This is a genomic window from Polaromonas sp. YR568 (assembly GCF_900116715.1).
Classification (GTDB): Bacteria; Pseudomonadota; Gammaproteobacteria; order Burkholderiales; family Burkholderiaceae_C; genus Polaromonas.
In genome coordinates, this window is record NZ_FPBM01000001.1 from 626,427 (window position 1) to 682,006 (window position 55,580).

The 55,580-nt window shown below is 63.0% G+C and carries 56 protein-coding genes and 1 tRNA gene (2 of these 57 cut by a window edge); 22 read left to right on the forward strand and 35 right to left on the reverse strand.

Annotated features, from left to right (window positions below; translation table 11 throughout):
* Positions 1–598 carry the 5' portion of a hypothetical protein gene (locus BM408_RS02955; protein ID WP_139237291.1) on the reverse strand. 68 nt of this gene lie to the left of the window's left edge, so the window shows 598 of its 666 coding nt (coding positions 1–598); the start codon lies at positions 596–598; its stop codon lies off the left edge, out of view.
* A gap of 165 nt (positions 599–763) precedes the next feature.
* On the opposite strand from BM408_RS02955, the gene mutL reads away from it, so the two are divergent.
* The 6 genes from mutL (at position 764) to BM408_RS02985 (ending at position 8,556) form a co-directional block, all read left to right on the forward strand.
* A complete protein-coding gene (gene mutL / locus BM408_RS02960; protein WP_092126690.1) occupies positions 764–2,734 on the forward strand; it encodes a DNA mismatch repair endonuclease MutL in 1,971 nt (656 codons plus the stop codon).
* Positions 2,735–2,897: 163 nt separating this feature from the next.
* Positions 2,898–3,746, forward strand: coding sequence for an alpha/beta hydrolase (locus BM408_RS02965; RefSeq protein ID WP_092127339.1), 849 nt, complete (start codon positions 2,898–2,900; stop codon positions 3,744–3,746).
* Between the two features lie 70 nt (positions 3,747–3,816).
* Positions 3,817–5,085, forward strand: coding sequence for a multidrug effflux MFS transporter (locus tag BM408_RS02970; RefSeq protein WP_371326983.1), 1,269 nt, complete (start codon positions 3,817–3,819; stop codon positions 5,083–5,085).
* Positions 5,086–5,103: 18 nt separating this feature from the next.
* Complete coding sequence (gene miaA / locus BM408_RS02975) at positions 5,104–6,063, forward strand: tRNA (adenosine(37)-N6)-dimethylallyltransferase MiaA (RefSeq protein ID WP_092126694.1); 960 nt, start codon at positions 5,104–5,106, stop codon at positions 6,061–6,063.
* A 155-nt stretch (positions 6,064–6,218) separates the two neighbouring features.
* Positions 6,219–7,676 (forward strand): mechanosensitive ion channel, encoded by a 1,458-nt coding sequence (locus tag BM408_RS02980; RefSeq protein WP_092126696.1) that lies wholly within the window; start codon positions 6,219–6,221, stop codon positions 7,674–7,676.
* Between the two features lie 235 nt (positions 7,677–7,911).
* Complete coding sequence (locus tag BM408_RS02985) at positions 7,912–8,556, forward strand: ABC transporter ATP-binding protein (protein WP_092126698.1); 645 nt, start codon at positions 7,912–7,914, stop codon at positions 8,554–8,556.
* A 10-nt stretch (positions 8,557–8,566) separates the two neighbouring features.
* On the opposite strand, the gene BM408_RS02990 is transcribed toward BM408_RS02985, so the two are convergent.
* On the reverse strand, positions 8,567–9,535 hold the full coding sequence (locus tag BM408_RS02990) for a threo-3-hydroxy-L-aspartate ammonia-lyase (protein WP_092126700.1): 969 nt from the start codon (positions 9,533–9,535) through the stop codon (positions 8,567–8,569).
* A gap of 130 nt (positions 9,536–9,665) precedes the next feature.
* Between BM408_RS02990 and BM408_RS02995 the strand changes: the two genes are divergently transcribed.
* From BM408_RS02995 to BM408_RS03010, 4 genes are all read left to right on the forward strand, one after another.
* The gene (locus tag BM408_RS02995; protein ID WP_092126702.1) at positions 9,666–11,552 is read left to right on the forward strand and encodes a tetratricopeptide repeat protein; all 1,887 of its coding nucleotides are present in this window, start codon (positions 9,666–9,668) and stop codon (positions 11,550–11,552) included.
* Between the two features lie 20 nt (positions 11,553–11,572).
* Positions 11,573–14,176, forward strand: coding sequence for an ABC transporter permease (locus BM408_RS03000; protein WP_092126704.1), 2,604 nt, complete (start codon positions 11,573–11,575; stop codon positions 14,174–14,176).
* A gap of 122 nt (positions 14,177–14,298) precedes the next feature.
* Complete coding sequence (locus BM408_RS03005; protein ID WP_092126706.1) at positions 14,299–14,799, forward strand: hypothetical protein; 501 nt, start codon at positions 14,299–14,301, stop codon at positions 14,797–14,799.
* 212 nt (positions 14,800–15,011) lie between these two features.
* Complete coding sequence (locus BM408_RS03010) at positions 15,012–15,239, forward strand: hypothetical protein (RefSeq protein ID WP_092126708.1); 228 nt, start codon at positions 15,012–15,014, stop codon at positions 15,237–15,239.
* A 20-nt stretch (positions 15,240–15,259) separates the two neighbouring features.
* Here the strand turns inward: BM408_RS03010 and BM408_RS03015 are convergent, their stop codons facing one another.
* Positions 15,260–16,171, reverse strand: a complete 912-nt coding sequence (locus tag BM408_RS03015) for a LysR family transcriptional regulator (RefSeq protein ID WP_092126711.1) — start codon at positions 16,169–16,171, stop codon at positions 15,260–15,262.
* Positions 16,172–16,254: 83 nt separating this feature from the next.
* On the opposite strand from BM408_RS03015, the gene BM408_RS03020 reads away from it, so the two are divergent.
* The 3 genes from BM408_RS03020 to BM408_RS03030 all read left to right on the forward strand — a co-directional run bounded on the left by BM408_RS03020 (position 16,255) and on the right by BM408_RS03030 (position 17,725).
* On the forward strand, positions 16,255–16,689 hold the full coding sequence (locus tag BM408_RS03020) for a DoxX family protein (RefSeq protein WP_092126713.1): 435 nt from the start codon (positions 16,255–16,257) through the stop codon (positions 16,687–16,689).
* A gap of 11 nt (positions 16,690–16,700) precedes the next feature.
* Positions 16,701–17,372: a glutathione S-transferase family protein gene (locus BM408_RS03025; RefSeq protein ID WP_092126715.1), complete on the forward strand. Its 672-nt coding sequence runs from the start codon at positions 16,701–16,703 to the stop codon at positions 17,370–17,372.
* Positions 17,373–17,467: 95 nt separating this feature from the next.
* Positions 17,468–17,725: a hypothetical protein gene (locus BM408_RS03030; protein ID WP_092126717.1), complete on the forward strand. Its 258-nt coding sequence runs from the start codon at positions 17,468–17,470 to the stop codon at positions 17,723–17,725.
* 4 nt (positions 17,726–17,729) lie between these two features.
* Here the strand turns inward: BM408_RS03030 and BM408_RS03035 are convergent, their stop codons facing one another.
* Complete coding sequence (locus BM408_RS03035; protein WP_092126719.1) at positions 17,730–18,623, reverse strand: LysR family transcriptional regulator; 894 nt, start codon at positions 18,621–18,623, stop codon at positions 17,730–17,732.
* 103 nt (positions 18,624–18,726) lie between these two features.
* On the opposite strand from BM408_RS03035, the gene BM408_RS03040 reads away from it, so the two are divergent.
* From BM408_RS03040 to BM408_RS03050, 3 genes are all read left to right on the forward strand, one after another.
* Positions 18,727–18,954, forward strand: coding sequence for a DUF1127 domain-containing protein (locus BM408_RS03040; RefSeq protein ID WP_092126721.1), 228 nt, complete (start codon positions 18,727–18,729; stop codon positions 18,952–18,954).
* Between the two features lie 72 nt (positions 18,955–19,026).
* Complete coding sequence (locus BM408_RS03045; protein WP_092126723.1) at positions 19,027–20,109, forward strand: PLP-dependent cysteine synthase family protein; 1,083 nt, start codon at positions 19,027–19,029, stop codon at positions 20,107–20,109.
* Between the two features lie 9 nt (positions 20,110–20,118).
* A complete protein-coding gene (locus BM408_RS03050) occupies positions 20,119–21,210 on the forward strand; it encodes a lipocalin-like domain-containing protein (RefSeq protein ID WP_092126725.1) in 1,092 nt (363 codons plus the stop codon).
* Positions 21,211–21,249: 39 nt separating this feature from the next.
* On the opposite strand, the gene BM408_RS03055 is transcribed toward BM408_RS03050, so the two are convergent.
* Entirely contained in the window at positions 21,250–21,501 is a 252-nt protein-coding gene (locus BM408_RS03055) for a hypothetical protein (protein WP_092126727.1), read from the reverse strand.
* A 188-nt stretch (positions 21,502–21,689) separates the two neighbouring features.
* Here BM408_RS03055 and BM408_RS03060 point away from each other — a divergent pair, with 188 nt between their 5' ends.
* Both BM408_RS03060 and BM408_RS03065 read left to right on the forward strand, forming a co-directional pair.
* A complete protein-coding gene (locus BM408_RS03060; protein ID WP_092126729.1) occupies positions 21,690–22,601 on the forward strand; it encodes a LysR family transcriptional regulator in 912 nt (303 codons plus the stop codon).
* A gap of 117 nt (positions 22,602–22,718) precedes the next feature.
* On the forward strand, positions 22,719–23,324 hold the full coding sequence (locus tag BM408_RS03065) for a hypothetical protein (RefSeq protein WP_092126731.1): 606 nt from the start codon (positions 22,719–22,721) through the stop codon (positions 23,322–23,324).
* 8 nt (positions 23,325–23,332) lie between these two features.
* On the opposite strand, the gene BM408_RS03070 is transcribed toward BM408_RS03065, so the two are convergent.
* Together BM408_RS03070 and BM408_RS03075 are read right to left on the reverse strand one after the other, a co-directional pair.
* Positions 23,333–24,427, reverse strand: coding sequence for an ABC transporter substrate-binding protein (locus BM408_RS03070; RefSeq protein WP_092126734.1), 1,095 nt, complete (start codon positions 24,425–24,427; stop codon positions 23,333–23,335).
* 15 nt (positions 24,428–24,442) lie between these two features.
* Positions 24,443–25,417, reverse strand: a complete 975-nt coding sequence (locus tag BM408_RS03075) for a Bug family tripartite tricarboxylate transporter substrate binding protein (RefSeq protein ID WP_092126736.1) — start codon at positions 25,415–25,417, stop codon at positions 24,443–24,445.
* Positions 25,418–25,613: 196 nt separating this feature from the next.
* Between BM408_RS03075 and BM408_RS03080 the strand changes: the two genes are divergently transcribed.
* A complete protein-coding gene (locus tag BM408_RS03080) occupies positions 25,614–26,045 on the forward strand; it encodes a PaaI family thioesterase (protein WP_092126737.1) in 432 nt (143 codons plus the stop codon).
* Between the two features lie 215 nt (positions 26,046–26,260).
* Here the strand turns inward: BM408_RS03080 and BM408_RS03085 are convergent, their stop codons facing one another.
* The 6 genes from BM408_RS03085 to BM408_RS03110 all read right to left on the reverse strand — a co-directional run bounded on the left by BM408_RS03085 (position 26,261) and on the right by BM408_RS03110 (position 32,822).
* A complete protein-coding gene (locus BM408_RS03085) occupies positions 26,261–26,737 on the reverse strand; it encodes a hypothetical protein (RefSeq protein ID WP_092126739.1) in 477 nt (158 codons plus the stop codon).
* Positions 26,738–26,865: 128 nt separating this feature from the next.
* Entirely contained in the window at positions 26,866–27,240 is a 375-nt protein-coding gene (locus BM408_RS03090) for a VOC family protein (RefSeq protein WP_092126741.1), read from the reverse strand.
* Between the two features lie 223 nt (positions 27,241–27,463).
* Positions 27,464–29,032, reverse strand: a complete 1,569-nt coding sequence (locus BM408_RS03095) for a DHA2 family efflux MFS transporter permease subunit (RefSeq protein ID WP_092126743.1) — start codon at positions 29,030–29,032, stop codon at positions 27,464–27,466.
* Between the two features lie 103 nt (positions 29,033–29,135).
* On the reverse strand, positions 29,136–30,521 hold the full coding sequence (locus BM408_RS03100; RefSeq protein ID WP_092126745.1) for an HlyD/EmrA/EmrK family protein: 1,386 nt from the start codon (positions 30,519–30,521) through the stop codon (positions 29,136–29,138).
* A 98-nt stretch (positions 30,522–30,619) separates the two neighbouring features.
* Complete coding sequence (locus tag BM408_RS03105; RefSeq protein ID WP_254774704.1) at positions 30,620–32,161, reverse strand: efflux transporter outer membrane subunit; 1,542 nt, start codon at positions 32,159–32,161, stop codon at positions 30,620–30,622.
* 106 nt (positions 32,162–32,267) lie between these two features.
* Positions 32,268–32,822, reverse strand: coding sequence for a MarR family winged helix-turn-helix transcriptional regulator (locus BM408_RS03110; protein WP_254774686.1), 555 nt, complete (start codon positions 32,820–32,822; stop codon positions 32,268–32,270).
* 119 nt (positions 32,823–32,941) lie between these two features.
* On the opposite strand from BM408_RS03110, the gene BM408_RS03115 reads away from it, so the two are divergent.
* From BM408_RS03115 to BM408_RS03125, 3 genes are all read left to right on the forward strand, one after another.
* Complete coding sequence (locus BM408_RS03115; protein WP_254774687.1) at positions 32,942–34,780, forward strand: ABC transporter transmembrane domain-containing protein; 1,839 nt, start codon at positions 32,942–32,944, stop codon at positions 34,778–34,780.
* A gap of 161 nt (positions 34,781–34,941) precedes the next feature.
* On the forward strand, positions 34,942–36,264 hold the full coding sequence (locus tag BM408_RS03120; RefSeq protein WP_092126749.1) for a Glu/Leu/Phe/Val family dehydrogenase: 1,323 nt from the start codon (positions 34,942–34,944) through the stop codon (positions 36,262–36,264).
* 41 nt (positions 36,265–36,305) lie between these two features.
* Positions 36,306–36,755, forward strand: a complete 450-nt coding sequence (locus BM408_RS03125) for a hypothetical protein (protein WP_092126751.1) — start codon at positions 36,306–36,308, stop codon at positions 36,753–36,755.
* Positions 36,756–36,767: 12 nt separating this feature from the next.
* Here the strand turns inward: BM408_RS03125 and BM408_RS03130 are convergent, their stop codons facing one another.
* The 22 genes from BM408_RS03130 to pnp form a co-directional block, all read right to left on the reverse strand.
* Positions 36,768–37,292: a DUF1178 family protein gene (locus BM408_RS03130; RefSeq protein ID WP_092126753.1), complete on the reverse strand. Its 525-nt coding sequence runs from the start codon at positions 37,290–37,292 to the stop codon at positions 36,768–36,770.
* 21 nt (positions 37,293–37,313) lie between these two features.
* Entirely contained in the window at positions 37,314–37,931 is a 618-nt protein-coding gene (locus BM408_RS03135; RefSeq protein WP_092126755.1) for an NUDIX domain-containing protein, read from the reverse strand.
* On the reverse strand, positions 37,928–38,230 hold the full coding sequence (locus tag BM408_RS03140; RefSeq protein WP_092126757.1) for a DUF2818 family protein: 303 nt from the start codon (positions 38,228–38,230) through the stop codon (positions 37,928–37,930). Before BM408_RS03140 ends, BM408_RS03135 begins: the two co-directional genes overlap by 4 nt.
* A gap of 8 nt (positions 38,231–38,238) precedes the next feature.
* Entirely contained in the window at positions 38,239–39,741 is a 1,503-nt protein-coding gene (nuoN, locus tag BM408_RS03145) for an NADH-quinone oxidoreductase subunit NuoN (RefSeq protein WP_092126759.1), read from the reverse strand.
* 31 nt (positions 39,742–39,772) lie between these two features.
* Complete coding sequence (locus BM408_RS03150) at positions 39,773–41,248, reverse strand: NADH-quinone oxidoreductase subunit M (protein WP_092126761.1); 1,476 nt, start codon at positions 41,246–41,248, stop codon at positions 39,773–39,775.
* A gap of 30 nt (positions 41,249–41,278) precedes the next feature.
* Positions 41,279–43,303, reverse strand: a complete 2,025-nt coding sequence (nuoL, locus tag BM408_RS03155) for an NADH-quinone oxidoreductase subunit L (protein WP_092126763.1) — start codon at positions 43,301–43,303, stop codon at positions 41,279–41,281.
* Between the two features lie 7 nt (positions 43,304–43,310).
* Entirely contained in the window at positions 43,311–43,619 is a 309-nt protein-coding gene (gene nuoK / locus BM408_RS03160; RefSeq protein WP_007864437.1) for an NADH-quinone oxidoreductase subunit NuoK, read from the reverse strand.
* Complete coding sequence (locus BM408_RS03165; RefSeq protein ID WP_092126765.1) at positions 43,616–44,269, reverse strand: NADH-quinone oxidoreductase subunit J; 654 nt, start codon at positions 44,267–44,269, stop codon at positions 43,616–43,618. The genes nuoK and BM408_RS03165 overlap by 4 nt, the downstream gene beginning before the upstream one ends.
* Before the next feature lie 38 nt (positions 44,270–44,307).
* Positions 44,308–44,808 carry an NADH-quinone oxidoreductase subunit NuoI gene (nuoI, locus tag BM408_RS03170; RefSeq protein ID WP_092126767.1) on the reverse strand — a complete coding sequence of 167 codons (501 nt, stop codon included), beginning with the start codon at positions 44,806–44,808 and terminating at the stop codon, positions 44,308–44,310.
* A gap of 3 nt (positions 44,809–44,811) precedes the next feature.
* A complete protein-coding gene (gene nuoH, locus BM408_RS03175; RefSeq protein WP_092126769.1) occupies positions 44,812–45,885 on the reverse strand; it encodes an NADH-quinone oxidoreductase subunit NuoH in 1,074 nt (357 codons plus the stop codon).
* On the reverse strand, positions 45,882–48,038 hold the full coding sequence (gene nuoG, locus BM408_RS03180; protein WP_092126771.1) for an NADH-quinone oxidoreductase subunit NuoG: 2,157 nt from the start codon (positions 48,036–48,038) through the stop codon (positions 45,882–45,884). Before nuoG ends, nuoH begins: the two co-directional genes overlap by 4 nt.
* A 19-nt stretch (positions 48,039–48,057) precedes the next feature.
* Positions 48,058–49,461, reverse strand: coding sequence for an NADH-quinone oxidoreductase subunit NuoF (nuoF, locus tag BM408_RS03185; RefSeq protein ID WP_092126773.1), 1,404 nt, complete (start codon positions 49,459–49,461; stop codon positions 48,058–48,060).
* On the reverse strand, positions 49,458–49,952 hold the full coding sequence (nuoE, locus tag BM408_RS03190; protein ID WP_092127343.1) for an NADH-quinone oxidoreductase subunit NuoE: 495 nt from the start codon (positions 49,950–49,952) through the stop codon (positions 49,458–49,460). Before nuoE ends, nuoF begins: the two co-directional genes overlap by 4 nt.
* Before the next feature lie 17 nt (positions 49,953–49,969).
* Entirely contained in the window at positions 49,970–51,223 is a 1,254-nt protein-coding gene (locus BM408_RS03195; RefSeq protein ID WP_092126775.1) for an NADH-quinone oxidoreductase subunit D, read from the reverse strand.
* Between the two features lie 25 nt (positions 51,224–51,248).
* Entirely contained in the window at positions 51,249–51,857 is a 609-nt protein-coding gene (locus tag BM408_RS03200) for an NADH-quinone oxidoreductase subunit C (RefSeq protein ID WP_092126777.1), read from the reverse strand.
* Positions 51,858–51,860: 3 nt separating this feature from the next.
* Positions 51,861–52,340 (reverse strand): NuoB/complex I 20 kDa subunit family protein, encoded by a 480-nt coding sequence (locus tag BM408_RS03205; RefSeq protein WP_092126779.1) that lies wholly within the window; start codon positions 52,338–52,340, stop codon positions 51,861–51,863.
* A 54-nt stretch (positions 52,341–52,394) separates the two neighbouring features.
* A complete protein-coding gene (locus tag BM408_RS03210; protein WP_007864471.1) occupies positions 52,395–52,754 on the reverse strand; it encodes an NADH-quinone oxidoreductase subunit A in 360 nt (119 codons plus the stop codon).
* A 99-nt stretch (positions 52,755–52,853) separates the two neighbouring features.
* Positions 52,854–52,938: transfer RNA gene (locus BM408_RS03215), tRNA-Leu, on the reverse strand.
* A gap of 114 nt (positions 52,939–53,052) precedes the next feature.
* Positions 53,053–53,472, reverse strand: a complete 420-nt coding sequence (gene secG, locus BM408_RS03220; RefSeq protein WP_092126781.1) for a preprotein translocase subunit SecG — start codon at positions 53,470–53,472, stop codon at positions 53,053–53,055.
* Positions 53,473–53,505: 33 nt separating this feature from the next.
* On the reverse strand, positions 53,506–54,276 hold the full coding sequence (gene tpiA, locus BM408_RS03225; protein ID WP_092126783.1) for a triose-phosphate isomerase: 771 nt from the start codon (positions 54,274–54,276) through the stop codon (positions 53,506–53,508).
* A 7-nt stretch (positions 54,277–54,283) separates the two neighbouring features.
* Positions 54,284–55,270, reverse strand: coding sequence for an NAD(P)H-quinone oxidoreductase (locus BM408_RS03230; RefSeq protein WP_092126785.1), 987 nt, complete (start codon positions 55,268–55,270; stop codon positions 54,284–54,286).
* A 75-nt stretch (positions 55,271–55,345) separates the two neighbouring features.
* Positions 55,346–55,580, reverse strand: partial view of a polyribonucleotide nucleotidyltransferase gene (gene pnp / locus BM408_RS03235; RefSeq protein ID WP_092126787.1) — the final stretch only. The gene runs 1,883 nt beyond the window's last position; the window shows 235 of its 2,118 coding nt (coding positions 1,884–2,118); its start codon lies beyond the right edge, outside the window — the gene reads right to left on this strand; it ends in the stop codon at positions 55,346–55,348.

Sequence of the window (55,580 nt, forward strand, 5' to 3'; positions counted from 1 at the left end):
TGCTGCCGCTTGTCTTGTAGCCGTACTGCATGGCGCCTGGAATGCCCTCCCAGACGCAGGAGAGTTTCTCCATCTCCAGGTGCGAAGGCTCATAGCGTGTGCCGCGGGGAAACTCGTAATACGTCGCGTAGGTCCGCTTCTGGCCCTGCGTCCACATGCCGATCGGGTACTTGCCCTCGTTGGTGATGTTGCCGATGCGCTGATCGAATACGCGGCCCATGGCGGTGCGGTCCGGCGTCATCGCATAACGCTCAAAGGCCCGCGGGACTTTGCGCTCATAGACCTCGTAGTTCTTGCCTCCCTGCCCTTGCCATGCGACGGGGCCCTTGAGCGTCACGTCGCCGCCGGCCAGCGAACCGTCCGGCAACTCGTCGCTGAAGGTGTAAGTACGTTCCACCGGCGCCATGACCAGCTCATTGCCGGCGGGCATGGGGCTGCCCGTCAAAAGCTCCACTGGCAAAAAGCGCTCTTTGACGCTTTCGTCGTGCACACAGACGGGGGCTTGGGCGGCGGCTGGTGCGCCTTGCGCCCGGGCGCCACCGAGCAGGCAGAAAAAGCCCAGAACGGGCAGAAGCAAACGTGTTTTCTGGAGTGGCATGGCTTCCTTGAAGTGGCGGGCAAAGCGATTGAGACTGGACACCGGCGCTGCGCCCATGCGCGAGCAACACAATATTACAAGTTCGCCGCGCAAGCCCGTACCGCCCGGCGGGCTCTGCGCCGCTTTTCATCTTGAAAAAGGGCAAACCCCTAGAATCATCCCGACATGACCTCCCTGCAACAGACCACCCGCCGCCCCATCCGCGAGCTTCCCGACGAACTCATCAGCCAGATCGCGGCCGGCGAAGTGGTGGAACGCCCGGCCTCCGTGGTGCGCGAACTGGTCGACAACGCGCTGGATGCCGGCGCCACCCAGGTGACAGTGCGGCTACTGGCAGGCGGTGTGCGGCTGATTCTGGTGGAGGACGACGGCTCCGGCATTCCGCGTGAAGAGCTGCCGGTGGCGCTGCGGCGTCATGCCACCAGCAAGATCGCCTCGCTGCAGGACCTTGAAGCCGTGGGCACCATGGGTTTCCGGGGCGAAGCACTGGCGGCCATCAATTCGATTGCGGACATGAGCCTGCTGTCGAGAACCGCCGGCGACGAACACGCCTGGCAGCTTGACGGCCGCACCGGCGAGCTCAAACCCGCGCCGCGCAACCGCGGCACCAGCGTGGAAGTGCGCGAGCTGTTTTACGCCACACCTGCGCGCCGCAAATTTTTAAAGACCGACGCCACCGAGCTGGCCCACTGCATTGAAGCGGTGCGCCGCCATGCGCTGGTGCGGCCCGATGTGGGCTTTGCCATCTGGCATGAAGGCAAACTGGTGGAGCAGTGGCGCGCCGCCACAGGCGAGAACGCCCACCAGCAACGCCTGGCCGATGTGCTGGGCAATGAGTTTGTCGAGCAGTCGGTCACCGTGAGTTATGAAAGCAGCGCCCGCCGCGCCGACGGCCTCCCCGCCGTGCGTGTGTGGGGTGTGGCTGGCATCCCCGATGCGGCCCGCTCGCGCGCCGACCAGCAGTTCGCCTACGTGAACGGCCGCTATGTGCGCGACAAGGTGCTGACCCACGCGGCGCGCAGTGCCTATGAAGACGTGCTGCACGGCCACCGCCAGCCGGTGTATGCACTCTATGTCGAGATCGACCCCGCCCGCGTGGATGTGAACGTTCACCCGACCAAGATCGAGGTGCGCTTTCGTGACAGCCGCGAGGTGCACCAGGCGGTGCGCCACGCGACGGAGAACGCGCTGGCCGTTCCCCGATCAGCCGTAGCAGCTGCCGCCGCGCCCGCGGCCGATGCGACGAACGAGTCTTCAGAACCCAACCTGGCTTTTTCGCGCCAGGGATGGGCGCAACCGGCTATTAATTTCGCTGCCAACGGCGGCAACCGGGTTTCCGACTTCGAAGCCATGTGGCCTGCAAGGCCGCAAGCACAGCCAGGCGGTGCAAACGGCTTTGCGGCAGACGACGGGTCTTTGCCTGCTTTCACCGCGCAGGCCGCCGACACGCCCAATGCCTATAACCCCTATAACGCCTATGGCGCCCCCGACAGCGCCGCCCCCAGCAGCAGCGACGGCAGCTTCACGCCCCTGCCCCCCGGCGACTGGCCGCTGGGCCGCGCGATTGCCCAGCTGCAGGGTATTTATGTGCTGGCCGAAAACACCCAGGGCCTGGTCATCGTCGACATGCATGCCGCGCACGAGCGCATCGTTTATGAACGCCTGAAAACCCAGATGGACGCCGGCGACGGCGCCAGCATTGCCAGCCAGCCGCTGCTGATTCCGGCGACCTTTCCCGCCAGCCCGCAGGAAGTGGCCACGGCCGAAGCCAGCGCCCAGACCTTGGCGACGCTGGGCCTGGAGATCACGCCCTTCTCGCCCAAAACCCTGGCCGTGCGCGCCGTGCCCACCAGCCTGGCGCAAGGCGATGCGGTGGAACTGGCCCGCAGCGTGCTGGCTGAGCTGTCCCAGCACGACGCCAGCACCGTGATCCAGCGGGCGCAAAACGAGTTGCTCTCGACCATGGCCTGCCATGGCGCGGTGCGGGCCAACCGCAAGCTCACGCTCGACGAAATGAACGCCCTCTTGCGCCAAATGGAAGCCACAGAGCGCTCCGACCAATGCAACCATGGCCGACCGACCTGGCGCCAAGTCAGCATTAAAGAGCTGGACGCGCTTTTCATGCGCGGGCGCTAGGCCATTCAGGGTCACGAAGCTTTTCAAAACTTCACCGCGCGGATACCCTCGCAGAGGTGTACGGGCGCAAGAATTGCATGCCTGAAGCTGTTACAGATCGGGCAAGCGACGGAATCAAGCCGCCTCTGAGAACTTTTTGAGCAGGATGCACTCAGTCATGACCATGAAACGCTGGCACCTCTTCACTTCTTTTGGCATGGCGCTGGCGTTGCTGGCCGGTTGTGCCACCCTAGACGAAAAACAGCGTGCCTGGATCTTCCAGCCCAGCGACCGCACCTGGAGCGGCGGCGCCGCAGCTGCCGTGGGCATGGACGATGTCTGGGTTGATTTCACTCCCGCCGGCAAGGACCAGCCCGTGCGCCTGCACGGCCTCTGGCTGGCCAGCGACAAACCCAACCCCGAAAAAGCACCCGTGCTGCTCTACCTGCACGGTGCACGCTACAACGTCACCGGCTCCGCGCCGCGCATGCGCCGCATGCAGGAGCTGGGCTTTTCGGTGCTGGCCATCGACTACCGCGGCTTCGGCAAAAGCACCCATGAGCTGCCGTCCGAAAAATCCGCCTACGAAGACGCCCGCGCCGCCTGGGACTGGCTGGCCAAAAAATACCCGGACCGCCCGCGCTATATCTTCGGCCACTCGCTGGGCGGCCCCATCGCCATCAACCTGGCGACCGAGGTCAGCGACGAGCGCGGCACCATTGTTGAAAGCACCTTCACCTCGATTGCCGATGTGGTGAGCAGCTCGCCCCAGTGGGGCTGGATGCCGGTGTCGCTGCTCATCACCCAGCGTTTTGAAGCCGTGCGCAAGGTGGACAAGATAGGCTCGCCACTGCTCGTGGTGCATGGCGACGAAGACCGGCTGATACTGCCCGACCTGGGGCGCAAGCTCTATGCCGCGGCCGCCGAGCCCAAACGTTTCATGCTGGTCGAGGGCGGCTCGCACCACAACGCCAACCTCATCGGCCAGCCGCAATACCGCCAGGCGCTGGCTGAACTCTTCGGCATGCAATAGGCGGGGCGCGCGCGGGCCTGGCCACCCTGAAGCGCCTGTCTCCGCCGGGCAATCTGATACCCTCAGGCGGATGTCCGTCCCCTCTCCGTCCTCCCCGCACGCCGCCCCTCTCGAGGCGGCCACACCCGCCCCCATGTCGACCGGGCTGATCGTGCTGATTTTGTCGATGCTGCTGGGCATACAGCCCGTCACCACCGACCTCTACCTGCCGGCTCTGCCCGCACTCACCGAAGGCTTTGGCGCGGCCATGTCGCAGGCCCAGCTCACGCTCAGCGCACTTTTGCTGGCCTTCGGCGCTTCGCAACTGATCTGGGGCCCGCTGTCTGACCGTTTTGGCCGCCGGCCCATCCTGCTGTGGGGCCTGGCAGCCTACACCCTCGCCTCGATCGGCAGCACGCTGGCGCCGTCAATGGCGCTGCTCATCGTCTGGCGCATCGTGCAGGGCGCGGCCATGGGCGCGGTGGTGATGTGTGCGCGCGCCATCGTGCGCGACCTGTACCACCCACTCGAAGGCGCGCGTGTCATGTCCAAAGGCCTGAGCGGCCTGGGCGTGCTGGCCTGCATCTGCGCGCCGCTGGGCGGCGTGCTGTCGCAGCTCTATGGCTGGCGCATCGCCCTGGCGGCGCTGGCTGTGTTCGGCGCCGCCACGCTGGCCCTGGTCGGCCTGCGCTTTCAGGAGTCCCTGGCGCAGAAAAACCCCAACGCACTGCAGCCGCTGACGCTGTTTCGCACCTGGCTGCACATTCTGCGCAACCCCACCTTCCTGGCCTTCTCGGCCCTCACGGCGGCTTCCTACGGCGGGCTGTTCACCTTTCTGGCGACCTCGTCCTTTGTTTTCATCAAGGTGCTGGGCCTGAGCAAAACCGGCTACGGCCTGGTGATGTTTTCGATGTGCTTTTGCTACCTCACCGGCACTTTCATCTGCCGGCGCCTGCTGCCGCGCTTTGGCGTGCGGCGCTCGGTGGCCATCGCCGCCTGCCTGAGCCTGACGGCTGGCACCACCATGGGTGTGCTGGCGCTGTTCGGCATACAAAACGTCTGGGCCATCATGCTGCCCTTTTACCTCTTCATGCTGGGCCACGGCGTGCACCAGCCCTGCGGCCAGAGCGGCGCTGTCGGCCCCTTCCCGCAGGCGGCGGGCGCGGCTTCTGCGCTCAACGGTTTCCTGATGATGCTGGTGGCTTTTGCCATGGGTGGCTGGCTGGGCACCCATATGGACGGCACGGTGCGCCCGCTGACACACGGCATCTGGATGTGGAGCGTGCTGATCGCAACGGCGGCCTGGACGGTGGTGCAGAAATACGGCGAGCCTGCGCATGAGGCCGCCGCAAAAACCTGATACCGGGGCGGAAAGCACGTGAGCGCACCCTACATCTGCATCGCCGGGCCCACCGCATCGGGCAAGACCGCGGCCGCCATGGCCATTGCCCGGCAGTACGAGGTCGAGATCATCAGCGTCGATTCGGCCCTGGTGTACCGTGGCATGGACATCGGCACCGCCAAGCCCACGCCGGATGAACTCGCGGCTGTGCCGCACCACCTGATCGATATCCGCGACCCGTTGCAGGCCTACAGCGCCGCCGAGTTTGTGGCCGATGCGAACCGCCTGATTGAAGAGATCACCGTGCGCGGCAAGCTGCCGATGCTGGTGGGCGGCACCATGCTGTACTTCAAGGCGCTGTTTGACGGGCTGGACGACATGCCCAAGGCCGACCCTGCCGTGCGCGCCGCGCTGGCTGATGAAGCCGTGGCCAAAGGCTGGCCTGCGCTGCATGCGGAACTTGCGCGCGTGGACCCTGCCACGGCTGCGCGGCTCGCGCCCAACGACTCGCAGCGTATCTCTCGCGCGTTGGAGGTGTTTCGTGTGTCGGGCCAGCCGCTGTCATTCTTCCACCAGCAGGGCGCCCTCAAAAAAGAAGCGGCTAACGCCAGCCCTGCGGCAACTGCAAGCCTGATTTCCCTTGAACCCCAAGACCGCGCCTGGCTGCACGAACGCATCGCGCAGCGTTTTGACGCCATGCTGGCAGCCGGCTTTGTGGATGAAGTGAAAGCCTTGCGTGCGCGCGGCGACCTGAACCCCGACCTGCCGTCCATGCGCTGCGTCGGTTACCGCCAGGCATGGGAAGCCCTTGATCACGTTTATCCAATGAGCGAGCTGCGCGACAAAGGCATCTTCGCCACGCGCCAGCTGGCCAAACGCCAGATCACCTGGCTGCGCTCCATGCCGCAGCGCCATGTGGTGGCCTGCGATGGTGACAAACCTGTGACAGAGGTGCTGCACCAAATCGCACAGCTTATGAATGCGGCCAGGCGCTAGCCCTGCTTGATAAGCCCCGGCATAGCTGCAAGAATGGGGCGCGCTTTATTTCTCCCCGTGTCTTTTATTGACTCTTGTTGATCCCTGAAGCGAAGCGAAGTGAAGCGCACCTGCCTTGCCTGCCTGAAGTTTTCATAACAAAAGGAGAGTGCATCATGGAGCTGTCACCCTTTGCCAACGCCCTGCAAGCCAGCCTGGGCGCACACATTCCCCGAATCCTCGGCGCCGTCGCAATCTTTGCCTTGGGCTGGCTGCTGGCCGTTGCAGCCCGCGCGGGCATGCGGCGCCTGCTGGGGCTGCTCAAGGTCAATGTGCGCATCGAAGAAAGCTCGGGCGTGCAGATGGACGCCGAGTCGCCAATTGCCGCCGGCGTATTCTGGCTGGTGCTGCTGGCCACGCTGATCGCGGTGCTCAATGTGCTGGATCTTTCGTTGCTGACCAACCCCTTCGCTGCCATGATGAGCGACATCATCGGCTACCTGCCCAAGCTGCTGGCCGGCGTGGTGCTCTCGCTGATCGCCTGGCTGCTGGCCACCGTGCTGCGGGCACTGGCCACACGGGCGCTGGCCATGACCACGCTGGACGACAAGCTGGCCAGCGAAGCCGGCATGGCGCCCATGAGCCGCAATGTCGGCAACGTGCTGTTCTGGCTGGTCATATTGATGCTGCTGCCGGCGATTCTCAATGCCTTTGAGCTCAATGCCCTGCTGGGGCCGGTGACGCTCATGCTCAACCAGCTGCTGGGCATGGTGCCCAGCGCCTTCGCGGCTCTGCTGATCGCGGGGGTTGGTTATGTGGTGGGTCGGGTGCTGAGCGGCCTGGTCAGCAACCTGCTGGCGGCGGCCGGCACCGACCGCATCAACCAGCGCATAGGCCTGGACGGCTCCATCCGCCTGTCGTCCCTGGCCGGCACGCTGGTGTTTATCTTTGTGTTTGTGCCCTCGTTGATCGCCGCGCTCGACGCGCTCAAGATCGAAGCCATCTCGCGGCCCGCCTCGCAGATGCTCAGCCTGATGTTCGCGGCCGTGCCGCGCATCGTGGCTGCCTCGGTGATCCTGCTGCTGACCTGGTATGTGGCGCGCTTTGCCTCGCGCCTGCTCGCCAGTCTGCTGGAAAGCGCCGGCGCCGACAACCTGCCGCAAAAGATGGGTGTGCAGCATTTGCTATCGGGCGCCGGCCGGCCGTCGCGCCTGGCTTCCACCCTGCTGATGTTTTTCGCCATGCTGTTCGCCGCTACCGAGGCAGCCGGCCAGCTCGGCTTTGAGCAGGTAGGCGTGATGGTGGCCTCCTTCATCCGCTTCGGCGCCGACATCCTGCTGGGCGGCGCGATTCTGGCCGTGGGTTTCTGGATTTCCAACCTCGCCTTCGATGCCATCCACAAAGCCAGCGGCAAACACACGTCAGGGCTGGCCGGCATCGCCCGCGTGGCCATCCTCGGGCTGGTGATCGCCATGGGCCTGCGCGCCATGGGCATCGCCAACGAAATCGTGCACCTGGCTTTTGGCCTCACGCTGGGCGCGGTGGCCGTGGCAGTGGCGCTGTCTTTCGGGCTCGGCGGGCGCGAAGCGGCCGGCAAGCTGATGGCGCAGTGGCTCGAACGCTGGAGGGAGTAGAGCCCCCACGGTCGCTCACTTCGTGTAGCTCCCTGCCCCCCGAGGGGGCCGCTGCGCCTGCGGCCCGGCAAAGCCGGTTCCGCGGCCCCTGCTGGGTTGAAGAGTTCTTTGGGCGCGAACAGCGAGGGGATTTCACCAGTGGGGGCCGAGGGTCCGGCTTTGCCGGCCCCAGGCGCCGCCCCTGAGGGGGGACAGGCTACACGTAGTGAGCCTGGGCGGGGGGTACGATCTAGCCATGCTGCAAGTCCGCCACCTCGCCAAACGTTATCTCAACACCCCTGTCTTTTCCAATGTTTCGCTCGATGTAGCACCGGGCGAGTTTGTGGCCATCGTCGGTGAATCAGGTGTAGGCAAGTCCACGCTGCTCAATTGCATGGCCGGGCTAGACAGCTGGGACGAAGGCTCGGTGCAGCTCAATGGCCAGGATCTGGACACGCTGAGTGATGACGCTCGCGCCTTGTTGCGCCGCCGCCATGTGGGTTTTGTGTTTCAGGCTTTTCATGTGTTGCCGCACCTGGATGTGGCGCAGAACGTGGCGCTTCCGCTGCTGCTGCTGAATCAACCTGACGACGCGCGGGTAAAAGCCATGCTGGATGCGGTGGGCCTTAACGGCCTGGGCGCCCGCCTGCCGCAGCAGCTGAGCGGCGGGCAGTTGCAGCGCGTGGCGATTGCGCGGGCGCTGGTGCACCGGCCCAGCCTGCTGCTGGCCGATGAGCCCACCGGCAACCTGGACCCGGCCACAGCGGCACTGGTGATGGATGCGTTGATTGCGCAGACGCGTGAGCAAGGCGCATCCATGGTGCTGGTAACTCACTCCGAAGCAGCCGCCGCGCGCGCCGACCGCAGGCTGCATCTCAGCGCCAGCGGCATCTCAGCCTGAAGAGCCCCTTTTAGCGGCCGGCCAGCAACTCGGCGTAGCGCGCCATGTCGACGTTGCCGCCGCTCACGATCACGCCGATACGCTCGCCTTTGCCCGCGCCGCCTTCCAGCGCGGCGCAGGCAGCGGCAAATGCCAGGCCACCGGTCGGCTCGACCACCATCTTCATCCGCTCGGCAAAAAAGCGCATGGCTTCCACCAGTTGCGCATCACTCACGGTGAAGATGTCGTCCACATCGCGGCGGATGATGCCGAAGGTGTACTCGCCCAGGTGCTGGGTCTGTGCGCCGTCGGCAATGGTTTTGGGCGTGGCGATGTGCACGATGCTGCCGGTGCGCAGCGACTGCTGGCCATCGTTGCCCGCTTCGGGTTCGACACCATAGATCTTGCACTTGGGCGCCAGCGCCCGCGCGGACAGCGCCGAGCCGCTGGTCAACCCGCCGCCGCCCAGGCAGATGTAGAGGCGATCCAGCGGGCCGGTTTCTTCCAGCAGCTCTTTGGCTGCCGTGCCCTGGCCGGCGATCACGTCGGGGTGGTCATAGGGCGGGATCAGCGTCATGCCGCGCTCCGCGGCCAGGCCCTTGGTCAAGGCCTCGCGGTCTTCGGTGAAGCGGTCATACAGCACCACCTCGGCGCCGTAGCCGCGCGTGGCGGCCAGCTTGGCGGCGGGCGCGTCTTGCGGCATCACGATGACGGCGGGCATGCCCAGCATGCGCGCCGACAGGGCCACTGCCTGCGCATGGTTGCCCGATGAGAAGGCGATCGCACCGGCCTTGCGCTGCGCCGCATCAAACTTCGACAAGGCATTAAAGGCGCCGCGAAACTTGAAGGCGCCCATGCGCTGGAAGTTCTCGCATTTGAAGAAAAACTTTGCGCCCCAGCGGGCGTCGGCTGTGGCCGATTGCAGTACGGGGGTGTGGTGCGCGTGGCCTTTGATCCGCGCGGCGGCGGCAATCACGTCGTCATAGGTAGGCAGTTGCATGGAGCGGTCTGGCTTTCTTCAGTAAGGCGTTCAGCAGTACGGTTGGGGATACGGGTCATGATAGCCGAGGCTCCCTTGCGAAGACCCCTTCGGCACGGCTTGCAGAGGGGCAGTTATAGTCAGCATCGCCATGCCTGAAACCTCCTCTACCCCTCTGGAAATCACGCCCAGCCGCCTTCCTGACGACCTGGCCGCAGTGCAACACCTGATCAACCAGTCGCAGCCGCAGGCCGCCCATGCCGCGCTGGCCAGCGTGCTGCAGCAGCGCCCCAACGATGCACTGGTGCGCGTGTTTGCGGCCCTGGTTGCGCGCATGGGCAAGCAGTTCGCGCAAGGCCGCACGGAGGTCGAGTTGGCCCTCCAGCTCAACCCGCAGTTTTTCCCGGCCTGGATAGAGCTGGCCCGGCTGGAGCACGCCACCGGCCGGCTCGACGAAGCCGCCCTGGCCTTCAAGCAAGCCCATGAGCTGCTGCCGGACGCAGTCGACGGTTTGCTGGAGTGGTACGGCGTGCTCTATGACGCCAGGCGCTACGCCGAGTCCCTGCCGGTGATCGCGCTGCTGGCCGAGCGCCGGCCGGACGATGTGTCGGTGCGGCTTTACCTGGCTTCCACCCTGCAGCAGCTGGGCCGCCACGCCGAAGCGTCGGCGCTGTATGAGCCACTGCTGGCGCAGGCGGCGCAGTTTCCGCTCATGCTGAACAACTACGCGGCCGCCTTGATGAATACCGGCCGGCAAAGCGAAGCCCTGCCTATCTTCCAGCAGGAAGTGGCGGCCCGCCCCGACAACACCCTGGCGCGCGTGAATCTTGCCACCTTGCTGAAAGAACGCTTTGATATTGACGCCGCGCAAGAGCAGCTGCGCACCGCCGCCGCGCAAGCGCCCCGCTACCCCATCGTGCACAACAACCTCGGCTTGCTGCTCAAGGAATACCAGCAGTGGGATGAAGCCGAAGCCTGCTTCAGGCGCGCGCTGGCCCTGGACGAAAACTACTTCGGCGCGCGCTGGAACCTGGCTATGCACCGTCTGCTGCGCGGCGACTTTGCCGAAGGCTGGCCGCTGCACGAGGCGCGCTGGGTGGGCGCACCCGAGTTGCGCCATCAGCCCAACGAATTGCCCAAACCCCGCTGGCGGGGCGAGCCCCTTGAGGGCAAGACACTGCTGGTGTGGAGTGAACAGGGCGCTGGCGACATCCTGCAGTTTGTGCGCTACCTGCCGCGCCTGGCCGAGCAGGTGCATGCCCAGGGCGGGCGGTTGCTGCTCAGTGCCAACAAGACGCTGCAGCCGCTGCTGAACGCCAGCTTCAAGGCCGTGCTGGACGCACCCGTCATTGACGACACCGTGCCGCTGCCGCTGGCCGACTTTGACTGCCACTGCCCATTGCTCTCGCTGCCCCTGCACCTGGGTATAGGCGCCGGCGACCTTGCCGTGCCTGTGCCTTACCTCAAGCCCGCAACCGCGCGCGTGACCCACTGGAAAAAGCAGCTGGCCGAAGACCAGCAGCTGCGCGTGGGCCTGGCCTGGAGCGGCAGCCTCACGCACCAGCGCAACCCGCTGCGCGCCGTGGGCATTGATGCCTACACCCGCTTTGCGGACGTGCCGGGCGTGAGTTTTTACAACCTGCAGTTCGGCGCCGCAGCCGATGTGGCAAAGGCCCGCGAGGCCGGCCTGCCTTTGATCGATTTGACGCCGGAGATGGCCGACTTCAATGACTCCGCTGCCTTCATGTCGCAGCTGGACCTGGTCATCAGCGTCTGCACTTCGACCGCCCACCTGGCCGGCGCGCTGGGCAAGCCCTGCTGGGTGCCGCTGGATGTGAATCCGCACTGGGTCTGGATGCTGGAGAGCGAAGACAGCCCCTGGTACCCGCACACCCGGCTGTTCCGCCAGCCGGCTTACCGCCAGTGGGAGCCGGTGCTGGAACGCCTGCATGCGGCCTTGCGAGAGTGGGCCGCCAATGGCGGGCAGGCGGCCAAGCCGGCCAAAGCACCCAAACCCGCCAAGCCCCGCAAAGGCTGAGCGGGCAACCGCATCCGGCTATGCGCGCCCTGCTCTCAAGCTTTTCCTGGCGGGAGCTGCAACACCATCCCTGGCGCAATGCCGCTGCGGTGGTGGCCGTGATGCTCGGTGTGGCGCTGGCGTTTTCGGTGCAACTGATCAATGCCTCGGCACTCAGCGAGTTTTCGCAAGCCGTGCGCGCGGTGAGCGGCCAGCCTGACCTGGAGCTGCGTGCCGTGCAGGGCGGCTTTGACGAGAACCTCTACCAACGCGTGGCCGGCCACCCGCAAGTCGCCCTGGCCAGCCCGGTGCTGGAAGTCAGCACCTACGCCCTGGACGGCAAAGGCCAGCGCCTGCCTTTGCGCATCATCGGCGTGGATGCGCTGGCCGTCGCGCCCATCGCGCCGGCCCTGATGCCGGTGCCCTCGTCACAAGCGGAACGTTTCGCGTTATTTACGCCCGGCGTGGTGTTTTTGAATCCGGCCGCACGGCAGCTTTTCAGCGGCGACGGGTTGCGCCTGCAAAGCGGTCTTGAGCTACGCGCCGTCACGGTGGCGGGCAGCGTGGGCGCAGGCGGCGGGCCGCTGGCGGTGATGGACATTGCCGCCGCACAAGACTTGTTCGGCAAGGGCGGTCAGCTTTCCCGCATCGACGTGCGGCTCAAAGCCGGCGCAGATTCACAGGCCTTTATTGCCTCGCTGCAACTGCCGGCCGGCATCACCGCTACCGCGCCTGGCGATGCCGCCGAGCGGGTGAGCAATCTCTCGCGTGCCTACCGCGTCAATCTGACTGTGCTGGCGCTGGTGGCGCTTTTTACCGGGGCGTTTCTGGTGTTCTCTGTGCTGTCGCTCAGTGTGGCCAAACGCGCGCAGCAGTTTGCGCTGCTGGGCGTGCTGGGCCTGACGGGGCGTGAACGCCTGCAACTGGTGCTGGCTGAATCCCTGTTGCTCGGCCTGGTCGGCAGCGCGCTGGGCATTGCGCTGGGCACAGCACTCGCCGCGCTGGCGCTGCGCCTTCTGGGCGGCGACCTGGGCGGCGGCTACTTCACCGGCGTGGCGCCCGGCCTGCAATGGAGCGGCTGGGCCGCGCTGATTTATGGCGGGCTGGGTGTGCTGGCTGCCGGTGTGGGCGGCTGGTGGCCGGCGCGGGCCGCACAAAAGCTGCCGCCCGCGCAAACCCTCAAAGGCTTGGGCGTGGTGGCCCGGGCCGGCAAGGCGCACTGGCTCAGCATCGCCCTGGTGGCGGCCGGCGCGCTGCTGGCACTGGCGCCGCCGGTGCTGGGCATTCCGCTGGCAGCCTATGTCTCGGTCGGCTTGCTGCTGGTGGGCGGCATCACCGCATTGCCCTGGTTGATTGCCTTGCTTTACGACCGGCTCAGCCCCTGGGTGGCGCACCGGCTGCTGCCCTTGCTGGCGGTGGAGCGCGCGCGCCGCGTGCGCGAAAGCGCAGCGGTGGCCGTCAGCGGCGTGGTGGCTTCGCTCAGTCTGGCCGTGGCGCTGACGGTGATGGTGGCGAGCTTTCGCGAATCCGTCACGAACTGGCTGGACGTGGTGCTGCCGGCCGATCTCTATGTGCGCACGGCGCTGGGGACCTCGGCCAGCGACACGGCCTACTTCTCGCCGGAGTTTGTGGCGGCGCTGGGCGGCCTGCCCGGCGTGGCGCGGGTGGGCGCCTTGCGCACCACACCGCTGCTGCTCGACACGGCCATGCCCGCCGTCACGCTGATTGCACGCCCGCTGGACGAGCCGGCCAGCACGCTGCCGCTGGTGGGCCAGGCGCTGGCCGTGCCGCCCGGGCGCATCGCCATCTATGTGAGCGAACCCATGGTGGATCTTTATAGCGTGCGGCCTGGCCAGGATTTCCCCTTGTTGACGCAGGCGTTTTCACAATCATTTCGGGCTGCAGATGGCTCAGGACGAGCGCAAGCCGCTACGGATTTAATAGCAAATTCGCCCAATACCGCATCACCGCAACCACCCCAGTTTTACGTGGCCGGCGTCTGGCGAGACTACGCCCGCCAGTTCGGTGCCATCGCCATGGCCCGCAGCGACTTTGAACGCCTGAGCGGCGACCGCCGGGCCAATGAGCTGGCCCTGTGGCTGCGCGAAGGTGTGGGCGACAGCCAGGTGCAGCAAGCGGTGCGCGCACTGGCAGAGCGCCAGTCCGGCGCAGGCGCTTTGCTCGAGATCGCGTCCGTCAGCCAGTTGCGCGCCACCTCGCTCAGGATCTTCGACCGCAGCTTTGCCGTGACCTACTGGCTGCAGGCCGTGGCGATTGCCATCGGCCTCTTCGGCGTGGCCGCCAGCTTCAGTGCACAGGTGCTGGCGCGCCGCAAAGAGTTCGGCCTGCTGGCACACCTGGGGCTGACGCGGCGGCAGATTCTGGCGGTGGTGGCCGGCGAAGGCGCGGCTTGGACGCTCATAGGCGCGCTCGCCGGCCTGGGCCTCGGGCTGGCGGTGTCTGCGGTGCTGGTGTATGTGGTGAACCCGCAAAGCTTTCACTGGACCATGGACCTGATGCTACCCTGGGAGCGCCTGGGCCTGCTGTGCGCGGCCGTGGTGCTGGCCGGCACGGTGACGGCCTGGCTGGCGGGGCGTGCGGCTGCGGGCAAGGATGCGGTGCTGGCGGTGAAGGAAGACTGGTAAACGGCGACGGCTGAGCTCACGCACCTGTGCCGTCCTACAGGGGCCGATGCCTGATTCCCACGCCTTGCGGCAGGCCCGCGCAGCACACTGGATTCACGTCATCACCGCACGTGGAGCCCACGATGAGCACCAGCACCGTTCCCAACTTTCCCAATGTTCCCAATACCGTCATGCCTCGCCCACATGACATCGGCGGCCAGGCAAGTACAGCCTCCACCGCGGAGCGCGCGCCGCAAGCGCCGGTACGGCTCGCCCACGGCCTGCTCGCAATCCGCAACGCTGACGGCAGCGTGACCCTTCAACCGACGCAGCCCCTCACGCTTCAAGCGGAAGAGCTGGAAGCGCTGGTGAACGACCTGGCCGGCCTGCGGGCCTCCATGGACCCGCCCTACCCGCTGGACTGCCCGCCGCTGTGCGCGCTGGAGCCCTGCTACAGCCCGCGGCACTGGGTTGCCTGCGACCCGCTGACCGGGAAAATCCTGATCTTCCTGCGCCACCACCTGTTCGGCTGGCTGGGCATTGTGCAGACACCGGAGGCCTCGCTGGAGATGCTGAAGTCGGTGGCGGTGGAGATGAAAAACCTCGAGTGGTCTGAGGACGACCCCAAGCGCGCCTTGCACTGACGCGGCAATCCTGCAAACCATCTTCGCTGCATTGCAGCATGCGCTCAGGTGCAGGCGAACTTTAGGGCTACTTAGTTTTTTCCAATGACGGCGCGGCGGCTGCAAGGCGCTTTCGTTTGCTTACTCACCGTCACGCTTTTGACCCGCAATTGTCATCACGGCAGCGCGCGGCGCTTTTACCATGGAGGCATCACTTCAAAGAGGTCTTCACCATGGCATCCGTCAAAGCACCGCCACATGACTACCGCATTGAAAACGTCGACCCGGTTCAAGGCAGTCTGTTGCGCGCCAACTCCCAGCATCTTTACGCCGACTACTCGCTGGCGGTAGCCGTCGCCGTCAAAAGCGTGGCCGACCCGACGCGCCAGGAAGTGCGCGTCGTGCACATTCCCAGCGGGGAAATTGTGTTTCGCACGTCCGGCGCGGGCCAGGCGTTTTGAACTTGCGCCCACACTTGCATTCAGCTCAGCCGGATGCTGGCAGCAAAGTGGTCGTACACCGCCGCGATTCTTCGCAGGTGGCGCGACTCGGCATGCGCCAGCAGCCACAGGTCTGACTCGCAGTCCGCCAGCGTGCCGCCCAGCGGCACCAGCGCCGGCTCGCTCTCCAGCATGAAGACGGGCACGATGCCCACCCCCAGCCCCGCCTTGATCGCATCCGTCACCGCCACAATGCCGTCCGCGTGATGGCGCGGCGTGAGTTTGGGAAACTGCTTGCGCCGCCACAGCACAGACGGGTGCTCGGGCAGCGATTCGTCGGGCGCTATCCAGTCGAGGCCGCCCAGCCCCTCCATCATCGAGGCCGCTTTTTTTGAAGTCACCGTCTTGGCCAGGGCCTTTGATGCACACACCACAAAACGCACAGTGCCCAGCTTTCGCCCGACCAGGTGATCGGGCGGCTTGCGCGTGGCGCGCAAGGCCAGGTCGGCATCACGCCGGCTGAGGCTGGCGAGTTCATTGCCCGTTCGCATATCGAGTTGCAGCAAAGGGTGCTGCGCCAGCAAGGGTTTGAGCGAAGGCAGCACCAGCCCGCGCAGCACGGCATCGGTCGTCGTCAGCCGCACCCGGCCCGACACGCCCTCGTGCGGACGCTGGGCGCTGGCACGTGCGGCCTCCAGCTCGGCCTCTATGCGTTCGGCATGCGGCACCAGGGCCAGCATGGGCTCGGTCGGCAGGTAGCCCAGGCGGGAGCGCTCAAACAGGCGCTGGCCCAGGCTTTTCTCAATGCGCTGCACCGAGCGGAACACGGTGGAGGCATCTGCCTCCAGCCGGCGCGCGGCCTCAGCCAGCGTGGCGCCGCGCACCAATGCCAGCAGGGTTTGCAGGTCATACGCCGTCAGGTCGTATTGCGGTGATGCAATCGGTGTTTTCATTTTTGCCAATTTACATTGATTTTTTGCAATCGTACAGTGGCGGCCTCTTTCAACTTTTTCACCCTTTTATTGCGAGGCTTTTTATGAACACATCGACATCTCAATCCCTTGACGCCACCACCGCACAAGACTGGGGCGCCACCTTGCTGCGCATCAGCCTGGGCCTCATGTGGGTCACCCACGCACTGCTCAAGATCGTGGTCTACACACTGCCCGGGACGGCGCAGTTCTTCGGCTCAGTCGGCCTGCCCGGCTTTATGGTCTACCCCGTAGTGGCGATGGAGCTGGCCGGCGGAGCCGCCCTGTTGCTGGGCTTTTACGGCCGCCAGGTTTCGCTGCTGCTGGCGCCCATTCTTCTGGTGGCGGCCTGGGTGCACCTGCCCAATGGCTGGGTGTTTACCAACCCCAAAGGCGGCTGGGAATACCCGGTGTTCCTGCTGGCGGCAACGATTGCGCACTGGCTGCTGGGCGACGGCAAACTGGCCCTGCGCCGCAGCCGCATGTTCGCTCCGGCTTGAAGGGAACCATCATGCAACTGACCCTGATCAGCCACACCCTGTGCCCCTATGTACAGCGCGCCGCCATCGTGCTGGCCGAAAAAGAAGTCGCGTTCGAACGGCGTTATGTCGACCTGGCCCACAAGCCCGATTGGTTCAAGACCGTGTCACCCCTGGGCAAAACGCCGGTGTTGATGGTGGACAACGACGCGATTTTTGAATCCGCCGTGATCTGCGAATACCTGGACGACACGCTGCTGCCGCGCCTGCATCCGGCGGATGCCTTGAAGCGCGCGCAACACCGTGGGTGGATGGAATTTGGCTCTGGCGTGCTGAGCACCATCGCCGCGTTTTACAACGCACCCGATGCGGCGGCATTCGCGCGGCACCGCGGCGATATTCAGCGCCGGTTTGCCCAGCTCGAAGCCGTGTTGCCTGAGCAAGGCCCCTATTTCTCCGGTGCGTCGTTCAGCGTAGTCGACGCCGTATTCGGCCCGGTGTTTCGTTACTTCGACGTGCTGGAGAGCGCTGGTGGAACGGGGTTCTTTGACGAGCTGCCGAAGGTTCGCGCCTGGCGCGCCGCACTCGCTGTACGCCCGTCAGTGCAACAGGCTGTGGGCAGTGGCTATGCCGCGGAGCTGTGCAGCTTCTTCCTCGCCCGGGGCTCTGAGCTCTCGCGTCGCATCACAGGGCATGAAAGATAAACCTGATGCTATAAAGCGGATGACGGCTTTCGGCCAGAAGCGGACGCTGCCGCAGCCGTTCATTTTCCTTTTAGCTATCCAAATCCAGGACACGAATGAGAGCGATTGACGCACTGGCAGTCCTCGGGACTCTGCTGGGTTTTTACTATTTCGTATTAGGAATTTCTGCCGGTGCGCATTTGATGGACACGGAGCGCGCCAAATCGCCGGGAGAGCGTCTATTGCTGACCATTTACCTTTGGTCGTTTGATTTCAGCCAATTCTCCGACGAAGGCAAGAAACTCTGCAAGCAAGGAAACGGGGTTGTTGGGCTCGCTGCCGCCGCGTGGCTAGCCTGGGCGTTCTTGCGCTGACTTTTCAGGCCTGACGAAACGTAGCCAGCGTCTTGAGCAGATTGCGGGTCGCGCCGTCCAGGGCATCCAGCGGCCGGTGCACCATGGCCGTATGACGAGTCAACGCGGGTTTGAGCGGCACCAGTTGCACGTCGTGCCGCACGTTGGACTCTTCTATCGACTGCTCTCTCGGCAACACCGCAGCACCGTAACCGGCAGCCACCAGGCTCTTGATGGCTTCAGAGTAGTTGAGCTCAATGCGGGCGCGTGGCGTGAAACCCGCATCGGCAAACCAGGCCATGGTCATGCGGTACATGTGGGTGGGGGTTTCGTTGAAGATCAGCGGCCTTGAGGCCAGCCACGCGGGCGTGGCGTGTTTGGGCGCCTTCCAGCGTTTGGGCACAAAGGCCATCATCGGGTCGCTGCGCCAGTGCGTGATCACCATGCCGCGCTGCGCGGGCGGCGGTGTGGCGACAAGGCCGACATCCAGCGTGCCGTCCAGCAGCCGCTGCATGGTGTCGGCTGAGCCCAGGATGCTGACCTCGACATCGATGTCGGGGTGGATTTCTTCCATGGCCTTGAGCACCTGCGGCAAAAAGTACACCAGCACGCCGGTGGTGGTGCCCAGGCGCACGCGGCCTGTGCGGCCCTCGACATGGCGTTTGACGGCGTCCACCGCGTCGTCGGCGTCGCGCAGCAGGCGGCGGGCGCGTTCGACCAGCATGGCGCCTGCCGGTGTGGGCTCCACACGCCGGCCGCCGCGCACCACCAGCGGCGTGCCCAGGCGGCTTTCCAGCTCGCTCACATGCAGGCTGACGGTGGGCTGGGCCAGGTGCAGGCCCTGCGCCGCGGCAGAGAAGGTGCCCAGGTCGGTGATGGTGACCAGCGTCCTCAGTTGGTCCAGGTTCAGTTCGCGCATAAAACCTCAATATCAGTAATCCTGATACTTTTAATCAGAAATCTCAACTTCCACAATAGCATGATTTTCAGCACCATAGGGCACTTCCCACAAGGAGTACGAGATGCTGACGAGAACGATGAGGATCATTCCGCTTACCCTGCCCGGCTTTCCAGCCCGGGAGCTGGGACAGCGGCTTCTGGCCGCCCTGCACAAAAGCATGCGAAGGCAACGGGACCTGAACGAGCTGCGGCTGATGAGCGACCACCAGCTCAATGACCTTGGCATAGGCCGCGGCGAGATTCCTGGCGTGATGGACTCGCCCGGCCAGGATCGCTGGAAGCGGTATTAAGGCGGGCGCACCAGCCTGCCAGGCCGGCAGCACCCGTTTTGCATCAGCAGGTCTTGCTGCGAGAATCGGGCGATGACCTCCCTACAGACTTCCAGCAGCCCCTGGCTTAGCGCCGCCATCGCCCGCATCGAGGCTGATTACCAGCGCAGCGCCGACACCCACCTGATTCCCCTGCCCCTGCCGGAATTTGCGGCGCGCGGCATCGACTTCTATCTCAAGGACGAATCCACCCACCCCACCGGCAGCCTCAAGCACCGGCTGGCGCGCTCGCTCTTTCTGTACGCGCTGTGCAATGGGCTGATCCACCAGGCCTCCACCATCGTCGAGGCCTCCAGCGGCTCCACCGCGGTGAGTGAAGCCTACTTTGCGCGGCTGCTGGGCCTGCCCTTTATCGCGGTGATGCCGCGCAGCACCTCGCCCGAGAAAGTGGCGCAGATCGAGTTTTACGGCGGACGCTGCCACTGGGTAGATAGCGCCGCGCAGGTGTATGACAGCGCGCGCAAGCTGGCCCTGGAAACCGGCGGCCACTACATGGACCAGTTCACCTATGCCGAGCGCGCCACCGACTGGCGCGGCAACAACAACATCGCCGAAAGCATGTTCAGCCAGATGGCGCGCGAGCGTCACCCGGTGCCGCGCTGGATCGTGGTGGGCGCGGGCACGGGCGGCACCAGCGCCACCATAGGGCGTTACGTGCGCTACCAGCGCCACAACAGCCAGCTGTGTGTGGCCGACCCGGCCGGCTCGGTCTTCGGCGCGTACCACCGCACGGGTGACGCCAACCTGACCGGCGTGGGCTCGCGCATCGAGGGCATAGGCCGCCCGCGCGTGGAGGCCAGCTTTATCCGCACGGTGATAGACCGAATGGTCGAAGTCGCCGATGTCGCCTCTGTGGCCGCCATGCAGGAGCTCTCCCGCCTTCTGGGCCGCCGCGTTGGGCCTTCGACCGGCACCAACCTGGTGGGCATGCTGACGCTGGCGCATGAGATGCTGGAGCGTGGCGAGCAGGGCTCCATCCTCTCGCTGCTGTGCGATTCGGGTGAGCGTTACCTGCCCACGTACCACAACGCCGAATGGGTGGCTGAAAAAATGGGCGATTGCACTGCGGCCTGTGAACAGGTAGCACGCCTGATGCGGCCCGCGCCGGCGGCCTGAAGAAGCAGCATGCAAGGCCCCCCGCTGCCTGCGAGCTTGTTACGGCGCCAGTTGCTGCTGGGTGGCGCGGCCACTCTGGCCGGATGGGGAGCCCCGGCTCATGCACTGCCCGCCAAGGCGCTGGTGTTTCCACGCGACCGAGGTGCTCACCCCGGCTTTCGCACCGAGTGGTGGTACATCACGGGGCAGGCAACGGCCAAAGATGCCGGCGAGCGCGTGTTTGGCTTTCAGCTGACCTTCTTCCGCTCGCGGGTGGATGCCACGCAAGGCATGACGTCGAAGTTCGCGGCCAAACAACTGCTCTTTGCGCACGCCGCCATCACCGACGTGCAGGGTAAAAAGCTCTGGCATGACCAGCGCATAGCGCGTGATGGTTTTGGCCTGGCGGCTGCCGGAGAGCAGGACATGGCCTTGAAGCTGCGCGACTGGTCGCTCAAAGCCGAAGGAAGGACTTACACGGCAGAGCTGCCGGCCAGTGACTTCGCGATCAAACTGCAATTTGAGGAAACGCAAGCCGTGCTGCTGCAAGGCAACAAGGGCCTGTCGCGTAAAGGTCCTGACGAAAAACAGGCGAGCTATTACTACAGCCAGCCGCAGCTGGCCACGCGCGGCAGCCTGCAAGTCAAAGGCCAGACCTTCACTGTGAGCGGCAAAGCCTGGCTGGACCACGAATGGAGTGAAGAAATCCTGCACCCCGATGCCCTGGGCTGGGACTGGATTGGCATGAACCTGCTGGACGGCAGCGCCCTGACTGCCTTCAGGCTGCGTGACAAGGAGGGCAATGCGCTTTGGGACGGGGGATCTTTCCGCTCGCCGCAGGGCGGGCTCTATACCTTCAGCCGGGGCGAAGTGATCTTCAAGCCGGTGCGCCGATGGAAGAGCCCACTGACGCAGGCCTCTTATCCGGTGGAATGGATTGTGCGCACACCGGCTGATTTTTATACCGTGCGCGCCGTCATCGACAACCAGGAGCTGGACAGCCGCCAGTCGACGGGAGCGATTTACTGGGAAGGCCTGAGCGAGCTGATCGACAGCAACGGCAAGCACGTGGGAATGGGCTACCTCGAAATGACGGGCTACGCCCAGCGCTTGAGGATGTAGCGCCGGCCGCAGATGCGGCGCAGCGCCCTTGGCGGGGGATCAGTAGTCGGCGCGGATCAGGCGCTGGCTGCGCGCGCTCATATTGCGACGGATATGTGCTGGCAACCATGGGTAAGGCTGGTCGGCTGCCGACTTGGCTTCAACGCCGTAAGGCGCGCCCGGCAGCAGGAACTGGGCAGCGCCCAGCACCTTGCGCAGGAAAGACGAAGAAGAGGCAGAGCCTTGCAGCGAACGGCCACCCAGAGAGGCGTTGGCGGGAGCAGGCTCTGTGAAAAATGCGGTGCGGGTCATGAAATTTCCTTTCGAAGTGACGTGAGCGGCAACGGTTGCCAAAACAGAGGTCATGACGAGAATGTAGGGTTAACCAGTATAAAAGTAAAACGACTAATATTGCGTTTCAATGCAATAAAACTGCATATAGAGAAACGCCTCTATTCAGACAAAAACCGGACAAAAACAGCCACACCGGGAGACAAGCCATGGATATCAACCTCGCCCGCACCTTTCTCGAGATCGTGTCCTGCCACAGCTTTGTCCAGGCAGCGGAAAGGCTGCACGTCACCCAGACCGCCGTCAGCGCCCGCGTGAAAACGCTGGAGGAGTTGCTGGGACGCACGCTGTTCGTCAGGAACAAGGCCGGCGCGTCACTCACGCCTGCCGGCGAGCAGTTCGTGCGGCATGCGATGACATTGGTACAGGTCTGGGAAAGGGCCAGGCACCAGATGGCCGTGCCACCCGGTCGCCGCGCGCTGGTGACGGTGGGCTGCGAGATCAGCCTCTGGCAGCCGCTGATGCTGGACTGGCTGTTCTGGATGCGCAAAAACGCGCCCGACCTGGCGCTGCGGACTGAAGTCGGCGTGGCCGACGACCTGCTGGAGCGCGTGGCCCACGGCACGCTGGACATCGTCATTGCCTATGCGCCCCGGCAGCGCCCGGGCCTGCGGATCGAACTGCTGATCGAAGAGAAGCTGGTGCTGGTCACCACCTCCCCCGGCCTTGAAACGCCCAAACCCGCCGACTATGTGTACGTGGACTGGGGGCGCGAATTCTCGGCGCAGCACAGCCTGGCGTTTCCGGAGCTTTCCAGCGTGGGGGTGTCCTCCAGCCTGGGGCCGCTTGGGCTGGAGTATTTGCTGGCTGTGGGCGGCGCCGGTTACTTCCGGCAGAACGTGGTGCGCCCGCACATCAAGGAAGGCCGGCTCTTTCGTGTGCCGGGCAAACCGGAATTCCTGTACCCGGCCTACGCCGTTTATTCGGGCAATGCCGACATGAAGGTGCTGGAGCCTGCGCTCGCGGGCCTGCGGCAAGCCGCGGCAGGCAGCACCAGCGGCAGGCCGCGGGCGGCCAAACCGCCGAAAACACAGCGCAGGAGTACACCAAGCTCGCCGTAATGCAGGCTCAAGATGGCCCTGCCGGGATGACTACACTTGGGGATTGCACAGCCTCTCCGGCGTCTCCAGCCCTTTCAGTTCCCTTAGCCCTCTCCCCCACATCCCCTAAAAGCAGCGATGGATTTTTTTATTCTGGTGACCTTTGTCGCCGTCGGCACTTTTCTCCTCAAAAACAAAGACGAGCGCAGGCGGATCGCCCTGCTGGGCGGCCACCTCGGCCAGTACCAGATTGAAAAACTCATGGAGACCCTGACCGAGGGCTACCTGCGGGCGCTGGGTGAAAACGACGCGGAGCGCCGCGACCAGATCTGGAACCAGCTGGCCGGCTCAGAGCTCAAGCTGTGCGGGCAGTTCACCAGCTTTGTCGCCGCGTTTGCCAAATCGGATGAAGCCGACGTGCGCGTGAGCAGGCTGCCGATTTCTTTTCCTTATGCCGACAGGCTGCTCCCGGCCCTCACCTTCGACATGCGCAAAGCCCTGGCCATTCATGCACAGGGCATCCTCAACGCTGCCGAAAACAAGGCCGGCCATTCCCTCAAAACCAAGGCCTTCACCATGTCAGCCGAGCTGTTTTTGATGCAGCACAGCTGCCACTGGTTTTGCAAATCCAAAACAGTCGCGTCGGCACGGGTGCTGGTGCGGCACAAGACGTCTTATGAGCAACTGCTGGCGGCCGTGCCGCCTGAAACGCGTAAAGCCTATACCGCGCTGATGGGCGGCTGACCCGAAGGTCAGGCGGCCTTGGCCGTGTCAGGATTGGCAGCCTCTTGCCCGAGCAGCTTGTGCGCTTCGGCCAAGGGCCCGTGGTCAATCCAGTCCGCCACAGAAAAATCGTTCTGAATAAAACCGTGCCGCAGCAAAAAGTCCTTGCGAACCTCCAGCGCGCTGACAAGCTCCGGCCGCAAGCTGGGCTCCAGGTTGCCGTAGAGCGATTCATCAAAAGCTTCGGGCACCCATTCTTCGGCCACCGACACTTCACGCGCCACAATCGCGGCGGTCTCCTGCCGGTGCGCCTTGGCCCAGCGCGCCGCGCGCAGCACCTGCGCCAGGTAACGCGCCACGATGGCGGGGTGCTTGCGCAACAACTCACCGCTGACCGTCAACACATTAGGCGTGCCGTTGTTGATGGCCACTTTCTGGTCGGCGTGGTGATTGATGTCCAGCACGACATGGGCACCGAGGAAAGTTTGCAGTGCGGGCCCAGCCGCGCCGTAGTGGTAGATCGCATCGACTTCGCCGCGTATCAGCGCAAAAGTTTCGGCCCGCGCCGACTTGGCAAACTGGTGCGCGTCAAACAGCGGACCGGAGCCTGATGGCGACACATTGCCGATGTAGGGCTCGTCCACAGGCAGGTCAACCAGCGTGACGTCGGCCTCGGTGAGCCCTTCAAGCGCCAGCGCCTGCAGATAGCCCTGCAGCGCAGAGGCCCGCCAGAAATCAATCTTCTCGTTCACGCGGCGTGGCAATGCCAGGCGCTTGCCTTTGAGGTCGCGCAGCGTCTGAATGCCCGAGCCGGGCAGCGCGAGGATGGACTGGTACTGCGGCAGCCAGGTCAGCCCGACGACCACCACATCCTGTCCTTGCGAGCGCGACCAGATCGGTGGCGCATTACCGCCCTGGCGGAAAGAGTTGGCCTGGCGATGGTCGAAGTGCGACTCGCGCACGCTGCGCTCTGCCGAGGCGCGCAGGGACGACACGGTGATGCCGTCCTTGGCGAACTCCTGGTTGATCCAGCCGTGGTGGATGGCAATACCGGAAGCCGTCGGGACCGGGCAGCGTGTGTACCAGAGCTGGTCAAGCGGTTTGGAAAATGGTGTGATGCTCATAAAGGCTTTCCTTGTTCAGTCGACACGGATGTCGTTGGCGCGAATCACTTTTTCCCAGCTGCCGATCGAGTCCACGATCACCTTGCCAAAGGCCTCGGGCGTGCCGCCCACCGGGTCAAAGGCCTGCGCCAGCAGCTTGGCCCTGACTTCGGGGTCTTTGAGCACGGCGTTGATCTCACGGTTCAGGCGGTCCAGCACCGGCTTGGGCGTGCCAGCGGGCGCGACGAAACCCTGCCAGGAATCGAACTTGAAGTTGGGCAGGCCCTGCTCGGCGAACGTTGGAACATCAGGCAGTGAGGCTGAACGTGTGGCGGTCGACACGCCCAGCGCACGCAACTTGCCTTCCTTGATGAAGGGCAGCGCCGGGGCGATGGTGACGATGATGCCGTCGGCATGCTTGCCCAGCACGTCAGTCAGCGCGGGTTGCGCGCTGCGGTAGACCACGGGTTTGATCTTGATGTTGGCCTGGTTTTGCAGCAGCAGCACACCCAGCTGGCCGGTGGTGCCGATGGTGGGAGACGCCAGCGCGTATTTGTCAGGCTCGGCCCTGGCCAGCTTGAGAAAGTCCTGCACGCTGCGCGCCGGCACGTCGGCATTCACGGCAAACACTTGTGGCGAAGAGATCGCATGCACGATGGGCGCAAAGCTGGTGCGCGCGTCAAACGGCAGGTTGTTGAACAGCGTCTGGTTGATCGACAGGCCGTCAGCGGCGACAAAAATCGTGTAGCCGTCCGGCGCCGAGCGGGCCACATAGTTGGCGGCGATATTCCCCGCGCCGCCCGGCTTGTTGTCGATGCTGACGGGCTGGCCCAGGCGCTGGCTCAAGGCCTGGCCGACGATGCGGGCCAGGATGTCCGGGCTGCCGCCGGGTGCGGCCGACACCACGATTTGCAGGGGTTTGGAGGGGAAGGCATCAGCCGCCACCGAGGCGACCGGCACGGCGGCGCCTATCAATGCAGCAAACGCCAAGGCTGTACGAAAGAGCTTCATGGGACGGACTTCCTGAGGGCGGGGAAGCGAACTATAGGAAGCCCCGCCCCAAACCGGAAGGAAGAAGTCCGGATGTACTTATCCGTTTTCCAACTACTGCCTTTGAACTACCCCTGCCTCGCCTCCACCAGGCCTGTCGCCCGCCTTGTCGCCCACGCTACAGCGCGCCGCCCCGCCCCGTCCTATATTTCCATTCATGGCCGAACAACAACTTCTGAGCACCCTGCAAGCCGTCAACCACAGCGCATCGTTCAACCGGTGGGCGGGTTTCAAGGTCACGCACGCCGCAGCCGGCGAGTCCGAGCTGCGCATGGACTGGCGCAAAGACGACATGGGTCAGTACGCGGGCTACCTGCACGCCGGAATGATTGGTGCGATGCTGGACACGGCCTGTGGTTACGCCGCCGCCACCGTGGCAGGCCGCGTGCTGGCATCGCACTTTTCAGTGAACTGCCTGTCGCCGGCGGTGGGCCACAGCTTTGTGGCACGCGGGCGTGTGGTGAAGGCCGGGCGCAAGCAGGTGTTTGCGAATGCGGAGTTGTTTGCCGAGCAGGAGAACGGCGAGTTAACGCTGGTGGCTACGGGCAACGCGATTCTGGTGCCGGTGGAGGGTTCGCTCAACCCTTAGGCTGAAGACGCTCAGGCAGCAAGGCTGCCGTTCCGGATTTCTTTGAGTACGTCTGCCGCTGCGCGTGTCAGTTTTTGGGATTCCCTGCCTGCCTTGAGTACATAGTCACCTCCCCAGCGCGCCGGAGTCTCCTGACAGTTGCAGCACAAAAAAACGGCGTCTGACATGGCGGCTTAAGGGCGGCTTCGGAGCTGCTTAAGCTCGGGGCCGGGAATTTATTTCAACTCGGCGTAGGTCATCTCGCCAATCTTCTTGGCAAGCGTGTCTATGCCCAGCCAGGCGTTGCGGTAATAGTCTTCAACGGAATAAGTCTTGCCCTGATAGGTGACGATGGCCTTGATCTCGTCTTTACCGGCGAAGGCTCCGGCCAGGAAGCGCGCGGCATCTTCGCGCGCGACATACGACTTGACCGTCAGACTGGCTTCTTTTGCGGCCGTCACCTTGCGCCCGGCCTTGGCTGCGGCTTCGTTGTAGCCACTGGCAATGAGAGAGGGAATCGACGGTTTGACCACGCAGGGACCGCAATCCAGGCTCACCTTGAGCGTGGGCAACTCGGCTGCGGCGGCCGCCGTGGAAGCAGCGGCAGATTGCGGCGCCGGGCCCGATGGTGCCGTTGTGGTCGTGGTGGCGCAGCCCGAAACAATGGCCGCTCCGGCCACAAGAAGAAGACTGAGGTGATTCTTGATGCGCAAGGGAAACTCCTTTGGGTAATCTTTGTGTAATGGTCGATGACTCGTGAAACCTGGCGTAGTGTATGCCGCAGGGCCCCGGGATTCCTGGCGCCACGACCGTGCGGGCCTGGTTGGTTCAAGCGAGCGGATCAAGCGCCGGGTTTGTGGCAAACCACCTCAATGTTGTGCCCGTCCGGGCCGATGACAAAAGCGGCGTAGTAGTTCGCGTGGTAGTTCGGGCGCAGGCCGGGCGGGCCATTGTCTTTGCCGCCCGCCTGCAGGGCTGCGTGGTAGAAGGCGTCGACTTGCTCGCGATGCTCTGCCACAAACGCCAGGTGAAGATGCGCCGGTGTCTCGCTGGTCTGGAACAGGCACAGCGAAGTCTTGTCTTTTGCGCTGAGCTCGACACCGTAGGCCGGTGTGCCTTCCGAAACGACGGTTACGCCTAGCGGTTCAAGCGCCTTGAGGAAGAACGCTTTGCTGGCGGCATAGTCGCTGACGCCGAATTTGACGTGGTCAAACATGAGCTCTCCTGGTATGTGCGGGCTTGCGCGAGGCCTGATGCCACAGGGCGCCTGTCCACGCTATTAATTTCATAGCTGCTTGCGCCCGTCTCTACTGGGTTGAATGGCATTTTATCTATAAGAAATTTTCAGGCCGACCTGACCGCGCATAGGCGGCTACGGATAAAAGGCAAAAGAAAAGGCGCCCAAGGCGCCTTTTCCGAATCGACCTAACCGGGCGACCTCAGTGCGCGCCCGCCGCGGCATCCGCACTGCCCGCCCCGCCTTTGCTGTGCTTAGTCAAAAACACCAGCGGGATCAGCAGCAAAAAGATCAGCGCAGAGACGTAAAACACATCATTGGCCGCGAGCATATAGGCCTGCTGGTCGACCAGGCGATTGATGGTGCCCAAGGCCTGATCGGGCGTGAGGCCCGCGCCGGCCAGGCCTGTGAGCGCGCTGTTGGTGGCTACGCTGCCCTGGTTCACGTATTCGCTGATCTGCGCGTGGTGCATGGCGGCGCGGTCTTGCCAGACGGTGGTGGCGATCGAGGTGCCGAAGGAGCCGGCAGTGATGCGCACAAAGTTGGACAAACCCGAGGCGGCCGGGATTTTGTCGGGCGAGATGCCCGACAGCGTGATGGTGACCAGCGGGATGAAGAAGAAGGCCATGGCCACACCCTGGATGATGGTGGGGATCATGATGGTCTGGAAATCAGCCTGGGTGTTGAAGTTGGAGCGCATCCACAGCACCAGGCCGAACACCATAAAGGCGAAGGCGGCGAAGCGGCGCGGGTCGACCTTGGCGATGTTTTTGCCGACGATGGGCGACAGCAGCAAGGCGAAGGCACCGACAGGCGCCAGCACCATGCCGGCCTGCGTGGCGGTGTAGCCCATGTACTGCTGCAGCCACAGCGGCAGCAACACCACGTTGCCGAAGAAAAGGCCGTAGCCGACGGACAGCGCCAGCGCGCCGGCCCAGAAGTTGCGCCGCTTGAAGAGCGTCAGGTCAACCACCGGGTGCTCTTCGGTCAGCTCCCAGATCACGAAGGCGATCAGGCCAACCAGCGCAATGATGCCCAGCGCGATGACCTCGCCGGAATGGAACCAGTCCAGCTCCTGCCCCTTGTCGAGCATGATCTGCAGCGAGCCGACCCAGACCACCAGCAGCGCCAGGCCCACGGAATCGATAGGCAGCTTCTTGGTGACGCTTTCACGTTTTCGGAAGATGCTCCAGGTGATGAAGGCCGCGCCGAAGCCGACGGGGATGTTGATGTAAAAAATCCAAGGCCATGAAATGTTGTCGGTGATCCATCCGCCCAGGAGCGGCCCCATCACCGGCGCGACCAGTGTGGTCATGGACCATAGCGCCATGGCCACCCCCGCCAGCGCTTTGGGGTAGCTGGAAAGCAGCAGTGCCTGCGACAGCGGAATCATGGGCCCGGCGACCAAGCCCTGCAGCACGCGCAAAAAGATCAGCGTGGTCATGTTGGGCGCCAGGCCGCACAGCCATGACGTGAGCACGAACAGCATGACGCTGGCCGTGAAGAGGCGCACCTGGCCGAAGCGTTGCGAGAGCCAGCCGGTCAGCGGCACGGCAATCGCATTGGCCACGCCGAAGCTGGTGATGACCCAGGTGCCCTGGTTGGGGCTCACGCCCAGGTCGCCGGCGATGGCCGGCAGCGACACGTTGGCGATCGAGGTGTCGAGCACGTTCATGAAGGTCGCGGCCGAAAGGGCCAGCGTGCCCCACAGGCGCGCCGAGCCCGTCAGCGGCGGTGGTTGGATATAAGCAGAAGCAGGTGCGGAAGCCATGAAAGCCTTGCGGATAAAGGGCTGGTGGAAACCGCTGCGGGGAGTCGCTGCGGTTTCACGGGCTTGATGTAGGGGTGATGCGGGTGATGCGGGCGGTTATGGCTTACGGTGCAGCGCGGTTGCCGGCCAGCGACAGCGTGTGGCTGAACGCGAGGGCCTGCGACTCGGCGCCGGCCTGTGCGGGCGAAGCAGCGCCGCCCGGCGGGAGGGCCGGTTTGGCGGCGACGGCAGGCTTGGCCGTTTTCACGGCCTTGCCGGTGTTGGCGGCAATCACACGCTGCACATCCTTGTCGGCGGCATCGTCCTGCGCACCGTAGGTCTGGGTGTGCGCCAGGGCCGCGTCGCGCGGCGCATCGGCCAGCGTCTTGCCGCCTTTGTTGCTCACGTCGACTTCAGCATCCATGGAGAGGCCCACGCGCAACGGGTTGTCGGCGAGCTGCTTGGCGTCCAGCACGATGCGCACCGGCACGCGCTGCACCACCTTGATCCAGTTGCCGGTAGCGTTTTGTGCGGGCAGCAGCGAGAAGGCCGCACCGGTGCCAACGCCCAAACCTGCAACCGTGCCCTTGTACTCGACCTTCTTGCCGTACAAATCAGCCACCAAAGTCACGGGCTGGCCGATGCGGATATTGCGCAGCTGCACTTCCTTGAAGTTGGCGTCCACCCACACCTGATTCAGCGGGATGATGGACATCATGGGCGTGCCGGCAGCGACGCGCTGGCCGAGCTGCACCGTGCGTTTGGCGACGTAGCCATCGACAGGCGCCAGCAGACCGGCGCGCTGCGTGGCCAGGTAGGCCTCACGCACCTTGGCGGCGGCAACCTGCACGCTGGGGTGCTGCTCAATGCTGGTGCCTTCGGTCAGGGCCTGGTTGCTGGTGAGTTGTTCGCGCGCGGCGACCACACCGGCTTGCGCCGCGGCCAGCGCGCTTTTGGCAGTGGCCAGTTGGGTCTGGGCGTGGTTGAGTTCTTCTTTGGATACGGCGCCGTTGCCGGTGAGCGACTGGCGGCGGTTCAGGTCGTCGCTGGCGCGGGCGATGTCGCTCTGCGCTTTGACCACGTCGGCGTCGCGCAATGCGATCTGGGCGGCGAGCGTGCCGTTGTTGGCATAGAGCGTGCGCACCTGGCGCACGGCCTGGGCCAGCGCCGCTTCGGCCTGGTCGAGCGCGACTTTGGCGTCGGCCGGGTCGAGCTGCACCAGCGCCTGGCCGGCTTTCACGAAGTCGGTGTCGTCGGCCATGATGGCCATGACCGTGCCGCCGATCTGCGGCGTGATCTGGATCACATTGCCTTGCACATAGGCGTTGTCGGTGGACTCGTAGTGGCTGGCTACCAGGTATTCGTAGGCCGACCAGCCGAGGCCGGCGACGACCACGACAGCGGCCAGCGCCGTGAGGGCCTTCTTGCGTTTGGGGTTGCCTGCCGGCGGCTGCACTGGAGCGGCGGCATTGGCGGCGGAGGGTGCGCTGGAGGATTCAGGTGTCGTCATGATGTTTGCAATCCGTTTGTTAGATGTTCGTTATGCGTTCGTGATGTCTTGGCGGTCTGCCGGGCCATCGTGGCCATACCGGCCGGCCCGTAGACAAGTTAGTGAAGAAATGTGCCTCCAGCGCGCTCGGGACTAGCGTAGTCAGCTACTTTTTTAATAGCGCCGTCTGTAGGCGCGGCGGGCGGCACGGAAGCTGCTGCCTGCGCCTGCGTGGCGGTGTAGCCGCCGCCCAGTGCACGGATCAACGCGACTTGCGTGTCCAGCGCGCGGGCTGCGAGGTCCACGGCCTGCCGGCGCTGGGCCAGCACGCTGGTTTCTGCGGTGAGCACATTGAGGTAGTTGCCCAGCCCGGCCTTGTAGCGCTGCACGGCGATCTCGTAGGCGCTTTCAGCGGCCTCCTGCGCGGCGCGCTGCTCAGTCTGCTGGCGAACAATGGCTTGCGACGAAGCGACCTGGTCGGCCACGTCGCGCACCGCGTCGATCACGGCGGCGTTGTAGCTTTCAACGGCGGCGTCCAGGTCGGCGGTTTTGCCGCGCAGGTTGGCGCGCAGCCGGCCGGCATCAAAAATCGGCAGGCGCAGCGCGGGGCCTATGCCCCACTGCTGACTACCCGAATTCGTCAATTGGCCCAGACCGATGCTGGAGAAACCGGCGAAAGCGACGAGGTTGATGTTGGGATAGAACTGGGTCTTCGCATTGACCACGTCTTTGGACGAGGCCTCGACGCGCCAGCGGGCGGCGGCGATGTCGGCGCGGCGGCCCAGCAGATCGGCCGGAATGTTGGCGGCGACTGCTACGTTTTTAATGGCCGACTGCTCAGGTGGCGTCTGGACAACAACATTCGCTGCGCCATTGGGCTGGCCGATCAGCGCACCCAGGGCATTGCGCGTGAGCGCCATCTGCTCTTGCAGGGTTTCAAGCTGCAGGCGCGCTTCAGGCAGGCCGCCTTCGCTCTGGCGCAACTCCAGGCGGGTGTCCAGGCCGGCGTCGACGCGATCACGCACCAGCTTGAGCGTTTCTTCACGCTGGGCCAGCGTGCGGCGTGCCACGTTGGTTTGCTCATTCAGGCGAACGAGCTGGAAATAGGTGCGGGCGACATTGCTGGCCAGCAGCACGCGCGCAGCTTGGGCGTCAGCCTCGGCGGCATTGGCGCTGCCCAATGCGGCATCCAGCGCAGCGCGGTTCTTGCCGAAAAAGTCCAGCTCCCAGCTGGCATTGAGCTGGGCCGTGCCGCTTTCGCGAATAGAACCAGCCAGGGGCGGCGGCACCGCGCCGTTGGCGGTGTAACGCTGGCGTGTTGCGTCAAGCTGGCCGGTGAGTTGCGGCAAGGTAGCGGCGTCGGCCACTTCTGTTACGGCTTGCGCACGGGCCAGCCGGGCTTGTGCGAGCTTGAGTGTGGGGCTGGTTTGCAGGGCCTGGGCGACCAGGGTGTTGAGTTGCTCGTCACCGAATTCACGCCACCACTCGGCGGCCACCGGCGCCTGGGCTGTGGCGGTTTCAGTGCCTTGGGCCTTCAGGCCCAGCGAGGGCGCGTCGCGCAGGCTGGACTGTGGCGAAATGCCGGACATATCGGCGCAACCGGTGAGGCCGGTCGCCATGATGCCCACGGCCACCACGCTGGCGGCAGCCACCAGGGCCATGCGGAAAGAGGCGCGCCACACGGGCAGGCTCTGCGCCTGCTCTGTGTGGTTAGCTTGACCAGAAAATGCGCCAGAAGAGGCGCCGGCCGTGCAGAGGGTATTGCTGTTATTTGTCATCTTTTTCATTCGCTGCTTGAAGGGTGTGCGCGGTTTCGAGAATGCGGCGCAGGTAGCCTTTGAGGCTTTGCCACTCATCGACCGAGAAGCCGGCCAGGTGGGCGTTCTGCACGCGGCTGAGCACGGCGGGGATTTCTTTGGCTGCCTCACGGCCTTCGTCCGTCAGTTCGAGGTTGACCACGCGGCGGTCATCGCTGGAGCGCAGGCGGCGGCAAAAGCCCTTGGCTTCGAGCCGGTCGAGCAGGCGCGTCATGGAGCCGGCGTCGAGCTGGCATTCACGTGCAAGTTCAGCCACGGTGGAGGCCTTGCCCAGGTAAAGCTTAAGCATGGGCACCCACTGCGCGTTGGTCAGGCCCTTGGGCTCGAGCTCACGGGTGACTTGCTGCGAAACGCTGTTGAGGATCTGGCGCATCAGGTAACCGGTGCTTTGGCCCGCGTCGTAGTCGGAGGCGCAATAAAACTCCGCCGGCAACCCGCAAAGAGGGGTTTCGGGGCTGGCTGGCGCTTGCGGGCTGACTGGTTGGCTGGCGGTTTTGGACTTCATGGAACGAATAATACATGCCTAGACAAATAATGTCAAGGCGGTGTTTGTTTGGGCTTTTTTTGCTTGGGATGCCTTTGTTGGGGCAATGGCTTGGCGGGCTTTGTGACTAAACTCGCGGCATGGCTACCTCCTCCGCTCCCGCGCCCTCGTCACCACCTCCCCCCGCCGCCCCTGCAATCGCCCCCTCCGGTGCTGCCGGCGCCAAAGGCTCCCCCCGCTCGCTATCGGGCCTGTTGCCGTTTTTGCGGCCTTACCGGGGGCGCATCCTGCTGGCCGCGTTCTTCCTGGTGATGGCCGCGGTGGCCACGCTGATATTTCCGCTGGCCCTGCGTAGCCTGATAGACGGCGGCCTGAGTGCGGCCGACAAGGGCCAGCAACTGATGGCGCTGCGCACGCATTTCTTTGAGCTGTTTGCCGTGGCCGCCGCGCTGGGGCTTTTTTCGGCAGGCCGCTTTTATATGGTGAGCTGGCTGGGCGAGCGGGTGACGGCCGACCTGCGCAATGCGGTGTACGGGCATGTGGTGCGGCAAAGCCCCGAGTTTTTTGAGACCACACAAACCGGCGAGGTGTTGTCACGCCTGACGGGCGACACAACGCTGGTGCAGACGGTGGTGGGCTCGTCGCTCAGCATGGGCTTGCGCAATGCGGTGATGGGCGTGGGCGCGCTGGGCATGCTGGTCTACACCAACCCTTACCTGATGGTGCAGGTGCTGGGCGCACTGCTGCTGATCGTCGCGCCTTCGGTGTGGTTTGGCCGGCGCGTGCGCAAGCTCTCGCGCGCCAGCCAGGACCGCGTGGCCGACTCCAGCGCCATCGCGGCTGAGGTGCTCAATGCCATCCCCGTGGTGCAAAGCTATACCGCTGAAGGTCGCGAGTCGGCGCGCTTCGACCAGTCAACCACCAACGCTTTCAACACCGCCGTTCGCCGCGCACGCGCACGCTCGGCGCTGGTGGCCTTCGTCATCATCGCGACCTCGGCGGCGTTGCTGTGGGGCCTGTACCAGGGCACGCAAGCGGTGATGCGCGGCGACATCACGGCCGGCCACCTGGGGCAGACGGTGGTGTACGTGATCATCCTGGCCAGCGCCGCGGCGGTGCTGGGCGAGGTGTATGGCGACCTGCTGCGCGCGGCCGGCGCCACTGAGCGCCTGATGGAGCTGCTGGAGTCGCGCTCGCCCGTGACTTCGCCACAAAACCCACTCCCCGCTCAGGCAATACGCGGGGGAAGCGCCATCAAATTTGAAGCAGTCACCTTTCACTACCCGTCACGGCCGGCGCAGCCCTCGCTGCGCGACTTCAGCCTGAGCGTGGCGCCGGGCGAGACTGTGGCCATCGTGGGGCCGAGCGGCGCAGGCAAGAGCACGGTGTTCCAGCTGCTGCTGCGCTTTTACGACCCCGGCTCAGGCCGCATCGAACTGGACGGCGTGCGGACCGCCGACATGACGCTGGAGGACCTGCGCCAGCGCATCGGCATCGTGCCGCAAGACGCCGTGATTTTCTCGACCAGCGCGCTGGAAAACATCCGCTACGGCAAGCCCGGCGCGACAGATGAGGAAACCAAAGCGGCGGCGAAAGCCGCTTTTGCCGACGAGTTCATCACCGCGCTGCCCGAAGGCTACGACACCTTTCTGGGTGAGCGCGGCGTGCGGCTGTCGGGCGGGCAACGTCAGCGCATCGCGATTGCGCGGGCCATGCTGAAGAACTCCCCCTTGCTACTGCTGGATGAAGCCACCAGCGCGCTGGACGCCGAAAGCGAACGCATGGTGCAGGCGGCGCTGGAGTCGGCCATGCGCGACCGCACGACGCTGGTGATCGCGCACCGCCTGGCCACGGTGCAGCAGGCTGACCGCATCCTGGTGCTGGACCATGGCCGGCTGGTGGAGCAAGGCACGCACACCGAGCTGGTGAACCGCGGTGGTGTTTATGCGCGGCTGGCGGCCTTGCAGTTCACGGTTTGAGGGCTGCACTGAATGGTGAAATTGAGTAGCCGAATTCAAGCCCACGCATATGCATTATTTGCATAGATATTGGTTCACAATGCCTTGGACTAATTGAAGGCGCGCTTTTAAGCTCCGTGCATTCAGTTTTACCGCAAGAAATCCCACAAGGAGTTTTTTCAATGTCAAAAGCAGCAGCCTCATCGGGCTCCACCGCCATCCCCAACGGTTCCCATCCACTTCCCTCTTACCTTCAGGCCGACAACCTCGGCCCCTGGGGCAACTACCTGCAGCAGGTAGACCGCGTGATCCCCCACCTGGGCAGCCTGGCGCGCTGGGCGGAAACGCTCAAGCGCCCCAAGCGCGTGCTGATCGTGGACGTGCCCATCCACATGGACGACGGCACCGTGGCGCACTTTGAAGGCTATCGCGTGCAGCACAACGTCTCACGCGGCCCCGGCAAGGGCGGTGTGCGTTTTCACCAGGACGTCACGCTGTCCGAAGTGATGGCCCTGTCGGCATGGATGTCCGTCAAGAATGCGGCGGTCAACGTGCCCTACGGCGGCGCCAAGGGCGGCATCCGCGTCGACCCCAAGAAGCTTTCGCGCGGCGAACTCGAGCGCATGACGCGCCGTTACACCAGCGAGATCGGCATCATCATCGGCCCCAACAAAGACATCCCCGCGCCTGACGTCAACACCAACGACCAGATCATGGCGTGGATGATGGACACCTATTCGATGAACACCGGTTCCACCTCGACCGGCGTTGTGACCGGCAAGCCGGTGGACCTGGGCGGCTCGCTGGGCCGGCGCGAAGCCACCGGCCGCGGCGTGTATACCGTGGGCGTGGAAGCGGCCAAACATATCGGCCTGGACATCGCGACTGCGCGAGTAGCTGTGCAGGGCTTCGGCAATGTGGGCGGCGTGGCGGGCAAGCTGTTTGCCGAGGCCGGCGCGCGCGTGGTGGCGGTGCAAGACCATGGCGGCACGATTTACCGCGAAGCGGGCCTGGATGTGCCGGCGCTGCTCAAGCACGTGGAAGCCAATGGCAGCGTGGGCGGCTTTGCACAGGCGGAAGTCATCGCCAATGACAAGTTCTGGGACGTGGAGTGCGACATTCTGATCCCCGCCGCGCTGGAGCAGCAAATCACTGAAGCCAATGCCGGCCGCATCAAGGCGCGCATGATCATCGAAGGCGCGAACGGCCCGACCACACCGGCGGCCGACGACATCCTGCACGACCGCAATGTGCTTGTGCTGCCGGACGTGATCGCAAACGCCGGCGGCGTGACGGTGAGCTACTTTGAATGGGTGCAGGATTTCTCCAGCTTCTTCTGGGACGAAGAGGAAATCAATGCGCGCCTGGTCAGGATCATGAAAGACGCTTTTGCTGCCGTGTGGCATGTGGCGCAAGACCAGAAGGTCAGCCTGCGCACGGCGACCTTTATCGTGGCCTGCAAGCGCATTCTGCATACGCGCGAGTTGCGCGGCCTGTACCCCTGATGGACGGCGGCGCGCCGGTGGGCCCTGGCGGGCGGCATGGGATGGCCGCCTTTCGCAGGCCTGCGGCCGCGCTTTTTCTGGGCGCCCTGGTCGCGGTGCTCGCGGCGCTGCTAGGCCCCTTGCTGGACGCCCCGGCCATCGCGCGCTGGACTGTACAGAGTTACGAAGAAGAAGGCCTGCGGGCGGCTTTCGCGCTGATCGGCGTGCGCCACCTGCCCATGCTCTTGCTCGCGATCGCTGCCGGCAATGTTGTCTTCAGGCTGCTCAAAAGCACATCATTCTCAATGGTGGCGATCAGCGCCATTCCCTGGCTGCTATATGTCGTTGTGACCGGTACGATGGAATCCATCGCCGTCGGTGAGAGCCCCTTCAGTTGGGTCGGCTATGAACCGGCCTACTTCATCTGGCCGCATTTTGTTGCCGTGCCGCTGGGGCTTTACACGGCCAGCCGCATGGTGCGGCAGCGCCTGGCAAAGGCTGCGCCAAACTAAGCGCACCGCGCTTTACTGCAGCGTTTCCTTGATCGCCGCGGGCAACGGCAAAGGCATGACATCAATGCCCTCTTCCATCAGTTCGACGGCTTCGCGCACGCTGGTCTGGCCGCGGATGCTGCGCGCTTCCTGCTCGCCGTAATGCATGCGCCGGGCCTCGTCTGCAAACCGGCTGCCCACATCTTCGGTGTTGGCCACCACATGGCGCAAGGCCTGCAAAAACGCAGCCTGCTCCGCCCGGCTGGCGCCGGAGGGCATTCCCGCGACGGCGGGCATATTGCGCGTTGCAGTGTTTCCTTCGGCGCCCGCAGGGTGCTCGGCCGGTGATGAGGACTGGAGAGTCGAGGCGGAAGTATCCGGGCTTTGGTGGCCGCCCAGATTGAGCCGCGGCGCACTGGGGAGTTTTTGCACGCTTTTGTCGGCACACATGGGGCACTCGACCAGCCCGCGCGACAGTTGCTGCTGGAAATCATCTTCAGACGCAAACCAGCCTTCAAACGAATGCTGATGCGAACATTGGAGATTCAGGACCTTCATGGGCGGATTATCGCCGCACCGTCACGAAGCGGCAGCTTGCCAGTCCAATGCCCATGCGCCCGACAGCACGTTTTGCAGCCACAGTGCGCCTGTCAGTGTTTTTGCATCGGTCACCTGGCCGCTGACGCACCAGGCCAGCAGCTCGGCGGGCGTCGCAGTGAACACGTCGAGGAACTCACCCGCATCGAGTTTGCGCGAGCCCAGCGTCAGCCCGCGGGCAAACCAGATGTCGATGAATTCGGTGGAGTAGGAAATCACGGGGTGCAACACGCCGGCGCGGGCCCACTCGCGTGCGGTGTAGCCGGTTTCCTCGAGCAGTTCGCGCTGCGCGCAAGCCAGCGAATCCTCACCAGGGTCAAGCTTGCCCGCCGGGAACTCGACCATGACGGCCTGCACAGGGTAACGGTATTGGCGCTCCAGCACGAGGCTGCCGTCATCGCACTGGGCAACGATCATCACGGCGCCAGGATGGATGACGTATTCGCGCGTTGCCTGAGTACCGTCGGGCAGGCCGACGGTGTCGCGCATGGCGTGAAGGAAGTGGCCCTTGAGTATCTCCACCGAGTCGAGCCTGGTCTCCACAAGGTGGGCGTCGCCGGCCGGCTTGCCGCTTGCGTCAAGGCCGGGTGCGACTTTCATGAGCGGTGCTTGAAGAGATAACGCCAGGTGAAACCGGGGAACGCAAAGGTAATGAAGAGCGCGCTTGTGATGGCATAAAACTCCCAGCCTTGCGGTGCGATCTGGCCTGTTCGCTGCTCGAGGTAAAGGCCCAGCCCCCCCGCAAGAAAGTACCAGACCACCATCTCCCCCACACGGACGGCGAGGTTTTTGGGTTGCTTGAGCGCGTAGACCGCGAACAGGCGGTTGCTGATAAACGGCAGGTTGGCCACCAGCAAGGCCAGCAGCACGACCAGCCAGACCGAAGCAGTTTGCGTCATGAAGGAGTTCAGCTGCCCAGTGACTTGACGATGCTGCTGATGGACTGAGCGCACAGTGTCATCAGGCCGCCCGGAACCATGCCCAGGATCAGGATGAGCGCACCGTTGATCGCCAGCACCACTTTGGCATCTGTCGGGCCGGACACCGGCTGGGCGTTGTGTGCCAGGGGCGCATCAAAGTACATGACCTTGACCACACGCAGGTAATAAAACGCGCCGACCAGCGACATCATCACGGCAAAAACGGCCAGCACGATATAGCTGGTTTGCTGCGACGAAATCAGCGCCTGCAAAACAGACAGCTTGGCATAGAACCCCACCAGCGGCGGCAAGCCGGCCAGCGAGAACATGCTGATCGCCATCACACCGGCATACAGCGGGCTGCGCTGGTTCAGGCCGGCCAGATCGGTGATCTCTTCGGACTCGTGCCCGGCGCGTGCCAGCAGCATGATGATGCCGAAAGCGCCCAGGGTGGTCAACACATAGGTCACGGCGTAGAACATGGCTGCGCTGTAAGCCGATTCGGTGTTGAGCTGGTTACCGTTTACCACGCCAGCCAGCAGGCCGAGCAGCAGGAAACCCATTTGCGAAATGGTCGAGAACGCCAGCATGCGCTTGAGGTTGGATTGGGCGACAGCGGCAAGATTGCCGACCAGCAAGGAGCCGATGGCCATCAAACCCAGCATCTGCTGCCAGTCAATCGCCAGCGGCAGCAAGCCCTCCACCAGCAGGCGGATGCAGATGGCAAATGCAGCGAGTTGCGGAGCACCACCGATCAACAGGGTCACCGCTGTGGGCGCGCCCTGGTAAACGTCAGGCAGCCACATATGGAAAGGCACAGCGCCGAGCTTGAACGCCAAACCGGCCACGATGAACACCAGACCAAAAACCAGCACCTGATGCTTGACCTGGCGGCTGGCAATTGCGTTGAACACTTCGTTGAGATCGAGGGAGCCGGTTGCGCCGTACAGCATGGAAAGGCCATACAGCAGGAAACCCGATGCCAGCGCACCCAGCACGAAGTACTTCATGGCGGCTTCGGTGGCTGTGGCGTTGTCGCGGCGCAGTGCCACCAGGGCATAGCTGGACAGCGTCAGCAACTCCAGCCCCATATAGATGACGAGGAAGTTGTGGCCCGAGATCATCACAAACATGCCCAGCAGCGCAAACAGGCTGAGCGTGAAGAACTCGCCGCCGCGCAGCATGTCGCGCTCTGCCGCGTAAGGCCGGCCATAGACCAGCGTGATCATCAGGGTGATGCTGGCAAAACACTTGAGCCAGCCGCCCATGGGGTCAGTGACGACCATATTGCCGAAACCGTAGAAGGTTTGCCCGCCAACGGCGTAAGCAGCTTCCATCGCGGCCACTACGGCCAGCGTCAGCAAGGTGAGCACATAGGTCAGGGTGCGCTGGGGCGTCTTGACGCCCAGGTCCACCAGCGCGATCACGCAGGCCATGGTCAGGAGGACGATTTCGGGGTAAACCGCGATCCAGGATAGTTTGTCAATCATCTGAATTCTTTGTAGTTGCGTCGGTTCAGCTTCAGTTCAGCTTGGAGACTGCGACGTGCTTGAGCAAATCGGCCACCGAGGTGTTCATCACGTCCGTAAACGGCTTGGGATAGATGCCCATGTACAGCACTGCAATGGCAAGCAGCGCGAGCATCAGGAATTCGCGGCTGTTGATATCGGTAAGGGCTTTGACGTCGTCATTGGCCACAGGCCCCAGGTAGACGCGTTTGTACATCCACAGGGTGTAGGCTGCGCCGAAGATGAGTGCGGTCGCTGCCGCTCCGCCTATCCAGAAGTTGTATTTAACGGCGCCCAGAATCACCATCCACTCGCCGACAAAGCCCGCTGTGGCCGGCAGGCCGCAATTGGCCATGGCAAACAACAGTGCAAACGCCGCAAACTTGGGCATGGTGTTCACCACGCCGCCGTAGCTGGCGATCTCACGCGAATGCACGCGGTCGTACAACACGCCGATGCACAGGAACATGGCGCCCGAAACAAAGCCGTGGGCAATCATCTGCACCAGGCCACCGGAAACACCCAGGTCATTGAAGATAAAGAAGCCGAGTGTGACAAAACCCATGTGGGCCACGGATGAATAGGCCACCAGCTTTTTCATGTCTTGCTGAACGAGGGCCACCAGACCCACATAGACAACAGCAATCAATGACAAGGCAATCATCAACCAGGCCCATTCGTGCGACGCATCCGGCGCAATCGGCATGGAGAACCGCAGGAAGCCATAAGCACCCAGCTTCAGCATGATGGCGGCCAGCACGGCCGAACCGCCGGTAGGCGCTTCAACGTGCACATCGGGCAACCAGGTGTGTACCGGCCACATCGGCACTTTCACGGCAAAGGCCGCAAAGAACGCAAAGAACAACAGAGTCTGCACAGTGCTGCCCAATGGCAGTTTGTGCCAGGTCAGGATATCGAAACTACCACCCGACTTGTTGTACAGAAAGATCAGCGCGACCAGCATCAGGAGCGAACCGAGCAGCGTGTACAGGAAGAACTTGAACGCGGCGTAGATCTTGTTGGGACCACCCCAGATACCGATGATCAGGTACATCGGGATCAGCGTGGCTTCGAAGAACACGTAAAACAGGATCCCGTCGAGGGCCGTAAACACGCCGATCATGAGCCCGCTCAGGATCAGGAAAGACGCCATGTACTGGTTGACGCGCGTCGTGATGGCTTCCCAGCTGGCAATGATGACGACGACGTTGATAAAGGCCGTCAACAACACAAACCACAGCGAAATGCCGTCCACGCCCAGGTGGTAATTGACATTGAAGCGCTGAATCCAGCTGCCCTTCTCCACGAACTGCATGGCCGAGGTGCCCAGCTCAAAGCCGCCGTACAAAGGCAGCGTCACCAGAAAACTGACGATCGCACCAATCAGTGCAATCCAGCGAACGCTGTGCGCCTGCTCGTCACGGCCCAAAGCCAGCAGAACAACCCCGAAAATAATCGGTGTCCAGATCGCAAGACTCAACAAACCCATTCTTGTTCTTCCTTGTATTTGTTGAACTGATCAGCGGTTGAGCCAGACGAAATACGTCATCAACACAAACACGCCAATGATCATGCCGAAGGCATAGTGATAGATGTAGCCGGACTGCAGCCTGCGCACAATGCTGGACACCCAGCCGACCAGTTTCCAGGAGCCATTGACCACCGCACCGTCGATCAGTTTCTGGTCGCCACCCTTCCACAGGGCCGTGCCCAGGGCCCGGGTACCACGAGCCAATACGTTTTCATTGAACCAGTCGAGGTAGTACTTGTTCTCAAGCAAGGTGAAGATCGGCATGAACATGCGCTTGATCGCAGTCGGCAGGGCCGGGTTCACCATGTACATATACCAGGCCAGCACGGAGCCAGACAGGGCCAGCCAGAACGGCGCAGCGGTGAGACCGTGCAAAGCCATCTGGGCTGGGCCGTGGAACAGGTTTTTCAGCTCTTCCATGGCAGGGTGCTTTTCCAGATTCACCAGAATGGAATCTTTGAAGAAATCACCGTACAGCATGGGCTCAATCGTCAAAAAGCCGATAACCACGGAGGGAATGGCCAGCAGGATCAGCGGCGCCGTCACAACCCACGGAGACTCGTGCGGCTCGTGATGGTCGTCATGGTGGCCATGGTCATCGTGACCATGATGATGCGCATCAGGGTTCTGATCAAAGCGCTCCTTGCCGTGGAACACCAGGAAATACAGGCGGAACGAGTAGAACGCCGTCACAAAAACCCCGGCCAGCACCGCGAAGTATGCAAACCCGGCGCCTGCGAGGTGGCTTTCATGCACAGCTTCAATGATGCTGTCTTTGGAATAGAAACCGGCGAACAGCGGCGTGCCGATCAGGGCCAGCGTACCCAGCAAGGAGGTGAACCAGGTGATGGGCATGTACTTGCGCACGCCACCCATCCAGCGGATGTCCTGGTTGTGGTGCATGCCGATGATGACCGAGCCTGCCGCCAGGAACAGCAGCGCCTTGAAGAAGGCGTGCGTCATCAGGTGGAACACCGCGACGGAATAGGCCGAAGCGCCCAGCGCGACCGTCATATAACCCAGCTGCGACAGCGTGGAGTACGCAACCACGCGCTTGATGTCGTTCTGGATGATGCCGAGAAAACCCATGAACAGGGCCGTGATGGCGCCAATCACCATGATGAAGCTGAGCGCGGTGTCGCTGAGTTCAAACAAAGGCGACATGCGTGCCACCATAAAAATACCGGCGGTCACCATGGTTGCCGCGTGAATCAGCGCGGAGATGGGGGTCGGGCCTTCCATGGAGTCCGGCAGCCAGACGTGCAAGGGGAACTGCGCCGATTTACCCATGGCGCCGATAAAGAGGCAGATACAGATCACGGTCACCAGCATCCAGCCGGTACCCGGCAGCGTCAGCTTGGAGAGCTCATCGGCTTTGGCAAAGGCCTCGCCGTAGTTGAGCGTGCCGGCATAAGCGGCAATCAGGCCGATGCCGAGAATGAAACCGAAGTCACCCACACGGTTGACCAGGAAGGCCTTCATGTTCGCGAAGATGGCGGTAGGTTTGTTGAACCAGAAACCGATCAGCAGGTAGGACACCAGGCCCACAGCTTCCCAGCCAAAGAACAGCTGCAGCATGTTGTTGCTCATCACCAGCATCAGCATGGAGAAGGTGAACAGCGAGATGTAGGCAAAGAAACGGTTGTAGCCTTCGTCTTCTTCCATGTAGCCGATGGTGTAGATGTGCACCATCAGGGAGACGAAAGTCACCACACACATCATCATCGCGGTCAGGCCATCGACCAGGAAGCCGACTTCCATCTTCAGGCCGCCGACGCTCATCCAGGTGTAGAGCGTTTCGTTGAAACGCGCGCCGTCGACCGCGACGCTCTTGAGCGTCATGGCCGAAATGATGAACGCCACCAGCACGCCAAGAATGGTGAGGGTATGCGACAGACGCCGGCCTATCCAGTTGCCACCGAAGGAGGTGCCCAGGATACCGGCCGCCAGGGCGCCGGCCAGCGGCGCCAGCGGGACGGCCAGCAGGGCCGATGCGGAAAGGGTTTGGCTCATCTTGTTTTTAGCCTTGGAGCGTGTTGAGTTCGTCGACGTTGATGCTGGACTTGTTGCGGAACAAGAGCACCAAAATGGCCAGGCCGATGGCCGATTCAGCCGCGGCAACAGTCAGGATGAAGAACACAAAAACCTGGCCCGCCATGTCATTCAGGTAATACGAGAAGGCCACGAAGTTCATGTTGACGGCCAGCAGCATGAGCTCGATGGCCATGAGCAGCACGATCAGGTTCTTGCGGTTCAGGAAGATGCCGATGACCGACAGCGCGAACAGCATCGCGCCCAGCGAAAGAAAATGTCCGAGGGTGAGCGTCATGGTTTCTTTTCCTCGGCAGGTGCTGCAGCTGCGGCGACAACCGGTGCGGCAACGACGGATTTCATCTTGACCAGGCTTACGCGGTCAGCCCGCTTGACCCGAATCTGCTCTGAAGGGTTCTGGTACTTGGAGTCCTTGCGTGCGCGCAAGGTCAGCGCGATGGCGGCAATGATGGCCACCAGCAGGATCACGGCCGCGACTTCCAGCGGATAGAGGTATTCCGAATACAGCAGCTTGCCGAGTTCTTTGGTGTTGGAGACCTGTGCGCCTATCTGGCCCACAGCGCCCGCAGCTTTGGGGGGCTCACGAAAGCCGCCCATCAACACATAAGACATTTCCAGCGCGATGATGGCGCCGACGGAGCCGGCCAGCGGGAAGTGCTTCCAGAAGCCTTTGCGCACGCTATCGATATTGATGTCCAGCATCATCACGACGAACAGGAACAGCACCATCACAGCACCCACATAGACCAGCACCAGCGTGATGGCCAGGAACTCGGCCTTGAGCAGAATCCAGACGGCGGACGCCTGGAAGAATGCCAGCACGAGGTAAAGCGCCGCATGCACCGGGTTGCGCGCAGTAATCACCTTGAATGCTGCAAACAGCAGCACTGCGGCGAAAACATAAAAGAGACCTGTTTTAGCGTCCATGTTCTTGTGGGTTCTTTCTTGAGCCAGAGGGCTGGTGTTCAGCGGTACTTGGCATCAGCCGTGCGGTTGGCGGCAATTTCGGACTCATACCGGTCGCCAACGGCCAGCAGCATCTCTTTGGTGAAGTACAGGTCGCCGCGTTTTTCACCGTGGTATTCAAAGATGTGGGTCTCAACGATGGAGTCGACCGGGCAGCTTTCTTCGCAGAAGCCGCAGAAGATGCATTTGGTCAGGTCGATGTCATAACGCGAAGTGCGGCGGCTGCCGTCTTCGCGCACGTCGGATTCGATGGTGATGGCCATCGCCGGGCACACTGCCTCACAGAGTTTGCAGGCAATGCAACGCTCTTCGCCGTTTTCATAACGGCGCAGCGCGTGCAGGCCGCGAAAACGCGGGCTCAGCGGGGTCTTCTCTTCGGGAAACTGGACCGTGATCTTGCGGCTGAACATGTACTTGCCGGTCAGGGCCATGCCCTTGAACAGCTCAGTGAGCATGAAGCTCGAAACAAAATCCTTGACGGAAGCTACTGCGGAAGACATGGTTTATTTCCAGATGTTGTAAGGCGTCTGCATCCAGGCGCCAACGACCACCAGCCAGACCAGGGTCACGGGAATGAAAATCTTCCAGCCCAAACGCATGATCTGGTCATAACGAAAGCGCGGGAAGGTGGCGCGCACCCACAGGAACATGGTGACCACGACAAAAGTCTTGGCGCCCAGCCAGATCCAGCCGGGGATGAAGCTCAGCGCTTCAACAGGCGGCAACCAGCCGCCCAGGAACAGCAGCACGGCCAGAATGGCGACCAGCCACATGTTGGCGTATTCGGCGAGGAAGAACATCGCGAAAGCCATGCCCGAGTACTCAACCATATGGCCAGCCACGATTTCGGACTCGCCTTCAACCACGTCGAAGGGGTGGCGGTTGGTCTCGGCCAGGCCGGAGATGAAATACACCACAAAAATCGGCAACAGCGGCAACCAGTTCCAGGACAGGAAAGTCCAGCCATTGCTTGCCAGCATGCCTTTGCCCTGGCTCATCACGATGTCGGTCATATTGAGGCTGCCCGACACCATGAGCACCACCACCAAGCAGAAGCCCATGGCGATTTCATAGCTGACCATTTGCGCCGAGGCACGCATGGCGCCCAGGAAGGCGTATTTGGAGTTGGAAGCCCAGCCCGCGATGATCACGCCATAAACTTCCAGCGACGTGATGGCCATGAGGAACAGCAGGCCGGCATTGATATTGGCCAGCGCGATCTCGGGCCCGAAGGGAATCACGGCCCATGCGGCCAGCGCCGGCATGATGGTCATGATGGGGCCGAGCACGAACAGGCCCTTGCTCGCCGCCGTGGGGATGATGATTTCCTTGGTCAGCAATTTGAGCGCATCGGCGATCGGCTGCAGCAAGCCGAAAGGCCCGACGCGGTTGGGGCCGAGGCGAATCTGGGTAAAACCAATGGCCTTGCGCTCCCACAAAGTGAGGTAGGCCACAAGGCCCATCAGCGGCGCCAGGACGCAGACGATCTTGACGAGCGTCCACAGCACGGGCCACACGGTGCCAGGCCAGATACCACCCGCCAAACCCTGGCCAAAGGTGTAGATCGCGTCAATCATGCGCCCACTCCTTCGAGCTTCGCTTCAACGCCGACAGCCTGACGGGCATCCGCCGTCAGTTGCAGCGATGTCGCGCGCCTGGTCAGCCCGTCGAGCTGATAAATACTGGCCACCGCAGGCGCCCGGGTTGGGGCTGCCGACAGGTCGATGCCGGCCTGCGTGCTGTTACCCAGTTTGGCTGCGGGGATTTGTGCGAGGTCGGCGCCAGCAACCTGCTTGAGCACGTCTTGCGAGGATTCGAAATCAAAGCCCGGCAGATCCAGCAGATTGGCGAGCACACGCAGCACTTTCCAGGCAGGACGCGTATCACCCAGTGGTTTGACGACGGCATGAAAGCCCTGCACGCGGCCTTCGGCATTCACGAAGGTACCAGGGGTCTCGGTGAATGGTGCGATAGGCAGCAGCACGTCGCTGAAACCCATGTTGGCCTTGAAGGGGCTCAGCGTCACGACCATCTGCGCCGTGTTGAGCGAGGTTTTCGCCCGGGCGCCTGCGGCCGAGTCAAATTCGGGTTCGTTGTTGAGCAGGATCACGGCTTTGAGCTGGCCGTCCAGCATCTGGCCGGCATGCAAGCCCTTGTCGGCAGGCAAAGCGCCAGCCAGTTGAGCGCCCACCGTATTGGCGGCCTCCGTGAGATAGCCCACCGTGGCGCCGGTCTGCCCGGCGATCCAGTTGGCCAGCGCCAGCAGGCTGGAGGCCTTGGCGTGGTGCGCGGCGGCATTGCCGAGCAGGATGGCTTTGCGTTCGCCGCCCAGCAGGGACTTGGCGATGGCCTTGGCGCTATCGGTGGCCTGGCCGGCGGCGGGCGCCGTAACACCCTTGTCAGCGGCGATCGCGGCAGCTACATCGGCCAGGGACTGGGCCCAGGCCTCAGGCGCTGCCAGCAGTGTGTTGGCGACAGGCATTGCCCAGGCATCAGCGTTTGCCAGTTCGGCGGTGGAGTTGATGGTGCTGAGCGCCCCGCCCTTGCGAACGGCCTGACGAATGCGCTGTGCGAACAGCGGATGGTCTTTGCGCAAGTTGGAGCCAACCACGAGCACTCGCTGCAATTGCGACAGCGAAGCGATGGAAGTACCCAGCCAGCGGATGGCCGGCGATGCCGTGAACTCGGCATTGCGAAGGCGATAGTCGATGTTGTCGCTACCCAGGCCGCGCATCAAGGATGCGGCGAGGTAAAGCTCTTCGAGCGTGCTGTGCGGGCTGGCCAGCGTGCCGATGCTGTTGGCGCCGTGATCTGCCTTGATTTGTTTGAGGCCGTTGGCCACGTACTCAAGCGCGGTCTGCCAGTCGACGGTTTTCCACTCGCCGCCCTGCTTGAGCATCGGGCTGGTGAGACGTTCGTCGCTATTCAGGGATTCATACGAAAAACGGTCGCGGTCGGCGATCCAGCATTCGTTGACGTCTTCATTCTCGAGCGGCACAACGCGCATGACCTTGTTGCTCTTGACCTGGACAATCAGGTTGGCGCCGGTCGAGTCATGCGGGCTGACCGACTTGCGGCGCGACAGCTCCCAGGTGCGGGCGCTGTAGCGGAATGGTTTGCTGGTCAGCGCGCCAACAGGGCAGATGTCGATCATGTTGCCGGACAGTTCAGAGTCCACCGACATGCCGACGAAGGTTTCGATCTCGGCGTGCTCGCCGCGATGCGACATGCCGAGCTCCATCACGCCGGCCACTTCCTGGCCGAAACGCACGCAGCGGGTGCAATGGATGCAGCGGCTCATTTCCTGCATGGAAATCAGCGGGCCGACGTCTTTATGGAAGACAACGCGCTTTTCTTCTTCGTAGCGCGACTCGCTGCCGCCATAGCCAACGGCCAGATCCTGCAACTGGCACTCGCCGCCCTGGTCGCAAATCGGGCAATCCAGCGGGTGGTTGATCAGCAGGAACTCCATCACACCCTTCTGGGCCTTGATGGCTTTGTCGTTCTTGGTGCGCACGATCATGCCTTGCGTCACCGGCGTGGCGCAGGCGGGCATGGGCTTGGGGGCCTTCTCCACATCAACCAGGCACATGCGGCAGTTGGCGGCAATGCTCAGTTTCTTGTGATAGCAAAAGTGCGGAATGTAAGTACCGACTTTTTCGGCCGCATGCATCACCGTGCTGCCTTCAAGCACTTCCACCTTCTGGCCGTCGAGTTCTATTTCAACCATATTTTTTTCTTTCCTCGACTCAGGCTTGCACAGCAGCCGAAGCCTGGGATGTGGGGGCGTGGGAGACTTGTGGCTTGATCATGGCTTCAAACTCATGGCGGAAGTGCTTGATCATGGCGCGCACCGGCATGGCCGCGGCATCGCCCAGGGCGCAGATGGTGCGGCCCTGGATGTTGTCGGCCACCGAATTGAGCAGGTCCATGTCGGTTTGCTTGCCGTGGCCGTTGTGGATGCGATCCACCACGCGCCAGAGCCAACCCGTGCCTTCGCGGCAAGGCGTGCACTGGCCGCAGGATTCGTGCATATAAAAGTAGGACAGGCGCTTGAGCGACTCGACCATGCAACGGCTGTCGTCCATCACGATCACCGCTCCCGAGCCCAGCATGGAGCCGGCCTTGGCGATGGAGTCGTAGTCCATGGTGCATTCCATCATGATGGATGCCGGCAGCACAGGCGCTGAAGAACCGCCAGGGATCACAGCCTTGAGCGTGCGGCCCTTGCGCACGCCGCCGGCGAGTTCCAGCAGCTTGGAAAACGGCGTGCCCATGGGCACTTCATAGTTGCCCGGCAATTCGACGTCGCCCGAAACCGAATAGATCTTGGTGCCGCCATTGTTGGGCTTGCCGCATTCGAGGTAGGCCTGGCCGCCGTTGCGGATGATCCAGGGTACAGCCGCGAAAGTCTCGGTGTTGTTGATGGTGGTGGGCTTGCCGTAGAGGCCAAAGCTGGCCGGAAACGGCGGCTTGAATCGCGGCTGGCCTTTTTTGCCTTCGAGCGATTCGAGCAAAGCGGTTTCTTCACCGCAGATGTAGGCGCCAAAACCGTGCGAGGCATGGAGCTGGAAGCTGAAGCCGCTGCCGAAAATGTTGTTGCCCAGCAAGCCGGCGGCGCGCGCCTCTTCCAGGGCTTCTTCAAAGCGCTGGTAGGTTGCGAAAATTTCGCCGTGAATATAGTTGTAGCCCACGCTGATGCCCATCGCGTAGGCGGCAATCGCCATGCCCTCGATCACGCTGTGCGGGTTGTACTGCATGATGTCGCGGTCTTTGCAGGTGCCCGGCTCGCCCTCGTCCGAATTGCAGACGAGGTATTTCTGGCCCGGGAATTGGCGGGGCATGAAGCTCCACTTGAGCCCGGTCGGGAAACCCGCACCGCCACGGCCGCGCAGGCTGCCGGCCTTGACTTCGGCGATGACCTGGTCGGGCGTCATGCCCTCCCCGCCGTCCTGCTTGAGAATCTTGCGCAGGGCCTGGTAGCCGCCGCGGGCTTCATAGTCTTTGAGCCGCCAGTTGCTGCCGTCAAGGTCGGCCAGGATTTGCGGGTTGATGTGCCGGCCATGGAAGCAGGTTTGCACACCGGTGGCCGAGAACTGGGACAGCACACTTTGCGCGGCTGCGCTGTTGGGAGTCAGGGGTGCGAGCGTCATGGTTGCTTTGCCTCAGCGGATTTGAGACCTTCGATGAGCTGGTCCAGCTTCTCGTTGCTCATGAAGCTGCACATGGTGAGATCGTTGACGAGCATCACCGGCGAATCGGCGCAGGCGCCCAGGCATTCGGACTGCTGCAGTGTGAAGAGGCCGTCGGCGCTGGTCTCGCCCATGGCGATACCCAGCTTGTGCTCCAGGTGCTTGAGCGCCTTGGCGCCGTCGCGCAACTGGCAAGGCAGGTTGGTGCAGACGTTGAGTTTGTACTTGCCAACCGGGCGCTGGTTGTACATGTTGTAGAAGGTGGTGACTTCATGCACGGCAATGGGCGGCATGCCGAGGTATTCGGCCACGACCTTTTCGCTCTCGGCGCTCACGTAGCCGTGCTCTTCCTGCAGGATGGTCAGGCAGGCCATCACGGCCGACTGCTTCTGGTCTGCGGGGTATTTGGCGACTTCGCGGTCGAAGCGCGCTCGGGTTTGTTCAGAAATCATGGGGGAAGCCATCCGGTTTAACGGTCAATCTCACCGAACACAATGTCCATGGTGCCGATCACGGCGACGGCGTCGGCAATCATGTGGCCGCGCGACATTTCGTCCATGGCCGCGAGGTGCGGGAAACCCGGCGGACGGATCTTCAGGCGATAAGGCTTGTTCGCGCCGTCGCTGACGATGTAAATACCAAACTCCCCCTTGGGGTGCTCGACCGCCGCGTAGGCTTCGCCTTCGGGCACGTGGAAGCCTTCGGTGAAGAGCTTGAAATGGTGGATCAGCTCTTCCATGTTGGACTTCATGGATTCGCGATCCGGCGCAGCGACCTTGTGGTTGCTGGTGATCACCGGACCGGGATTCACGCGCAGCCAGTCAATGCACTGCTTGATGATGCGGTTGGACTGGCGCATCTCTTCGACGCGAACCAGGTAGCGGTCATAGCAGTCGCCGGTCTTGCCGACCGGGATGTCGAAGTCCATCTTGTCGTAGACGTCGTAGGGCTGCTGCTTGCGCAGATCCCAGGCAAAACCTGAACCGCGAAGCATGGGGCCTGTGAAGCCGAGGTTGAGCGCGCGCTCAGGCGAAACCACACCCACGCCAACCGTGCGCTGCTTCCAGATCCGGTTGTCCGTCAGCAGGGTCTCGTATTCGTCGACGTAGCCCGGGAATTTATTGGTGAAGTCCTCGATGAAGTCGAGCAGCGAGCCTTGGCGGTTCTCGTTCAGTGCCTCAATGGCTTTGGCGTTCTTGACCTTGCTGACGCGGTACTGCGGCATGCTGTCGGGCAGGTCGCGGTACACGCCGCCCGGGCGGAAGTAGGCCGCATGCATGCGCGCGCCGGAAACGGCCTCGTACATGTCGAACAGCGCCTCACGTTCGCGAAAGCAGTAAATCAGGATGTTCATCGCGCCGCAATCGAAACCATGCGCGCCCAGCCACAGCAGGTGGTTGAGCAGGCGCGTGATTTCTGCGTACATCACGCGGATGTATTGCGCGCGAACCGGCACGTCAACGCCCAGCAGCTTTTCGATGGCCAGGCAGTAAGCATGCTCGTTAGACATCATGGAGACGTAGTCCAGCCTGTCCATGTAAGGCAGCGACTGGATGTAGGTCTTGCTTTCAGCGAGCTTTTCGGTTGCGCGGTGCAGCAGGCCGATGTGCGGATCGGCGCGCTGGATCACTTCGCCGTCGAGCTCAAGCACCAGCCGCAGCACGCCGTGCGCTGCGGGATGCTGTGGTCCAAAGTTAAGCGTGTAGTTTTTGATTTCAGCCATGTGGGGTATCTCTTGCCGGTGCCGCTTATTGCAGTCCGCCGTAGTTGTCTTCGCGAATCACACGGGGAGTGATTTCACGCGGCTCGATGGTGACCGGCTGGTAAATCACACGCTTCTGTTCCGGGTCATAGCGCATTTCCACATGACCCGACGTCGGGAAGTCCTTGCGGAAAGGATGGCCGATAAAGCCATAGTCGGTCAGGATGCGGCGCAGGTCGTTGTGGCCTTCGAAGATGATGCCGTAAAGGTCAAAGGCCTCGCGCTCAAACCAGTTGGCCGAGTTCCACACGCCGTTAAGCGAATCCACCACGGGAAAGTCGTCATCAGTACAGAACACCTTGAGGCGAACGCGCTGATTAAGGCTAACGGACAACAAGTGCGACGCCACGCAGTAACGCAGGCCGTCGTACTGGCCGTCCCTGTATTCGGAATAGTCGACACCACACAAGTCAATCAACTGCTCGAAGCGGCAACCGGGTGCATCGCGCAACAGGGTCGCGGCCGCAAGGTAATCGGCAGCCGACACCGTGAGCGTGATTTCGCCGAGCGCAATGCTCAGGTTTTTGACTTTGTCACCCAGCACCGCACGAATCGTTTCGGCGAGTTGCTCCATGGAAACAGGAGAAGAGGACATGCTTTAAGCCCTCGCAATCGTGTTGGTGCGACGGATTTTCTGCTGCAGCTGGATGATGCCGTACATCAGCGCTTCGGCCGTGGGAGGGCAACCAGGCACGTACACATCAACCGGTACGATGCGGTCGCAACCGCGAACCACCGAATAGCTGTAGTGGTAGTAGCCGCCGCCGTTGGCACAGGAACCCATGGACAACACCCAGCGCGGCTCGGACATCTGGTCATACACCTTGCGCAGTGCGGGACCCATCTTGTTGCACAGCGTGCCGGCGACGATCATCAGGTCAGACTGGCGCGGGCTGGGACGAAACAGCATGCCGAAACGGTCGATGTCGTAGCGCGCTGCGCCGGCGTGCATCATTTCGACGGCACAGCAAGCCAGGCCGAACGTCATGGGCCAGAGCGAACCCGTCTTGGCCCAGTTCACCACCGAGTCGTAACTCGTGGTCATGAAGCCTTCGTTGAAAACACCTTCAAGTGACATACCCGTACCTTTGTGGCGAGACTCGCCTAGAGAACCCTCGGGATTCTTATCTTCTTATTCCCAGTCCAGCGCACCTTTTTTCCACTCGTAGACAAAGCCCACGACCAGAATGCCCAGGAAAATCATGACGGACCAGAAACCGACAGGCCCGATTTCCTTGAGCGCTACGGCCCAGGGAAAGAGGAAAGCGATTTCGAGGTCAAAAAGAATGAAGAGGATGGCGACCAGGTAGTAGCGCACATCGAATTTCATGCGGGCATCTTCGAAAGCTTCGAAGCCGCATTCGTAAGGAGAGTTTTTTTCGCTGTCAGGCCGCACGGGACCCAACAAACGCCCCAGGACCTGAGGCACCACGCCGACACCCACACCGACCAGAATAAACAGGAGAACAGGAAGGTATTGATCGAGGTTCATCGTGGATTCAACTTCTGAAAAGCCACTTGCGCGGTTTGCTTCAGTTTGCCGTTTGAGCCGACAGCACTGCCGGAGCGCTGCTGCCGATGCATGTCAATCTGGTGCGGACGGCGAGACTCGAACTCGCACACCTTTCGGCACTACCCCCTCAAGATAGCGTGTCTACCAATTTCACCACGTCCGCGGTATTAATTGCCTGGATGGCATGAGGAAACCTTGCGGTTTTGGGCTTTCCAGACAGTCTCAGAGTTTACCCTGAAATCCCGCCCCGCCCATGAGGCGGCGGCGGCAAAACGCGTTATTTCGTCGGGATTTGCGCAGCGCCTGACGCAGCGGTCGCGGGCGGCGCAGGAACTGCGGCCGTCGCGGCCGCGGGAGCCGTGGTGCCGGGAATCTGCGTCGCACCAGAGGCCGCAGCAGCAGGCGCGGGGGCCGTCACCGCAGCGCCTTCCAGAACGCTGGAGCTGGTGCGAGGCTGCGTGCTGCCGCCAAAATATGCGAGCAGCAAAGTGCAGGCAAAAAACAACGCAGCGAGGATGCCGGTGGTGCGCGACAAAAAGTTGGCACTGCCGCTTGCGCCGAAGAGGCTGCCGGAACCGCCGCTTCCAAACGCTGCGCCCATGTCGGCGCCCTTGCCGTGCTGCACCAGGATCAGGCCGATCATGCCAAGCGCCGAGAGCATCTGCACAGCGAGGACAATGGTTATTACAACATTCATATCTACTCCTAAATTAATAGCGCGCTACGCCTGTCAGTTTTGGGCTGCAGCAATAATTGTCAAAAAATCGGGGGCTTTGAGCGAGGCGCCGCCAATAAGGCCGCCGTCGATGTCGGGCTGGGCCAGCAGCGATGCCGCGTTGGCCGCATTCATGCTGCCGCCATAAAGGATTTTCACACGGGCGAACTGGTCGGTAGCAGCCTTCAACTGGGCCCGCAACACTGCATGCACCGCCTGAGCCTCTTGCGGCGAAGCCGTCTTGCCGGTGCCAATGGCCCACACGGGCTCGTAGGCCACCACGATTTCGCTGATGCAGTGGCCGTTGGTATGAATCACTGCGGCCAGTTGGCGCTTGACGACTTCTTCGGTGTGTCCGGCTTCGCGCTCCGCCAGCGTTTCGCCAATGCAGACGATAGGCGTGATGCCTGCAGCTAACGCAGCTTTGGTTTTATCGGCTACCAGTTGGTCTGTTTCACCGTGGTACTGACGGCGCTCTGAATGGCCAACGATGACATAACTCACCGTCAACTCTTTAAGCATGGATGCTGCCACCTCGCCGGTATACGCACCTGCTTCGTGAGCCGACACATCTTGCGCGCCGAGAGAAAGCATGGGGTTGCCCGACTCGTCACGGCTTCGGTCTTGGTAATCCTGTACCTGCACAAAGTAGGGAAACGGAACACAAACGGCAACGCCGCAGGTCGGAGGCTTTTCTTTCAACCCGGCAAGCACAGCGTCAAGCAAGGCCGTGTTCTGGCCAAACTTGCCGTTCATCTTCCAGTTTCCCGCAATGAGTTTTTTCATTCTTGGCTCACCAGGTCAAAACGATTTTGCCGACGTGCTGGTTGGACTCCATCAGCGCGTGCGCCTTGGCTGCATCCGCAGCGGCAAACGTGCTGTGAATCACCGGCTTGACGGCGCCGCTGGCAATCAGCGGCCAGACTTTTTCTTTCAACGCTTTCGCGATGGCAGCCTTGAACTCCACCGGGCGCGGACGCAGGGTCGAGCCGGTGATGGTCAGGCGTTTGCGCAGCACGAGGCCGGCATTAAATTCGGCCTTGGTGCCGCCTTGCAGCGCGATGATGACCAAGCGGCCGTCTTCGGCCATGCAGTCGACTTCACGCGCCACATAGCTGCCGGCGACCATGTCGAGAATGACGTTGACGCCCTTGCCGTTCGTCAGCTTTTTGACCTCTTCGGCAAAGTCGCTGGTTTTGTAGTTGATGGCGTGATCGGCGCCCAAAGCCACGCAGGCGGCGCACTTGTCGTCGCTGCCGGCGGTCACCAGTACCGTAGCGCCCAGCGCCTTGGCGATCTGGATGGCTGTCACGCCAATGCCGCTGGAGCCGCCCTGAATCAGCAGGGTTTCGCCCGGCTGCAGGTGGGCGCGCTCAAACACATTGCTCCAGACGGTAAAGAAGGTCTCAGGCAGTGAGGCAGCCTCGATATCACTGAGACCCGCCGGAACTGGCAAGCATTGCGCGACAGGCGCAACACACAGTTCGGCATAACCGCCGCCAGCCACGAGCGCGCAAACACGGTCACCAACCTTCAGACCCGCCGCAGCCATCGCACCGGCATCGCCAGACACGATGACGCCCGCAACTTCAAGCCCAGGAATGTCAGACGCACCCGGCGGCACCGGATAGTGCCCCATGCGCTGCAGAACGTCAGGGCGGTTCACGCCGCTGGCGTTCACACGGATCAAAACCTCACCGGCACCCTCGACAGGCGCCGGACGCGCGCCAAGGCGTAACACCTCAGGCGCGCCATAGGATGTAATTTCAACGGCTTTCATGGATATCCAGGTCATTTGCGCCGCCAACGCCTTCAAATCGGGCGTCAGCAGCTACAAAATCAATAGCAGACTAGATCAGCCCCGATCCTGGTCCTGGGCGGGACGGTCGAGCAAGGCCTTCATCGACAGCTTGACGCGGCCCTTTTCGTCGGTCTCCAGAACCTTGACCTTGACGATCTGGCCTTCGCTCAGGTAGTCGGTGACTTTCTCGACGCGCTCGTGGGCGATCTGGCTGATGTGCAGCAGGCCGTCCTTGCCGGGCAGCAGGTTGATCAGTGCGCCGAAGTCCAGGATCTTGGTGACCGGGCCT

Bases quoted from the DNA above. Each gene is read 5' to 3' on its own strand.
- mutL (WP_092126690.1), top strand. From the start codon at position 764: ATGACCTCCCTGCAACAGACCACCCGCCGCCCCATCCGCGAGCTTCCC.
- BM408_RS02965 (WP_092127339.1), top strand. From the start codon at position 2,898: ATGAAACGCTGGCACCTCTTCACTTCTTTTGGCATGGCGCTGGCGTTG.
- BM408_RS02970 (WP_371326983.1), top strand. From the start codon at position 3,817: ATGTCCGTCCCCTCTCCGTCCTCCCCGCACGCCGCCCCTCTCGAGGCG.
- BM408_RS02980 (WP_092126696.1), top strand. From the start codon at position 6,219: ATGGAGCTGTCACCCTTTGCCAACGCCCTGCAAGCCAGCCTGGGCGCA.
- BM408_RS02985 (WP_092126698.1), top strand. From the start codon at position 7,912: ATGCTGCAAGTCCGCCACCTCGCCAAACGTTATCTCAACACCCCTGTC.
- BM408_RS02990 (WP_092126700.1), bottom strand. From the start codon at position 9,535: ATGCAACTGCCTACCTATGACGACGTGATTGCCGCCGCCGCGCGGATC.
- BM408_RS02995 (WP_092126702.1), top strand. From the start codon at position 9,666: ATGCCTGAAACCTCCTCTACCCCTCTGGAAATCACGCCCAGCCGCCTT.
- BM408_RS03000 (WP_092126704.1), top strand. From the start codon at position 11,573: ATGCGCGCCCTGCTCTCAAGCTTTTCCTGGCGGGAGCTGCAACACCAT.
- BM408_RS03005 (WP_092126706.1), top strand. From the start codon at position 14,299: ATGAGCACCAGCACCGTTCCCAACTTTCCCAATGTTCCCAATACCGTC.
- BM408_RS03010 (WP_092126708.1), top strand. From the start codon at position 15,012: ATGGCATCCGTCAAAGCACCGCCACATGACTACCGCATTGAAAACGTC.
- BM408_RS03015 (WP_092126711.1), bottom strand. From the start codon at position 16,171: ATGAAAACACCGATTGCATCACCGCAATACGACCTGACGGCGTATGAC.
- BM408_RS03020 (WP_092126713.1), top strand. From the start codon at position 16,255: ATGAACACATCGACATCTCAATCCCTTGACGCCACCACCGCACAAGAC.
- BM408_RS03025 (WP_092126715.1), top strand. From the start codon at position 16,701: ATGCAACTGACCCTGATCAGCCACACCCTGTGCCCCTATGTACAGCGC.
- BM408_RS03030 (WP_092126717.1), top strand. From the start codon at position 17,468: ATGAGAGCGATTGACGCACTGGCAGTCCTCGGGACTCTGCTGGGTTTT.
- BM408_RS03035 (WP_092126719.1), bottom strand. From the start codon at position 18,623: ATGCGCGAACTGAACCTGGACCAACTGAGGACGCTGGTCACCATCACC.
- BM408_RS03040 (WP_092126721.1), top strand. From the start codon at position 18,727: ATGCTGACGAGAACGATGAGGATCATTCCGCTTACCCTGCCCGGCTTT.
- BM408_RS03045 (WP_092126723.1), top strand. From the start codon at position 19,027: ATGACCTCCCTACAGACTTCCAGCAGCCCCTGGCTTAGCGCCGCCATC.
- BM408_RS03050 (WP_092126725.1), top strand. From the start codon at position 20,119: ATGCAAGGCCCCCCGCTGCCTGCGAGCTTGTTACGGCGCCAGTTGCTG.
- BM408_RS03055 (WP_092126727.1), bottom strand. From the start codon at position 21,501: ATGACCCGCACCGCATTTTTCACAGAGCCTGCTCCCGCCAACGCCTCT.
- BM408_RS03060 (WP_092126729.1), top strand. From the start codon at position 21,690: ATGGATATCAACCTCGCCCGCACCTTTCTCGAGATCGTGTCCTGCCAC.
- BM408_RS03065 (WP_092126731.1), top strand. From the start codon at position 22,719: ATGGATTTTTTTATTCTGGTGACCTTTGTCGCCGTCGGCACTTTTCTC.
- BM408_RS03070 (WP_092126734.1), bottom strand. From the start codon at position 24,427: ATGAGCATCACACCATTTTCCAAACCGCTTGACCAGCTCTGGTACACA.
- BM408_RS03075 (WP_092126736.1), bottom strand. From the start codon at position 25,417: ATGAAGCTCTTTCGTACAGCCTTGGCGTTTGCTGCATTGATAGGCGCC.
- BM408_RS03080 (WP_092126737.1), top strand. From the start codon at position 25,614: ATGGCCGAACAACAACTTCTGAGCACCCTGCAAGCCGTCAACCACAGC.
- BM408_RS03090 (WP_092126741.1), bottom strand. From the start codon at position 27,240: ATGTTTGACCACGTCAAATTCGGCGTCAGCGACTATGCCGCCAGCAAA.
- BM408_RS03095 (WP_092126743.1), bottom strand. From the start codon at position 29,032: ATGGCTTCCGCACCTGCTTCTGCTTATATCCAACCACCGCCGCTGACG.
- BM408_RS03100 (WP_092126745.1), bottom strand. From the start codon at position 30,521: ATGACGACACCTGAATCCTCCAGCGCACCCTCCGCCGCCAATGCCGCC.
- BM408_RS03105 (WP_254774704.1), bottom strand. From the start codon at position 32,161: ATGGCCCTGGTGGCTGCCGCCAGCGTGGTGGCCGTGGGCATCATGGCG.
- BM408_RS03110 (WP_254774686.1), bottom strand. From the start codon at position 32,822: ATGAAGTCCAAAACCGCCAGCCAACCAGTCAGCCCGCAAGCGCCAGCC.
- BM408_RS03115 (WP_254774687.1), top strand. From the start codon at position 32,942: ATGGCTACCTCCTCCGCTCCCGCGCCCTCGTCACCACCTCCCCCCGCC.
- BM408_RS03120 (WP_092126749.1), top strand. From the start codon at position 34,942: ATGTCAAAAGCAGCAGCCTCATCGGGCTCCACCGCCATCCCCAACGGT.
- BM408_RS03125 (WP_092126751.1), top strand. From the start codon at position 36,306: ATGGCCGCCTTTCGCAGGCCTGCGGCCGCGCTTTTTCTGGGCGCCCTG.
- BM408_RS03130 (WP_092126753.1), bottom strand. From the start codon at position 37,292: ATGAAGGTCCTGAATCTCCAATGTTCGCATCAGCATTCGTTTGAAGGC.
- BM408_RS03135 (WP_092126755.1), bottom strand. From the start codon at position 37,931: ATGAAAGTCGCACCCGGCCTTGACGCAAGCGGCAAGCCGGCCGGCGAC.
- BM408_RS03140 (WP_092126757.1), bottom strand. From the start codon at position 38,230: ATGACGCAAACTGCTTCGGTCTGGCTGGTCGTGCTGCTGGCCTTGCTG.
- nuoN (WP_092126759.1), bottom strand. From the start codon at position 39,741: ATGATTGACAAACTATCCTGGATCGCGGTTTACCCCGAAATCGTCCTC.
- BM408_RS03150 (WP_092126761.1), bottom strand. From the start codon at position 41,248: ATGGGTTTGTTGAGTCTTGCGATCTGGACACCGATTATTTTCGGGGTT.
- nuoL (WP_092126763.1), bottom strand. From the start codon at position 43,303: ATGAGCCAAACCCTTTCCGCATCGGCCCTGCTGGCCGTCCCGCTGGCG.
- nuoK (WP_007864437.1), bottom strand. From the start codon at position 43,619: ATGACGCTCACCCTCGGACATTTTCTTTCGCTGGGCGCGATGCTGTTC.
- BM408_RS03165 (WP_092126765.1), bottom strand. From the start codon at position 44,269: ATGGACGCTAAAACAGGTCTCTTTTATGTTTTCGCCGCAGTGCTGCTG.
- nuoI (WP_092126767.1), bottom strand. From the start codon at position 44,808: ATGTCTTCCGCAGTAGCTTCCGTCAAGGATTTTGTTTCGAGCTTCATG.
- nuoH (WP_092126769.1), bottom strand. From the start codon at position 45,885: ATGATTGACGCGATCTACACCTTTGGCCAGGGTTTGGCGGGTGGTATC.
- nuoG (WP_092126771.1), bottom strand. From the start codon at position 48,038: ATGGTTGAAATAGAACTCGACGGCCAGAAGGTGGAAGTGCTTGAAGGC.
- nuoF (WP_092126773.1), bottom strand. From the start codon at position 49,461: ATGACGCTCGCACCCCTGACTCCCAACAGCGCAGCCGCGCAAAGTGTG.
- nuoE (WP_092127343.1), bottom strand. From the start codon at position 49,952: ATGATTTCTGAACAAACCCGAGCGCGCTTCGACCGCGAAGTCGCCAAA.
- BM408_RS03195 (WP_092126775.1), bottom strand. From the start codon at position 51,223: ATGGCTGAAATCAAAAACTACACGCTTAACTTTGGACCACAGCATCCC.
- BM408_RS03200 (WP_092126777.1), bottom strand. From the start codon at position 51,857: ATGTCCTCTTCTCCTGTTTCCATGGAGCAACTCGCCGAAACGATTCGT.
- BM408_RS03205 (WP_092126779.1), bottom strand. From the start codon at position 52,340: ATGTCACTTGAAGGTGTTTTCAACGAAGGCTTCATGACCACGAGTTAC.
- BM408_RS03210 (WP_007864471.1), bottom strand. From the start codon at position 52,754: ATGAACCTCGATCAATACCTTCCTGTTCTCCTGTTTATTCTGGTCGGT.
- secG (WP_092126781.1), bottom strand. From the start codon at position 53,472: ATGAATGTTGTAATAACCATTGTCCTCGCTGTGCAGATGCTCTCGGCG.
- tpiA (WP_092126783.1), bottom strand. From the start codon at position 54,276: ATGAAAAAACTCATTGCGGGAAACTGGAAGATGAACGGCAAGTTTGGC.
- BM408_RS03230 (WP_092126785.1), bottom strand. From the start codon at position 55,270: ATGAAAGCCGTTGAAATTACATCCTATGGCGCGCCTGAGGTGTTACGC.